Raw genomic sequence first — 57,016 nt, 5'->3', positions numbered from 1 at the left:
GCGGCCGGGGGGCAGCCGGCCATGGACGCCCAGGACCAGGGGTTCATGTACGGCCGGAGCTTCCTGGACCCGGACGGCCACCAGTGGGAGGTCGTGTGGATGGACCCGGCCGCGGTGCAGGGCTGAGGCCGCTCCGGGCCGGGTCGTGGGTCGCGCGTGGCGCTGGCCCGCGGTGTCTCCGGTGTCCCGCGCGGTGGTCGCCCGGGGCGGTCACTCGCGGCCGAGCTGGGCCTCCGCGGCGTCGTACCGGCCGTCGAGGCGGGCGACGAGGCCCGTGACCTGGCGGGCGATGTCGGGGCCGGTGAGCCCCACCTCGGCGAGGATCTGCTCGCGGGTGCCGTGCCCGAGGAAGCGGTCGGGAATGCCGAAGTCGCGCAGCGGGACGTCCACGTCGGCGTCGCGCAGGGCCTGGGCGATGGCCGAGCCGACGCCGCCCGCGCGGCAGTTGTCCTCGACCGTGACGACCACCCGGTGGTCGGCGGCCAGGGCGGGCAGCGCGGGATCCACCGGCTTCACCCAGCGGGGGTCGACGACGGTGGCGGTGATGCCCTGGCGGCCGAGCAGTTCGGCGGCCTCCAGGCAGGAGGGGGCGAGCGCGCCGACCGAGACGATCAGCACGTCGGGGCGGTCGGTGCCCGCCGCGCGCAGCACGTCCATGCCGCCGACCGTGTCGACGGCCGGGACCGTGGCGCCGACCTTGCCCCGGGAGTACCGCACGACGGTCGGCGCGTCCTCGACGGCGACGGCCTCGCGGAGCTGGGCCCGCAGCTGCTCGGCGTCGCGGGGGGCGGCGAGCCGCAGGCCGGGCACGCACTGGAGGATCGACATGTCCCACATGCCGTGGTGCGAGGCGCCGTCGGGGCCGGTCACGCCGGCCCGGTCGAGGACGAACGTGACGCCGCAGCGATGCAGGGCGCAGTCCATCAGCAGCTGGTCGAAGGCGCGGTTGAGGAAGGTGGCGTAGACGGCGAAGACCGGGTGCAGCCCGCCGGTGGCCAGGCCGGCGGCGGACACCGCGCCGTGCTGCTCGGCGATGCCGACGTCGAAGACCCGCTCGGGGAACTCCTCGGCGAACGCCTGGAGGCCCACCGGGCGGAGCATGGCCGCGGTGATGGCCACGATGTCCTCGCGCTCGCGGCCGATCTTGACGATCTCCTCGCCGAAGACGGACGTCCAGTCGGCGCCCGAGGCGGAGACCGGCAGGCCGGTGTCGGGGTGGATGACACCCACCGCGTGGAACTGGTCGGCCTCGTCGTCGCGGGCCGGCTGGTAGCCGCGGCCCTTCTCGGTCAGGCAGTGCACGATGACCGGGCCGCCGAAGCGCTTGGCGCGGTGGAGAGCGGACTCCAGGGCCTGGATGTCGTGGCCGTCGATCGGGCCGAGGTACTTCAGGCCCAGGTCCTCGAACATGCCCTGCGGGGCGATGACGTCCTTCAGGCCCTTCTTCGCGCCGTGCAGGGTGCCGTAGAGGGAGCGGCCGACGACGGGGGTGCGGTTGAGCATCTGCTTGCCGCGGGCGAGGAAGCGCTCGTAGCCGTCGGTGGTGCGCAGGGTGGCCAGGTGGTTGGCGAGGCCGCCGATGGTCGGCGCGTAGGAGCGCTCGTTGTCGTTGACGACGATGACCAGCGGCCGGTCCTTGGCGGCGGCGATGTTGTTCATCGCCTCCCAGGCCATGCCGCCGGTGAGCGCGCCGTCGCCGGTGACGGCGACCACGTGGCTGTCGCCGCCGCGGAGCTGGGTGGCCTTGGCGAGGCCGTCCGCCCAGCCGAGGACGGTGGAGGCGTGGCTGTTCTCGATGACGTCGTGCTCGGACTCGGCGCGCGAGGGGTACCCGGACAGGCCGCCCCTGCTGCGCAGCCCGGAGAAGTCGTGGCGGCCGGTGAGCAGCTTGTGGACGTAGGACTGGTGGCCGGTGTCCCACAGGATGCGGTCGGTGGGCGAGTCGAACACGCGGTGCAGGGCGATGGTCAGCTCGACGACGCCGAGGTTGGGTCCCAGGTGCCCGCCGGTTCTGGCGACCGCCGTGATGAGGAAGGAGCGGATCTCAGCGGCCAGCTCCTCCAGTTGGGCGGGGCTGAGCCGGTCGAGATCGCGCGGCCCCGAAATGCGGGTCAGCAGCGGCACCTTTCCTCCTTGCGTCGGGCGCTTGGGCGGCCGTCCGACGAGTTTAGTGTGACCAGTAGGACCCTCGCGATCTCAGGATGCGAGATACGTCACCAGGCGGGCGTGGCCGCGCACGGTGGTGGCGCGCCAACTCTTGAACGCACGCCGTGCTGATGCGGGGTCCGGTGTCAGGCGGTCGCCGCGGCCGGGGCGAGCAGCATGCCGTCGCCCATCTCCCGCAGGACCAGGGCCAGGGCGCCGAGGACCTCGGCCCGGCCGCCGAGGGCGCCGGGCACCACGGAGAGCTGGCGGGCGGCGCTGGGGATGGCGTAGCGGCCGACCGAGTCGCGGATGGGGGCGAGGGCGATCTCGCCCGCCTCGGCCAGGTCGCCGCCCAGGATGACGCGGCTGGGGTTGAGGAGGTTGCAGAGCTGGGCGACGCCGGTGCCGATGTGGCGGCCGACGTCCACGACGACGCGGCGGCAGCCGGGGTCGCCCTCGCGGGCGAGCTGGACGACGCGCTGCATGGTCAGGTCGTGGCCGTGGCTGGCGTGCAGCAGCGGCAGCACGTGCCGGGCGGCGGCGAAGGTCTCCAGGCAGCCCCGGTTCCCGCAGCGGCAGACCGGGCCCGACTCGTCCAGCGTGATGTGCCCGATCTCCCCGGCCGTGCCGCCGGGGCCGCGGTAGATCTGCCCGTTGATCACCAGGCCGGCGCCCACGCCGCTGGCCACCTTGATGTACGCCAGGTCGCCGGCGCCCCGGCCGCTGCCCCAGACCAGCTCGCCGAGGGCGCCGAGGTTGGCGTCGTTGTCCACGTGGACCGTCACGCCGGTGCGCGCGGCCAGCTCCTCGCGCGGGTTGGTGCCCCGCCAGCCCGGGAGGATCGCGGTGGAGCCCAGCACGCCGGTCTCCACGTCGATCGGGCCGGGCACGCCGAGGCCGATGCCGATGACCTTGCCCCGGTCGACCCCCGCCACGCCCAGCAGCCGCGCGACCAGCTTCTCGGCCCGGTCGAAGCCCTGGCCGGCGGAGGCGTCGACGTCGATGGGCTCGGCCTCCTCGGCGAGCACCTGGTGGGCCAGGTTCCCGACGGCGACCCGCAGATGGGAGTGGCCGAAGTCGACGCCGACCACCACACCGGCGTCGGAGGAGAGCGAGACGCTGCGCGCCCGGCGCCCGCCGGCCGAGGTGGGGCGGACCTCGACGGTGCCGAATTCCTTCAATTCCCGAACGATGTTGGACACCGTGGCCGCAGACAGACCGGTGGTCCTGGCGATGTCCGCCTGGGTCAGCGAGCCGGCCGCGCGCACCGCGCGCACCACACGTTCCAGGTTGGCGCGGTGCAGCGACGACTGCGACCCCGGAGTCTCCACGGCTTTGCTCCATCTCGGTCTCCTGGGCGGGCACGGCTATGGACCCGCCGGCCGCCCCGACAGCGGTGGGAGACGGCGCCGCGCCCACTATATGAACTGAAGGGCGAACGTGGGAGAACGGTGCGGGAACCGCTCACGGCGGACGGTGACCGGCACCGCCCGCGCCCCGCTCACCGGACGGCCCCGGCGGTCAGCCCGGCCCGCACCTGGCGCTGGAAGGTCACATGGACGACCAGGACCGGCAGCATGGCCATCGTGACGCCCGCGTAGAGCGCGCCCCAGTCGCCCTCGTAGCCCTGCTGGACCATGAGGGCGGCCAGGCCCTGCGGCAGGACCGCGTCGTCCGGATCGCCGGCGTTGAGCACCCGGGGCAGCACGAACTGGTTCCACTGGCCGAGGACGTTGAAGACGCCGACGCTGATCAGGCCGGGGCGGGCCATCGGCATCATGATCTGGAAGAACGTGCGGGTGTGCGAGGCGCCGTCCAGGGCGGCCGCCTCCTGCACGGCGGTGGGCAGCGTCCGGAAGAACGTCACCAGGAAGAACGTGGTGAACGGCAGCGAGTAGGCGATGTAGACGAGGATCAGGCCCCGGCGGGTGTGGAGCAGGCCCAGGTTGTCCAGGACGAAGAAGAGCGGGACCAGCGCCAGGAAGACGGGGAACATCATGCCGCCGGCGAAGAGCAGGTGGACGAGGCGCCGGCCGGGGAAGTCGAAGCGGGCCAGCGCGTAGGCGGCCATCGCGCCGAGCAGCATGGTCCCGCTCAGCGAACCCGCCAGCACGATCACGGAGTTGAGTGTGTACCGGCCGATGTCGGCGCGGGTCCAGGCGTGGGCGAAGTTCTCCCATGCCAGGCCGGTGGGCAGGCCGAACGGGTCGGAGACCAGGTCGGCGTGCGGGCGCAGGCTCGCGAGCACCACCCAGATCACCGGCCCGGCGGCCAGCGCGCTCCACAGCACCAGGAACGAGTGGGCGAAGACGTTGAGCACGCGCTCGGGTTCGCGCACGGGAGCGTTCTCCTCACAGCTCGATGCGGTCGCCCCGGCCCGCGAGCAGCGCGGTGCCGGTGAAGGCCAGGGTGACGAGGAGCAGCACGACGCCGACGGCGGTGGCGTAGCCCGCCTGGCTGTCGCGGAGGGCCTTCTCGTAGAGGTAGCCCGGCACCACGTCCATGCCATGCGCGGGGACCATGACGGTCACCAGCGCGAAGGAGTCCAGGGCCTGGATGCCCATGTAGACCCAGCCCGTCCGCACCGTGTCCCGGATCAGCGGGAGGGTGACGCGGAAGAAGGTGACGGCCCGGCCGGCGCCGTCCAGCAGCGCCGCCTCGTACGTCTCGCGGGGCACGGCGCTCATCGCGGTGGAGAACAGCACCACGAAGAAGCCGGTGAAGGACCAGCACAGCACCGCCAGCACGCACCAGCGGGCGAGGTCGCCGCCGAGCCAGTCCTCCTGCCGCCAGGCGCCGAGTCCGACCGCGCCCAGGCCCTCGTTGAGGACGCCGTCGCGCGGGCTGAGGATCCGGGCCCAGATGACGGCGACGATCGCGAGGGACAGCATCTGCGGGAAGAAGAGGACGGCCTTGTGGACGCCGGAGCCGGCGGTCCCGGAAACCGCCGCCCCGGGCCGGCGCCGGCCGCCCGCGTCGAGCAGGAAGGCGAGGAACAGGCCGAGGCCGAGGGTGATCGGCGGGGCGAGGGCGAGCAGCAGCAGGGAGTTGGCCAGCGCGTCCCTGAACTTGTCGTCGTTCCAGAGCCGTCGGTAGTTCTCGAACCCGGTGACGGCGTAGGTCGCGCTGGTGCCCGTCCAGTCGGTCAGCGAGTAGAGGAACGCCTGGACGAAAGGCGAGACGACGAAGAGGACGTACACCGCCAGCGGCGGCAGGAGGAACCAGAGGACGAACCGGTACTGGTCCAGCCTCCGGTAGCGCCGGTCGTACCGCACCCGGTCGGGGGTGAGGCGGGGCGGCAGGAAGAGCGCCGCCGCCAGGAGCAGTCCGGTGGCGGCGGCCCGGCGCTCGCCGTCGCGTTCCGTCGCGGTTCCCATGCCGCCCTTCCCCGGGTTCAGGCGTGCCGGAACTTGGCGACGGAGTCGTCCCGGGCGGTCGCGTCGGCGGCGCGCCGGCAGCGGTCGACGGCCTCGTCCGGGCCGATGTCGCCGGCCATCATCGCGGCGAGGGCGCCGCCGACGTCCTCGTCGTTGAGCTGCCGGTACCAGTCGCGCAGCCGGGGGACGACGACGTGGTCGCCGGCCGCCCGCAGGACGTCGCTCGCGCTGGTGAGGCCGGGCGGCAGGGGAAGGCCGTCGGCGGCGTCGCGCACGCAACTCAGCGCCGAGACCACCCGCGTGAAGTTGCGCGCGGATTCGCGGCCCAGCATGATCCGCAGGAACTCCAGGCCGCCGGGCACGTTGCGGGCGTCCGCGGGGACGATGAACGGCTCGTCGGCGGCGGCCCAGACGGTCTCGAACGGCATCGCGTCGGAGGAGTCGAGGCCGGGGGGCGGGCCGACCGCCATGCCGAAGTCGTCGGGGGTGGTGCGGCGGGACTCGTTCTCCACCCAGGAGCCGTTGGGCAGGAACAGCGCGCGGTTCCGGGTCCACTCGGCCTGGGACTCCTCGTGGCTGAGACCGGGGCTGCCCGGCAGGACGTAGCCGCGCGCGGCGAGTTCGTGGTAGGCCGCGAACGCGGCGCGGACCGCGTCGTGGCGCCAGGCGCCGGGCTCCAGGTTGTCGATGGCGCGCAGGACGTCCGCGCCGCCGATCTTGGCGATGAACGGGTAGAGCGTGAACGTGAGGTAGTACGGGTAGCGGCCGGCGTAGGTCCAGCCCGCGATGCCCGCGCGCTTGGCGGTCTCGCAGACGGCGATCATCTCGTCCCAGGTGCGGGGGTACGCGACGTCGAGGCGCTCCAGCGCGGTGCGCGAGTACCACTGGCCGTGGACGGTGAACGCGTAGTTGAGGCGGTGCACGGCCGCGTCGCCGAACTGGCCCATCTCGACCGTGCCGGGCATCAGGGTGTCGCGGACGGGGACGGCGGGGTCGTCGAGGGACGGCGCGTCGAGCAGCTCGGTCAGGTCCCGCAGCCGGCCGTTGCGGATGAGGGCGGCGATGTCCATCGCCTGCGCGCCGCTGTTGTTGATCACGTCCGGCGGGTCGCCCTGGACCATGCGGGGCTGGAGGACGGACTGGATCTCCTGGGTGGTGGTGTGGTCGACCGGCCCGTGGTCGGCCTGGTAGATCCGCTCGGCGTCGCGGGCGTACTCGTCGCCGTATCCGCCGTCGAAGACGACGACGTCGAGCCGCGCATCGGGGTCGACGCCGAAGGGGTTGGCGGTGGTGACGGCCCCGCGCCGGACGGCGCCGTCGCCGCCGCCCGCGGTGGCGCAGGCGGTGAGAGCGCCGAACGCGGGGACGGCGGCCAGGCCGGCGGCGGCGGAACGGGTGAGGAGGGCACGGCGGTCGAGGAGCGGGCGGCGGTGGAGGGACGGGCCGGACGTCATGATCGAGCCTCGCCTTCGTGGGGGATCGGGCGGTGTGGGGCCACCCGTCCCGACAGGTATAGTCCACTCGGCCCGGACGCGGAAGATCGCCTGGGACGTTGCCCGCGCCCCTCCCGACCGGCTCCGGACCGGCTAGAGTCCGGTCCGACGAAGGGGGCATGCCGGTGGCCAAGGTCAGCATCAGTCTCGATGCCGAACTCGTGGTGGAAGTGATGGTGCTGGCCGGGATCGGCTCGCCGCAGAATGCCGTCGAGGCGGTCGTGCGGGACTACATCGCCCGCGGTCACCGCACGGAGGCACGCACCGAGGCCAGGGAGCCGGGGCCGGAGCGGGTCGAGATCACGCCGCCGGAGCCGCAGGGCTGATCACGGCGGTTCGGCCGCCCTGCCGCCCGGCCTGTGGCCCGCCCTCCGGAGACGCGAACGGGCCGCCGGTCCCCCTCCGTCGGGGATCCGGCGGCCCGCGGACGCAAGCGTCAGGCGCGCCGCGTCACTTGCTCAGCAGCGAGCGCAGCACGTACTGCATGATGCCGCCGTTGCGGTAGTAGTCCGCCTCGCCGGGGGTGTCGATCCGGACGGTGGCGTCGAACTCCACGCCCGTGTCGGTGGTGACCTTCACGGTCGCCGGGATGCCGCCCTCGTTGAGCGCGGTGATGCCGGTGATGGAGAAGGTCTCGTCGCCCGTCAGGGCGTAGGAGGCGGCGGACCGGCCCTCGGGGAACTGGAGCGGCAGCACGCCCATGCCGATCAGGTTCGAGCGGTGGATGCGCTCGTACGACTCCGCGATGACGGCCCGCACGCCCAGCAGCGCGGTGCCCTTGGCGGCCCAGTCGCGGGACGAGCCGGAGCCGTACTCCTTGCCCGCCAGGACGACCAGCGGGATACCGGCGGCCTGGTAGTTCTGCGAGGCGTCGTAGATGAACGAGACCGGCGCGCCCTCCTGGGTGAAGTCGCGGGTGTAGCCGCCCTCGGTGCCGGGCGCGATCTGGTTGCGCAGCCGGATGTTGGCGAAGGTGCCGCGGATCATCACCTCGTGGTTGCCGCGGCGGGACCCGTAGGAGTTGAAGTCCCGGCGCTCCACGCCGTGTTCGGTGAGGTACTTGCCGGCCGGGGTGTCGGCCTTGATGGCTCCGGCGGGCGAGATGTGGTCGGTGGTGACCGAGTCGCCGAGCTTGGCCAGCACCCGGGCGCCGGTGATGTCGGTGACCGGCTCCGGCTCGGTGCCCATGCCCTCGAAGTACGGGGGCTTGCGGACGTAGGTCGACTCCGGGTCCCACTCGAAGGTCGAACCGGTCGGGATCGGCAGCGCGTTCCACTGGGCGTCCCCGGCGAAGACGTCGGCGTAGCTCTGGCCGAACATCTCCTGGCCGATGGCGGAGGCGACGACGTCCTCGATCTCCTGCTCGGTGGGCCAGATGTCCCGCAGGTACACCGGCTTGCCGTCCTGGTCGGCGCCCAGCGGCTCGGCGGTGATGTCCACCTTCATCGAGCCGGCGATGGCGTAGGCGACGACGAGGGGCGGGGACGCCAGGTAGTTCATCTTGACGTCGGGGTTGATGCGGCCCTCGAAGTTCCGGTTGCCGGAGAGGACGGAGACGACGGCGAGGTCGTTGTCGTTGACCGCCTGGGAGATCTCCTCGGGCAGCGGGCCCGAGTTGCCGATGCAGGTGGTGCAGCCGTAACCGACCAGGTTGAAGCCGAGCTTGTCCAGGTACGGGGTGAGGCCGGCCCGGTCGTAGTAGTCCATGACGACCTTGGAGCCGGGCGCCAGCGTGGTCTTGACCCACGGCTTGCGGGTCAGGCCGCGCTCCACCGCCTTCTTGGCCAGCAGGGCGGCGCCGACCATCACGGAGGGGTTGGAGGTGTTGGTGCAGGAGGTGATCGCGGCGACGGTGACGGCGCCGTGGTCGATCTCGAACGTGGTGCCGTCGGCCATGGTGACGGTGACCGGCTTGGTGGGCACGCCGTTGCTCATGGCCGGGGCGTCGGAGGCCGGGAAGGACTCCATGCTGGCCTCGTCCTCGTCGACGCCCGGCGCGTACGTGCGCACGTCCTCGGTGAACTTCCGCGCGGCCTCGGAGAGGGCGATGCGGTCCTGCGGGCGCTTCGGGCCGGCGATGGACGGCACGACGGTGGAGAGGTCCAGCTCCAGGCGCTCGGAGAACTCCGGCTCGCGGGCCGGGTCGTGCCACAGGCCCTGCTCCTTGGTGTACGCCTCGACCAGCGCCAGCTGCTGCGCGTCGCGGCCGGTGAGCCGCAGGTAGTTGATGGTCTCGGCGTCGATCGGGAAGATCGCGGCGGTGGAGCCGAACTCCGGCGACATGTTGCCGATGGTGGCGCGGTTGGCGAGCGGGACGGCGGCCACGCCCTCGCCGTAGAACTCGACGAACTTGCCGACCACGCCGTGCTTGCGCAGCATCTCGGTGATGGTCAGCACCAGGTCGGTGGCGGTGGTGCCGGTGGGCAGCTCGCCGGTGAGCTTGAAGCCGACGACGCGCGGGATGAGCATGGAGACGGGCTGGCCGAGCATGGCCGCCTCCGCCTCGATGCCGCCGACGCCCCAGCCGAGCACGCCCAGGCCGTTGACCATGGTGGTGTGCGAGTCGGTGCCGACCAGGGTGTCCGGGTACGCCTGGCCGTTGCGGACCATGACGGTGCGGGCCAGGTGCTCGATGTTGACCTGGTGGACGATGCCGGTGCCGGGCGGGACGACCTTGAACTCGTCGAACGCCGTCTGGCCCCAGCGCAGGAACTGGTAGCGCTCGCGGTTGCGGCCGTACTCCAGCTCGACGTTCTGCTGGAAGGCCTCGGGGGTGCCGAACTTGTCGGCGATGACGGAGTGGTCGATGACCAGCTCGGCCGGGGCGAGCGGGTTGATGCGGGCCGGGTCGCCACCCAGCTCCTTGACGGCCTCGCGCATGGTGGCGAGGTCCACGACGCAGGGCACGCCGGTGAAGTCCTGCATGATCACGCGGGCGGGCGTGAACTGGATCTCCTGGCTGGGCTGGGCCTCGGGGTCCCAGCCGCCCAGCGCCCTGATGTGGTCGGCGGTGATGTTCGCCCCGTCCTCGGTGCGGAGCAGGTTCTCCAGCAGCACCTTCAGGCTGTACGGAAGGCGGTCCGACCCCGCCACCTTGTCCAGCCGGAAGATCTCGTACGACTCGTCGCCCACCCGCAGCGTGCTGCGGGCGTCGAAGCTGTTCGCCGACACGACTGTCTCCTTCAACACATGATTCGCGCGTACTACCGCAATCCTGCCGCCCGCCTCGCACCGCGGCTCGCTGAGGTGCCCCTTAGCGCGCGACCGAGGATGCGGCGGCAGCGTCGTCCTGTCACCAGATATCTCGATGTCGAGATAACAGTAACTCATCGGGGGCGCGAGGTCATGCGGTGACCCGGGGGCGTCGGGACTTGACTTCAAGCGCGGTTGAGGCCGGAGGCTCGTGGCATGACGACACGGAACGCGGAGACCGCGCGGACCGCGCGGACCGACGAGGACGCCATCAGGACGCTGATCAGCCGCTTCACCCGCGCCCTGGACGAGCGGAAGTTCGACGACGACGGCTGGATCGGCCCGTACTGCACCGAGGACGTCCGGATGGTGAGCCCCTTGGAGGTGACCGAGGGGGCGGCGACCAGGAAGCAGATGGAGGAGGCACTGGGGAGGTACGCCAGGACCCAGCACATGACGACCGACCTGGTGGTCGACGTGACCCCGGGGGCGGGGCGGGCCACGGCGTCGTGGAACGCGCTGATGACGCACATTCACCACGAGGAGACCCTGCGCCGCCGCGGCGAGGGCGCCAACCCCGTGCTCATGGTGGGCGGTTACTGGCGGGCGGAACTGATCCGGACGCCCGCCGGCCGGCGGATGACCCAGGTGTCCGTCGACGCCGTCTGGACGGCGGGCGACCCCCCGGACTTCACGTAGCACGCGCACGGCCCACCCCCTTCCCGGGCCCCGGCCCCCACCGGGCGAGATTCCCCGTCCGCGTTCCGTCATCGGGGTGACGGAACGCGGACGGCGGGCACGTCGACGCACATCACCCGCCGGAACGCGTGCATCGCGCCCCCGGCGGGCGTGCGGAGCAGCGGACAGCGGCCGTCGGCGCAGCCGTGCCCCGCGGTGGCGGACACCCGGACCGGTGGGGGCCGGCCAGCCGTGCCCGATGCCGCCGACCGGGACGCGGGGCGGTGGACAACCGACCGAATACGGCGCAGCAACCCACACGCCAGACCGGCGGAGGCGGGGCCCGCAGGGCAGCGAGCGCGGGCGCCTTGGCCCCCGCCACCAGCCGGGTTGGCCCCACAGACACCCGGCCCGCCGGGAACGCGCCCCGTGCCGCCATCGGGGACGCGACGCAGTGAACGGCCAACCACCCGACACGGCGCAGCCGAACGCCACGCCTGATGGAGCCCCACGGCCGTCGTGCCAGGACAGCGAGGCCGGGGGCGTGTCTCCCGGTGGCGGACATCCGGACCGTTGGGGCCGTGCCCGATGCCGCCGACCGGGGGCGCGGGGCGGTGAACAGCCGACCGAATACGGCGCAGCAACCCACACGCCAGACCGGCGGAGGCGGGGCCCGCGGACACCGCGTCGGATGCCCACGCCACGGCGTCGCGCCGGGGCCGCGAGGCGGGGTGGGTCCACCGCGGTCCGTGTCCTGGCCGAGGCCGCGGAGCGGTGGACAGGTGGAGCGGGGGGATGGGTAGGGGGCGTTTCGTGACTGGTGGTGCTGTTTGCGCTGGTCAGCGGTGTATGCCGGATTCCGTGCGGTCCGTCCCCAGCGGAGCGTCGCGGTGCGGCCGGGAGGGGGTCGTGCGGCGTGTCGTCACTCCAATGGCCCTCTCGGCAGGTAGTCATCTCATATGTGAGATAGGGTCGCGCCTATGATCGACGACTACCTCGCCCGGATCGGACAGCTCATCCGGGACGCACGTCAGCATCGCGGCTGGACACAACTCCAGCTCGCCGAGGCTCTCGGGACCAGCCAGAGCGCGGTCAACCGCATCGAGCGCGGCAATCAGAACATCAGTCTTGAGATGATCGCCCGCATCGGTGAGGCCCTGGACAGCGAGATCGTGTCGCTGGGTTACGCCGGTCCCATGCATCTGCGGGTGGTCGGCGGCAGGCGGCTGCACGGCGCGATCGACGTCAAGACGAGCAAGAACGCCTGCGTCGCGCTGCTGTGCGCCTCCCTGCTCAACTCCGGCCGTACCGTGCTGCGTCGCGTCGCCCGCATCGAGGAGGTCTTCCGCATCCTGGAGGTGCTCGCCTCGATCGGCGTCCGCAGCCGCTGGATCAACGAGGGCGCGGACCTGGAAATCGTTCCCCCGGCCGAGCTGGACCTCGACGCCATCGACACCGAGGCGGCCCGGCGCACGCGCAGCATCATCATGTTCCTCGGTCCGCTGCTGCACCGCATGGACCAGTTCCGGATCCCGTACGCGGGCGGCTGCGACCTCGGCACCCGGACCGTTCAGCCGCACATGATGGCGCTGCGCAGGTTCGGCCTCGACATCACCGCCACCGAGGGCGTCTACCACGCCACGGTGAACCGGCAGGTCACCCCCGACCGGCCCATCGTGCTGACCGAACGCGGCGACACCGTGACGGAGAACGCGCTGCTGGCCGCCGCCCGGCACGACGGGGTCACCATCATCCGCAACGCCTCGTCGAACTACATGGTCCAGGATCTGTGCTTCTTCCTGGAGGAGCTGGGCGTGCGCATCGAGGGCGTGGGCACCACCACGCTCACCGTGCACGGCGTGGCCGAGATCGACCGCGACGTGGACTACTCCCCCTCCGAGGACCCGGTCGAGGCCATGAGCCTGATCGCCGCCGCCGTGGTCACCGAGTCGCAGCTCACCATCCGGCGGGTGCCGCTGGAGTTCCTGGAGATCGAGCTGGCGGTGCTGGAGGGCATGGGCCTGGACCACGACCTCGGCCCCGAGTACGCGGCGGACAACGGCCGCACCCGGCTGGCGGACCTGACCGTCCGGCCCTCCAAGCTGGAGGCGCCGATCGACAAGATCCACCCGATGCCGTTCCCCGGGCTGAACATCGACAACGCGCCCTTCTTCGCCGCCATCGCGGCCTCGGCGCACGGCTCGACGCTCATCCACGACTGGGTCTACGACAACCGCGCCATCTATCTGACCGACCTCAACCGCCTCGGCGGGCGGCTCCAGTTGCTCGACCCGCACCGGGTGCTGGTGGAGGGGCCGACCCGCTGGCGGGCCGCCGAGATGATGTGCCCGCCCGCGCTGCGTCCGGCGGTCGTGGTGCTGCTGGCGATGATGGCCGCGGAGGGCACCTCGGTGCTGCGCAACGTCTATGTGATCAACCGGGGTTACGAGGACCTGGCCGAGCGGCTGAACTCCGTGGGCGCGCAGATCGAGACGTTCCGCAACATCTGACGCCGCGTCACCCGGCCCTCCGGTGTCCGGCCCGGTCAGCCCGCCGGCCGCCCGGCCGGCAGGGCGGCCAGGTCGCCGGTGAGCACCTCGGCGGTCTCCTGGTCGACCACGCCGACCCGGATCACCTGGCCGCCGGCGCGGTCCAGGTGCGCCCCGGCGTCCATGGCGAACAGGACGGAGACGGGCCGGTCCCGTTCGCCGTCGTGGCGGACGCCGGTGTAGTGGAGGATCCGCCAGCCGTCCTCGTCCCAGTGCTCCACGAGCCCGGAGCGGACGAGCGGGGCGGCGGTCTCCCAGGCCAGCGACCGTTCCAGCAGCTCGACGGAGGCCGCCACCGGGACCGTTCCGCCGGCGCCGGACCGGCCGCCGTGCGGGTGACCGAGCAGCCGCAGCCGCAGGCGGCGCAGCCGGACCCGCCACGTGCCCTGCGGGCCGTCCGACAGGTACGCCGACGCCGCCGCGCCCGCGAGGAGCAGCGCGGCGGAGGCGGCCGGCCGGTCCGCGGCGGCCGTCCACCACGCCTCGTCGGCGGCCAGGGCCCCGGCCCCGGCGCCCGCGACGAAGCCGGCGCGGGCGAAGGAGTGCCAGGTGACGGGGGCGTTGTCGCTCGCCGTGCAGCCGCAGGACGAGCCGGGGGCCACCGCCCTGGCGTAGCCGAGGTACCCCAGGAAACCGGTGCCGAGCACGGCCGCCCCGGCGGCGGGAACGGCCGCGCCGGGCGTGGCGAGCAGCCCGGCCGCGAGCAGCACCTCGGCCGCGGCGGTGGCGCGCAGCACCAGCAGCGCCCGGCCGGGGCCGCGCACCAGGCGGGGCAGGGCGGTGCGGGCGGTCTGCGCGCGTAGCGTGCGGCTCGTGAGCTTGGCGGCCCCGGTCCACAGCAGCAGCCCGCCGAGGAGGAGCGGCAGGAGGTTCGCGGTCAGTGCGATCATCGGCTCCCGACCTCGCCTCAGTGCCCGACGGTGACGCGCACGACGTCGATGGAGTCGTCCGCCGGGCGCCAGGCCCCGAGCACCTGCGCGGCCTGGCCGATGCGGAGCCGGGACAGGTCGGAGGTGAGGGCGCCGCCCGCGTAGGAGGCGGCGGTCTCGGGGACCGTGCGGCCGACCAGTTCGTGGTCGCCGTGCTGGAACCAGAACCGGTCGCGGTGGATGCCGCGGATCGTCGTGTCGAGGTTGACGATGTTGACCCAGACGGCGTCGGCGGCGACGGTGCCGTCGGGCATCGGGACTCCCCGCGCGTAGAGTCCGTCGCCGACCTCGATGGCGTCGGCGGTGGTGGGGCGGACCTTCCAGATGCTGGTGGCGTGGGTGAGCTGGATGCGGTGCGTCTCGCCCTCGGCGCTCGCGGCGGTCAGCAGGCTGCCGCGGATGGCGCCGATCCGGCCCTCGACGAACGAGGTCTCGGTGACGGCCGGGTCGAGGGAGGGGGTGGGGGCGGCGAACGCGGCGTCGGCGTCGAGGGCGCCGAGCGCGGAGGCGCCGACGATGGTCGCGCCGCCGAGGGCGGCGGAGGTCAGGAAGCCGCGGCGGCCGAAGCGGTCGCGGGCGGTGGCCGGGGATGTCGCGGTCATGTGGGGTCTCCTCCCGCCTCGTTCACTCGGTGATGATGACCGGCAGCTTGCCGGAGCTGAGGCTGCCGATGGCCGAGAAGGCGGCGGGCGTCAGGTCGAGGACGCGGTTGACGCGGCAGGTGCCGTTGCAGCAGGTCTGCTCGCCGCACCAGCTCTTGGTGCGCGGGCCGCAGTCGGTGATGGTGATGCAGACGGCGGCGCCGGTGCACTGGTGCCGGACTCTCATGACGGAGCCGCAGCCGCGGCGCGGGATGCCGCCCTCGCCGCAGAGGTCCGGGCGGGTGATGTCCCAGCACGCCTGCGAGGCGTTGGGCCAGGCGCCGTGGTTGGAGGCGGAGCGGCAGGTGCCGCAGGCGCCGCTGCCGGCGGCGCCGCACGGGCCCCAGGCGGCGCCGCAGCAGAACCAGGTGGTTTCCCCGGCCCACAGGGCGTTGGTCGAGCAGGCCACGATGAACTCCCTTCGCGTCGCGTGGATCTCACGCTGTGCGGGTGGCGCGCCCACCTGACCCGTTCATGACAACTTCACCCACGGGGCGATGCCGCGCGGGCGTCACGGCAGGGCGGGCGGGGCGTCGGTCGCGCCCATAATCCTCGCTCCGATGTGCGAATACCAGAGGGCGTGGGCGGGGACATCGGGCCGATACGCGGTGGATACACGACAGATCCCCACAGGACCCGGAGCGGAGAAGGATGCGAAACGGTCACGTTTGCCTGCCGGTTCGATCAATTCCGCAGCGCGGCATGAGCGGCGCTCATCCGGGGGACAGTGACCACAGGACCGGGAAGAACCCGGCTGTGGTGAGGAGTTCCGCGATGGACCAGGCACTGGACAACAGGCTGGACAACCGGCTGGACCACAGGACCACGCGGCGGACGCTCGTGGTCTTCACCGCCACCTTCGTGCTCGCGGTGCTCGCCTCCCCGCTGTTCGTCCTGTACGAGCTGCTGCTCGGCGCGTGCGGGCTGGTGGTCACCGGCATGCTCGCCCGGGTGCGGGAGAACGCGGGGGTGATGACCGCCACCGTGATCTTCGCCGGGATCCTCGCGGGCAGCCTGCCCTACCTGGTGGCGGCGCCCTTCGTGCCCTGACGGTCACCCGGCCAGGCGCAGGGCGACCCGGTCCAGGGCGGTGCGGAAGCCGATCCGCCGGTAGACAAGTTGCTGGTGGGATGGGCCAGGTCGGTGTTGATCAGCACGCGCTCCGTCCCCGCGTCCAGCGCGCGGCGGCTCGCGGCGGCGGTCACGGCCCCGGCGTAGCCCCGGCGGCGGTGCCCGGGCGGGGTGTAGACGTTCGCGACGCGGATGCCGGTGGCGGCCGGGCGGGTGGTGCAGGCGAACGAGACCGGGCGGCCGTCGGGGCTCTCCCAGAGGGTGTAGCCGTCGTGGGCGAGGCGCTCGTCGACGATCGCCCCGGAGTCCGGGCCGGACATGCCCTGCTCGTGGTGGAAGGCGTCGGTCCAGGCGGCGAGCAGGTCCCGGTCGGCGCGGGTGCCGGACCGGGCCCGGCCCGGTGGCGGCGGGTCCGGTGGGGTGAGCGTGCCGAGCCGGTAGAGCCGGGTCTCGTAGGCCACGGGGGCGTCGCGCCCGGTCCGCGCGCGCCAGGCCGTGGCGAACGCGTGGACGGCCGCGCGCGGCAGCTCGGCCCCGGCCGGCGGGCTCCCGGCCAGCAGCCCCGCCAGGGACCCGGCGGCCTCCGGCGGCAGCGCACCGACCTGCGCCATGCGCGGCGGGGTGTGCAGCAGCGCGGACCGCACGGGGCCGGTGCCGTCGCGCCACCAGCCGAAGCGGGGCGCGGCGTCGCCGTAGAAGCGCGGCCCTCGCCGCCGGAGCATGTCCGTGATCGTCAGCATGACGCTGTGCTCCTCCGGCAGCGCCCGCAGGAAGTCCCCGGCGGCGCCCACGAAGTCGTCGAGATCACCCGTGACGGTCCAGCCCATGCGCCCATCCTGAACGGTCCGGCCGGGCGCCGTACACCGGATTACGGCTCCACCGGGCGGAGCGGTCCGGGCTGTGGCCGGGGCTGTGGTCAGGGGATCAGAACCAGCTTGCCCGTGGTGCGCTTCTCCTCGATCGCGCGGTGGGCCTCAAAGGCCCGGGAGAGGGGGAAGGCGCGGTCCACCGTCACGCGGAGGCGGCCGGTCTCCACGCGGGTGGTGATCTCCCCCAGCGTGGCGCCGGAGGGGGCGGCCGTCACCCAGGTGTAGCGCAGGCCGCGCCGCTCGGCCTCCTTCTCGTCGGTGCCGGGGTCGATCGCGGCGCCGATCAGCAGGCCGCCGGGCCTGAGGATGTCCAGGGAACGCGGACCGTACGCGCCGCCCACCAGGTCCAGGACGGTGTCGACCGGTTCCGTCGCGGTGCGGAAGTCCGCCGCCGTGTAGTCGATCAGCTCGTCCGCGCCGAGCCCGCGCAGGAAGTCGTGCTTCGCCGCCCGGGCCGTGGCCACCACGTGTGCGCCCCGCTCCCGGGCCAGCTGGACCGCGACGTGGCCGACGCCGCCGGCCGCCGCGTGGATCAGGAGGCGGTGGCCGGGGCCGGCGTCGGCGAGGACGGCCACGGCCTGCCAGGCGGTGAGGGCGGCGAGCGGCACGGCCGCGGCCCGGACGTGGTCCAGGCCCGGCGGCTTCGGTGCCAGGGCGTCCGCCGCGACCGCCGTGAACTCCGCGTACGCGCCGCGCGGGCCGACCGGCAGCATCCCGTACACCTCGTCGCCCGGCGCGAAGGCGGTCACGCCCGGCCCGACGCGCTCCACCACGCCCGACACGTCGGTGCCGAGCGTGAACGGCGGGGTCAGCAGGCCCGGCACGCGGCCGGAACGGATCACCGCGTCACCGGGGTTGACGGCGGCGGCGCCGACCCGGACCAGCACCTCCCCCGGGCCCGGGTCCGGGACGTCGGTCTCGGTGTACTCCAGCACCTCGGGGCCGCCGAAGGCGTGCTGGACGACGGCGTGCATACGGGCGGGCATGGCTGGCTCCTCGGGTTCGGTCCGTGCTCGGTACCCATCCTGCGGTCCGGTGGTACCCATGGGAAAGCAGGCACTTTTCTGGTATTCAGGTCCCTTGTGGATACCGGCTTCGACCTGAGGAAATACGGCGGCGTCGACGTCTTCCTGCGGGACTGCCCGACCCGGACCGTGCTGGAGCTGATCGCCGGCAAGTGGACGATGCTGGTGCTGGTCGCCCTGGAGGACGGCCGGCCGGTGCGGTTCAACGCCCTGCGCCGCCGGCTGGACGGGATCACGCAGAAGATGCTCACCCGGACGCTGCGCGCGCTGGAGCGGGACGGGCTGCTCACCCGGGCGGTCTACCCGACCGTTCCGCCGCGCGTGGAGTACCGGCTGACCGCGCTCGGCATGGGCGTCGGCCGCCTGATCGCGGGGATCACCGCATGGTCCGAGGAGCACATCGACGCGATCGTCGCCGCCCGGGCCCGCTTCGACGAGCGCGCGGCGGATGAGCCTCGGCCCGTCGGCGATTAGGCTGGACATGTGTACGAGCGACGCCGGCGCCGCTACTTCGTGCTGATGGCCGTCTGCCTGGTGCTCTTCGTCAGCGCGTGGGGCTTCGTGCGGCTGTGGTCGGTGCCGCTGGCCATCGCCATGTGCCTGGTCGCGGCGGCGATCCCGCCCGTCGCGGCGATCGCGGCGAACCGGCGGGAGCCCGACGACCGGTGGTGGGACGAGCGCTGAGCGTCACCAGGGCAGCTCACGGATCTGCTGGACGCACAGCGCGGTGAAGAGCACGCCGGACCCGAGCAGCATCACGTTGCTCAGCGGGCCGTTGCGCCATCCGCCGGGCACCCGGCCGGTGTTGAGCAGCCACAGCAGGGTCAGCGCCAGGAAGGGCATGAAGAACGCGCCGAGCACCCCGTAGGTGAGGATCAGGCCGACCGGCTCGTCGAGGAAGAGCAGCGCCATCGGCGGGAACGTCAGCCACAGCAGGTACGCGCGGAACGGGCCGGAGCGCTCGGGCTCGGGGTGGTCGCGGGCGACGAAGTCCGTGAACAGCAGGCTCACGCCGTGCCAGACGCCGATCACGGAGCTGAAGGAGGCGGCGAAGAAGCCGACCAGGAAGAGGTGCGCGGTGACCGTGCCGAAGCGGTCCTCCAGCACCTCCCCCACGTCCAGCAGCCCCCGGTCGCCGGTCGCCAGCGCGAGGTCGGCGGCGTGCAGCAGTTCGGCGCCGATGACGAGCATGGCCACCACGAACAGGCCGGTGGTGGCGTAGGCGACGCGGTTGTCCAGCCGCATCACCGGGATCCAGGCCGGGCCCCGCCAGCCCTTCGCGGTCACCCAGTACCCGTAGGCGGCCAGCGTGATGGTGCCGCCGACGCCGCCGACCAGGCCGAGCGTGTAGAGGACCGAGCCGTCCGGCAGCACCGGCACCAGCCCGGCCGCCAGGGCGCCCGCGTCCGGGCCGACGCGGATCGCGATGCCGACGACGACCACGAACATCACGCCGACGAAGGCCGTCATCAGCTTCTCCACGACGGCGTAGCGGTTGAACCAGACGCAGAGCAGGCCCAGCAGCCCGCACGCCATGCCCCAGGCGCGCAGCGACGGCCCGCCGGGGAAGAGCGCGACGAGCGGCAGGGCGCTGGCGGACATGGCGGTCGCGCCGTACACGAAGCCCCAGACGGCGATGTAGACGCCGAAGTACCAGACGGTCCACCGGCCGAGCGAGCGCCAGCCCTCGAACAGCGTGGTGCCGGTGGCCAGGTGCCAGCGGCCGGTGGCCTCCGCCAGGGAGATCTTGACCAGGCAGCCGAGCACGGCCGCCCACAGCAGCGTGTAGCCGTACCGGCCGCCCGCCACGGCGGTGGCGATCAGGTCGCCCGCGCCCACACCGGTCGCCGCGACCACGAGCCCCGGGCCGATGAAGCGCCGGCGTGCCGCCGCGGTGGGTCGCCCGTCCTCGTTCACGGACTCGTTCACGGAGGGCTTCTGCCCACCGGGCGCCGCCGGAAGCGGACCCGGCGTCGGGAAGCCGTGAAGAAGAGGCGGGACGAAACAGGTGGCCGTAAAGCGGTGGGCGAACGGGCCGGCCCCGGCCATACTCAAGCGGGTGTTCCTGACGATATCCGCCACCGGCGGCGCCGGGCGGCCCGCGACCGACCTCGGCTTCCTGCTGCACAAACACCCGGACAAGGCGCAGGAGTTCACCACCTCCGCCGGGCCCGCCCACGTGTTCTACCCCGAGGCGGACGCCGAGCGGTGCACGGCGGCGCTGCTCCTCGACGTCGACCCCGTGGCGCTGGTGCGCAACCGGGGGCGCGGGCGCGGTGCCGCGCCCGACGCGACGCTGGCGCAGTATGTCAACGACCGCCCGTACGCGGCCTCGTCGCTGCTCGCGGTGGCCCTCGGCCAGGTCTTCCGCACCGCGCTGCGCGGCCTGTGCGCGGCCCGGCCGGACCTGCCGGGCCGGGCCCTGCCGTTGCGCGTCGAGGTGCCGGCGCTCCCGGCGCGCGGCGGAGTGGACACCGTGCGGCGGCTGTTCGAGCCGCTGGGCTGGGCCGTCGAGGCCGAACCGGTGCCGCTGGACGAGGAGTTCCCGGACTGGGGCGACTCCCGGTACGTCCGGCTGGCCCTGACCGGCACCGCCACGGTGTCGGCCGCGCTGCGCCAGCTCTACGTCCTGCTGCCGGTCCTCGACGCCGCCAAGCACTACTGGATCACGGCCGAGGAGGTGGACAAGCTGCTGCGCGCGGGCGACGGCTGGCTCGCGGGCCACCCCGAGCAGAACCTGATCGTCGGCCGCTATCTGGCCCACCGCGCGGCCCTGACCCGGCAGGCCCTCAGCCGTCTGGAGCTGGCCCGGCTCGCCCAGGCCGACGACGCCGAGGCCGAGGAGCTGGACAACGCCGTGGACGACGAGTCCGACACCGAGCACGCCCCGGTGCCGCTGGCCGTCCAGCGGCGTGCCGCGATCACCGCGGCGATCCGCGAGACCGGCGCCACCCGCGTGCTCGACCTCGGCTGCGGCGGTGGGCAGTTGCTCGACGCGCTGCTGAAGGACCACGCGCTGACCGAGGTCGTCGGCATGGACGTCTCGGTGCGCGCCCTGCAGGCCGCCGCCCGGCGGCTGCGCACCGACCGGATGTCCGAGCGGCAGCGGGAGCGGCTCACCCTGATGCAGGGCTCGCTGATGTACACCGACGACCGCCTCGCGGGGTACGACGCGGCGGTGCTCAGCGAGGTCATCGAGCATGTGGACCCGCCGCGGCTGCCCGCCCTGGAGTACGCCGTGTTCGGCTCGGCGCGGCCCGGCGCGGTCGTGGTGACCACCCCGAACGCCGAGTACAACTCCCGCTGGGAGTCGCTGCCCGCCGGGGAGTTCCGCCACGCCGACCACCGCTTCGAGTGGTCCCGCCCCCGGTTCCGGGCCTGGGCTACGGGAGTCGCCGAACGGCACCGCTACACCGTCGAGTTCAGGCCCGTCGGGCCCGAGGACCCCGAGGTGGGCCCGCCCACCCAGCTCGCCCTGTTCACCCGCGCGCCGCAGGAGGCCGCCGCATGACGGACCTCGCCGTTCCCGACCTGTCGCTCGTGGTGCTGATCGGCACCACCGGCTCGGGCAAGTCCACGTTCGCCGCCCGGCACTTCCTGCCCACCCAGGTCGTCTCCTCCGACGCCTGCCGGGGCATCGTCGCCGACGACGAGAACGACCAGAGCGCCACGCCCGAGGCGTTCGAGCTGCTGCACTACATCGTCGGCAAGCGGCTCGCCGCCGGGCGGCTGACCGTCGTGGACGCCACCAACGTCCAGCGCGAGGCCCGCCGTCAGCTCGTGGAGCTGGCCCGCGCGCATGACGTGCTGCCGGTGGCGATCGTGCTGGACGTCCCCGAGCGGGTGTGCGCCGACCGCAACGCCGCCCGCGCCGAGCGGGCGAGCATGCCCGCGCACGTCATCCCGCGCCAGCGGCGGGAGTTGCGGCGCTCGCTGCGCGGTCTGGAGCGCGAGGGGTTCCGCACCGTGCACGTGCTGCGCGGCGAGGAGGAGGTGGCCGCCGCCACCGTCCGGCTGACCCGCCGCTACAACGATCTGCGGCACCTCACCGGCCCGTTCGACATCATCGGCGACGTGCACGGCTGCCGCGCCGAGCTGGAGACGCTGCTGGCCGGGCCGCTGGGCTACGCGATCGAGCGCGACGGCCGGGGCCGTGCGGTCGGCGCCCGCCACCCGGAGGGCCGCACGGCCGTGTTCGTCGGTGACCTGGTCGACCGCGGCCCCGACTCCCCCGGCGTGCTGCGGCTGGTGATGGGCATGGTGGCGGCCGGTACCGCGCTGTGCGTGCCGGGCAACCACGAGAACAAGCTGGCCCGGCACCTCAAGGGCCGCACGGTCCGGCTCACGCACGGCCTGGCCGAGACGGTCGAGCAGCTGGCGCGCGAGGACGGGACCGATCCGGGATTCCGGGCGCGCGTCGCGGAGTTCATCGACTCGCTGATCAGCCACTACGTGCTGGACGGCGGGCGGCTGGTGGTCAGCCACGCCGGGCTGCCGGAGAAGTACCACGGCCGCACCTCGGGCCGGGTCCGCTCGCACGCCCTGTACGGCGAGACGACGGGCGAGACGGACGAGTTCGGGCTGCCGGTCCGCTACCCGTGGGCCGAGGAGTACCGGGGTGCCGCCGCCGTCGTGTACGGCCACACGCCGGTGCCCCGCGCCGCCTGGATCAACAACACCCTCTGCCTGGACACGGGGTGTGTCTTCGGCGGCGCCCTGACCGCGCTGCGGTGGCCGGAGCGCGACATGGTGGACGTCCCGGCCGAACGGGTCTGGTACGAGCCGGTCCGCCCGCTGGCGCCGCGCGCGCCAGGCGGCTCGGACGGCCGCCCGCTCGACCTGGGCGACGTGGCGGGCCGCCGCGTGGTGACCACCCGGCACGCCGGGCGCATCTCGGTCCGGGAGGAGAACGCGGCGGCGGCCCTGGAGGTCATGAGCCGCTTCGCCGTCGACCCCCGGCTGCTGACGTACCTGCCGCCGACGATGGCGCCGTGCGCCACCTCCGCCGAGGAGGGCTATCTGGAGCACCCGGCCGAGGCGTTCGCCGCCTACCGCGAGGCGGGCGTGCGCGACGTGCTGTGCGAGGAGAAGCACATGGGCTCGCGCGCCGTCGCGCTGGTGTGCCGGGACCCGGAAGTGGCCGTCAAGCGGTTCGACGCGCCGCCCGGCACCTGGGGCGCGGTCCACACCCGCACCGGCCGCCCGTTCTTCGACGACGAGGAGACGACGGGCGCGGTGCTGCGGCGGCTCGCGGCGGCCGTGGACGCGGCGGGGCTGTGGGCGGAGCTGACCACGGACTGGCTGGTGCTGGACGCGGAGATCATGCCCTGGTCGCTGAAGGCGGGCGGGCTGCTGCGCGGCCAGTACGCGGCGGTGGGCGCGGCGGCGCGGGCCGCGTTTCCCGGGGTGCTGGCGGCGCTGGACGCGGCCGGGGCGCGCGGCGTGGACATCGGGGCGCTCGCCGGGCGGCAGCGCGGCCGGGCGGCGGACGCGGCGGCGTTCACCGCCGCGTACCGGGCGTACTGCTGGCCGGTGGACGGCGTGACGGGGATGCGCCTGGCGCCGTTCGCGCTGCTGGCCGCCGAGGGCCGCTCGCTGGCCGCGCTGCCGCACGACCGGCAGCTCGCGCTGATCGACCGGATGGTGGAGCGCGAGCCGTTCCTCGCCACGACCCGCCGCCTGACCGTGGACACCGGCGACCCGGCCTCGGTGGAGTCCGGCGTGCGGTGGTGGCTGGACCTGACCGCGGCCGGCGGCGAGGGCATGGTCGTCAAGCCGCGCGAGGCGTATGTGCGGGGCGCGGACGGCCGCCTGGTCCAGCCGGGCATCAAGTGCCGGGGCCGGGAGTATCTGCGGATCATCTACGGCCCGGAGTACACGCGTCCCGAGCACCTGGCCCGGCTGCGCGACCGCCACCTGGGCCACAAGCGGTCCCTGGCGCTGCGCGAGTACGCCCTCGGCCTGGAGGCCCTGGACCGGCTGGCCGACGGCGAGCCGCTGTGGCGCGTGCACGAGGCGGTGTTCGCGGTGCTGGCGCTGGAGTCGGAGCCGGTGGACCCGCGCCTGTAGGGGACGGCGGCCAGAATGGGCCTATGACCTTCCATGTCGATTCGGAGACCGGGCGGCTGCGGCGCGTCATCCTGCACCGCCCGGGACTCGAACTGAAGCGGCTCACGCCGACCAACAAGGACGAGCTGCTCTTCGACGACGTGCTGTGGGTGCGCCGCGCGCAGCAGGAGCACGACGTCTTCTCCGGGCTGCTGCGCGCGCGGGGCGTCGAGGTGCACCTGTTCGGGGAGCTGCTCGCGCGGAGCCTGGACATCCCGGCCGCGCGCGCCCTGGTGCTGGACCGGGTCTTCGACGAGCGGGAGTACGGGCCGCTGGCCACCGACCGGCTGCGGGCGGTGTTCGACGCGCTGCCGACCGGGGAGCTGGCCGAGGCGCTGATCGGCGGGATGACGAAGCGGGAGTTCCTGGAGCGGCACGAGGAGCCCCCCTCCATGCGGTTCCACGTGATGGAGCCGGACGACTTCCTGCTGCACCCGCTGCCCAACCACCTGTTCGCGCGGGACGCCTCCGCCTGGGTGTACGACGGGGTGGCGATCAACGCGATGCGCTGGCCGGCCCGGCGGCGGGAGACCGTGCACTTCGAGGCGGTGTACGGCCACCACCCGCTGTTCACCGGCCCCGGGGCGGGCCCGTTCCACCTGTGGGCGGAGGGGCAGGGTGCGCACCCGTCCACGATCGAGGGCGGCGACGTGCTGGTCATCGGGAACGGCGCGGTGCTGGTCGGGATGAGCGAGCGGACCACGCCGCAGGCGGTGGAGCTGCTGGCCCGGCGCCTGTTCGAGGCGGGCTCGGCGCGCACCATCGTGGCCGTGGACCTGCCGAAGCGGCGGGCGTTCATGCATCTGGACACGGTGCTGACGATGGTCGACGGGGAAACGTTCACGCAGTACGCGGGCCTGGGCATGCTCCGCTCGTACACCATCGAGCCGGGCGCGGACGGGCAGGAACTGAAGGTCACCGACCACCCGCCGGAACACATGCACCGGGCCATCGCCGCCGCGCTCGGGCTGGACCGGATCCGGGTGCTGACCCCCGTGCAGGACGTGCGCTCGGCGGAGCGCGAGCAGTGGGACGACGGCTGCAACGTGCTGGCCCTGGAGCCCGGCGTGGTCGTGGCCTACGAGCGGACCGTCACGGCCAACACGTACCTGCGCGACCAGGGGTTCGAGGTGCTGGAGATCCCGGGCAGCGAGCTGGGCCGGGGCCGGGGCGGGCCGCGCTGCATGAGCTGCCCGGTCGAGCGGGACCCGGTCCGCTGAGCCGCCCCGGGTCAGCCGGTCGAGTGCCGGACGGTGAGGCGGGGCACGAGCGCCATCCGCTGCGGGGGCGGCGCGTCGGCCGGGTCCCGCTCGTGGGCCGGGTCCGTCAGGCGGTCGAGCAGGAGGTGGGCGGCGGCCTCGCCCACCGCGTGGCGGGGCGGGGCCACGGCGGTCAGCGGGACGTCGGCCAGCGCCGCCAGGCCGTCCTCGTAGGCGATCAGCGCGAAGTCCTCCGGCACCCGGAGGCCGCGCTGCCGCAGCCGTTGCAGCACGCCGAGCGCCACCTGGTCGTCGTGGACCAGGGCGGCTCGCAGCCCGTGCCGGTCGCGGTCCTCGCAGAGCCGGTCCACCGCCTTCTCGATGGCGGCCGGGGCGCCGTCCCGGCCGAGCGTCACCGGGCGCGGCCCGCCGTCGAGTCCGCAGGCGGCGATCCCGGCGGCGTACCCCTCGGCCACCTGCGGCGCGGTCGGGTCGTCGCGCAGCACCAGGGCGACGCGGCGGTGCCCGAGGGCGGCGAGGTGCCGGACGGCGTGGGCCGCGCCGCGCACGTGGTCCGAGCGGACCGAGTCCAGCGCGTCCAGCGGGCTGCCGGGCGGCGTCGCCCGGTCCACGAGCACGGTGGGCACGCCGGTGGCGGTCAGCCGCTTCGCCTCGCCGGGCGGGGGCGTCCCGTCGGGCCAGGCGGGCACCAGCAGCAGGCCCTGGGCCCCGGTCTCCAGCAGCCTGGCGACCTGGCGGGCGTCCTCGTCCGGGTCGTGGTGGGAGAGGCCGACGACCAGCCGCCCGTCGCGCGCGCCCACCGCCTCCTGGACGCCGCGCACCAGCTCCGCGAAGTACCGCTCGGGGCCGGGGACCACCATGCCGAGCACCGGCACGGTCCTGACCGCCTCGGCGCCGGGCCACACGACCGCGCCGTGCAGCCGCCGCAACCGCCCCTGGGCGGCCAGCGCCTCGACGTCGCGGCGAACGGTGACGGGCGAGACGCCCAGCTCACGGGCGAGGTCCGCGACGCGCAAGCTGCCCCGGGAGCGCACGAGTTCGAGAACGCGCCCGTGCCGCTGGTCCACATGCGTCCGCATGCCGGTGCCCCCTCCTTCGCCGGTCCCCGCGAGGATCACCGTACCTCCGGTGGCCGATCTCCACCCTTGCATAATCATGTAGGATGACGTATACAATTTCAGACCATCCCGAGCGACGCACCTACGGAGCCGCCATGGCGACAGAGCTCACGGGCCGCCACTTTCTCAAGGAGCTCGACTTCACCCCCGAGGAGTTCCGCTCCCTGACCGATCTGGCGGCCACGCTGAAGGCCGCCAAGCGGGACGGCACGGAGGTCCGCCGCCTGGCGGGGAAGAACATCGCGCTGATCTTCGAGAAGAGCTCGACGCGCACCCGCTGCGCGTTCGAGGTGGCCGCCGCCGACCAGGGTGCCGCCACCACCTATCTCGACCCGGCCGGCTCCCACCTCGGGTACAAGGAGTCGACGCGGGACACCGCCCGCGTGCTGGGCCGGATGTTCGACGCCATCCAGTACCGGGGCAGCGCCCAGCGGACCGTCGAGGAGCTGGCCGCCCACGCCGGGGTCCCGGTCTACAACGGCCTGACCGACGACTGGCACCCCACCCAGATGCTGGCCGACGTGCTCACCATGACCGAGCACAGCGCCAAGCCGCTGGAGTGGATCGCCTTCGCCTACCTCGGCGACGCCCGCAACAACATGGGGAACTCGTACCTGGTCACCGGCGCGCTGCTCGGCATGGACGTGCGGATCGTCGCGCCCGAGTCGCTGTGGCCGGAGCCGTCGGTGCGCGCCGAGGCCGCCCGGCTCGCCGCCGGGACCGGCGCCCGGATCACCCTCACCGAGGACGTGGCCGAGGGGGTGCGCGGCGCGGACTTCGTGGCCACCGACGTCTGGGTCTCGCTGGGCGAGCCCAAGGAGGTGTGGGACGAGCGGATCGCGCTGCTGAAGCCGTACGCCGTGGGCATGGACGTGCTGCGCGCGACCGGCAACCCGGACGTGCGGTTCCTGCACTGCCTGCCCGCCTTCCACGACCTCGGCACGCGGGTGGGCCGCGAGATCCACGCCACGCACGGGCTGGACTCCCTCGAAGTCACCGACGAGGTCTTCGAGTCGCCGCACTCGGTCGTCTTCGACCAGGCGGAGAACCGGCTGCACACCATCAAGGCGCTGATGGTCGCCACGCTCGGCTGACCGTGTCGGGGGCCGGGGTCCGGTCCGCGCCATCGGGCGTTCACCGGACGGGGATAGGGTCGCGGGCGTCGTGACGTCCCGCGCGCCTCCCCCGTCCCGTGCGCCCCGACCGCCCCAGGAGTCTGTCGTGTCCCAGCCCCGGCCCGCCGTGCCGCTCAGCACCGTCGCCAGGGAGTGGGGCCGGATCGGGATGCTCGGGTTCGGCGGGCCGCCCACCCACATCGCGCTGCTGCGGGAGCTGTGCGTGCGGCGCGAGAAGTGGTTCTCCGCGCGCGACTTCGAGGACGGCATCGCGGCGACCAACCTGCTGCCGGGACCGGCCTCGACCCAGCTCGCGATCCTCACCGCGTGGTGGCTGCGCGGCGCGTGGGGCGCGCTGGTGGGCGGCTTCTGCTTCATCGTGCCGGGGCTGCTCCTGATCCTGGCGCTGGCCGCGCTCTTCCTCGCCGGGGACCCGCCGGGCTGGGTCAACGGCGCGGCGGCGGGGGCCGGTTCGGCCGTGGCGGCGGTGGCGGCGCAGGCGGGGACGGCGATGGTGCCGGACAGCCTGCGGCGCGCGACGGGCCGTGCCGCGCGGGCGCGGTGGGCGTGCTACCTGACCGCGGGCGGGGTCGCGGCCGTGCTGCTCGGGCCGTGGCTGGTGCTGGTGCTGCTCGGCGCCGGGCTGGCCGAGCTGGCGGTCGGCGGGGTGCGGCGGGCCCGCGCGGCCGGGTCCCCCGCGCCCGCCGGGGCGCGCGAACAGCGCGGCGGCGGCGTCCGGTTGTGGGCGCTGCTCGCGGCGCTGCCGGTCACCGCGGCGGCGGCCTCGCTCTCGGCGCTGACGTGGGTGGCCTTCAAGGTCGGCGCGCTCTCCTACGGCGGCGGGTTCGTGATCATCCCGCTGATGCGGTCGGACGCGGTGGACGGCCACGGCTGGATGACCGACGGCGAGTTCCTCAACGCGGTGGCGCTCGGGCAGATCACGCCGGGGCCCGTGGTCCAGACGGTGGCGGTCGTCGGCTGGGCGGCGGGCGGTCTCGGCGGCGGACTCCTGGCCGCGGCCGTCGCGTTCGGGCCGTCGTTCCTGCTGATCGCCCTGGGCGCCGGGCACTTCGAGCGGATCCGCTCGGCGCCCGCCGTGCAGGCGTTCTTCAGCGGCGCGGGCCCCGCCGTGATCGGCGCCATCTGCGGCTCGGCGGTGCCGCTCGCGCTGGCTCTGGAGCACGCCTGGCAGTTCGCCGTGCTGGGCCTGGCGGCCGTGGCGCTGCTGGCGCTGCGCCGGGGCGTGGTCGGCACCCTGCTGGCCTGCGGCGGGCTCGGGATCGCGGCGGCCCTCGCGGGCTGGGCGGTGGTCTGAGCCGCCCGGCCGGCGGCCGGGCACCTTTCGCGGGGAACCGGACACGCTCCGTCAGCCCGCGCCCTACACTGACCCCCGTGCGCGGTGCCGTCACCCGGGGCGGCCGGTCCGACCAACCGGCCCCGGGCGTGCGTCCGGTGTCACCGCGGGCGACGGGGGCCGTGGGGGGCCAGGAGGCTTCCGTTCGTCGCCGACGCGCCCGTGACCGCCGCCCTTCCGGCGGCGCGCGGGCCGGTGTCTCGCGCCACGACCATCGCGCGGCGCCTGTCCGGCCGCCTCACCGGGCCGTCGTCCGCCGCGACGCGACGACGACCGAAGGACGACTGACTGTGACACCGAATGTGACGCGCAGGAGCGTGTTCGCCCTGCCCCTGGGCGGCCTGCTGGCGGCCTCCGCCACGGGAACGGCGGTGGCGGGCACCGGCCGGGGGACCGCCGCCGGCGGGCGGCCCGCGCCGGCCGGCTGGACCCTGGTCCGGGGCCCGGGGCTGGGGACGCGCACCGGCGGCGTCACCACCCTGGCGGTGGACAACACCGAGGGACCGTACCGGCTGCGGTCCGTGCGGAACGGCCGGTACGTCTCGACGGAGGTGAACTACCCGTCGCCGTACACCGGTCTGCTGCGGGCCCGGTCCGAGGCCGCGAGCGGCTCGTGGGAGAAGTTCTGGTTCGACTGGGAGAACGCCTCGGAGTCCTACGCCCTCCGCTCGGCCGCCAACGGCCGGTACGTGACCGTGGAGAAGAGCTGGACGGGCACCGACCAGGCGCTGCTGCGGGCCAGGTCGAGCGGCATCGGCGGGTGGGAACGGTTCGCCGTGTGGTTCAACGACGCCACCGGGCACTACGTCCTCCAGGCGCGGACCAACGGCCTCTTCGTGGCCATGGAGAACGGCTACACCGGATCCCGGCAGTACGCCCTGCGGGCCCGGTCCGCGGACCCGGACGGCACCGGGCAGGCGTTCGACATCCTGGCCTGACCGGGCCCCGCCGTCCGCGCGCCGGTCATCCCCCGGCGCCGGTCACGGACTTCTCGAACCGCACGGCCTCCGGGTCCGCGACCGTGACCCCGGCCGCCCGCAGCTCCGCCTCCGTCTCGCGCGGCACCCGCGCCTCGTACGTCCCGTGCGCGCCGCGCACCAGCACCACCCGGTGTCCCCGGTCCAGCGCGGCGCGCGCCGTGGCCCGCACGCCGAACTCGCTCTGCAGGCCCGCCACCACGATCCCGGAACCGGCCGGGATCAGCGATGCCAGCCGGGTCCCGGCAAAGGCGTCGGGCTCCCGCTTGTCGACGACGGGCTCGCCGTCGCGCGTCTCGTGGACCAACTCCCAGCCGGGGGTGCCGGGTTCGTCGGGATCGCCGACCGCCCCGCAGTTGCGGAGGTGGACGACGAGGGAGCCGGCCGCGCGGGCCCGGTCCAGGAGGTCGCCGATCGCGGCGGAGACCGCCTCCGCGCCCAGCACGGGGGCGGGCGGCAACAGCATGTTCTTCTGCACGTCCAGGAGAAGCAGCACCGAGGCCATCCGCGCAGCGTAACAACCGGGTGTGACGTCCGGATCACGGGGCAGGTCCCCGGCGGTGTACGGGCCGCAGGCAGCCGTGGAGCCCGGACACTCCACGACAGCACCACATGGGTGGCGGCACGTCAGTCAGCCTCGGTCTCCGCGTCGTCCTCAACCGGTCCCGCGTGCCACATGCTCTTCAACTCGGTCCAGCTCGGGGCCGGTCCGGGCAGCGGCCGGGGGGCGGGCGCGCGCAGCCCGTCGAGCAGCAGGTCCACGTACCGCCGGTGCAGCTGCTCGATCCGCTCGGTCGTGGCCGGCAGGCGCGCGTTGAGGTGGTCGAGGCTGAGCATCACGTCCCCGACGGTCACGTCGTCGCGCAACGCGCCCGCCGCCTGGGCCCGTTGGACCAGGGCGTCCACCGCGACCCGCAGCCGCTCGGCGGCGGCGTCGATCTCCGGGGTGGCCGCGAGCCGGCCGCCGACGATCGAGAGCATGCCGCCGTCGTTGTCCGGCCGCAGGGCCCGGCGCATGAACTGCGCGAACGCTTCCCAGGGATCGGGGAGCGCGCCCGTCTCCTCGGCCAGTTCGGTGAGCCGGGCCATGCCCACGAGCTGGATGCGCCGGACCAGGTCCTCCTTGCTGCCGTAGCGGCGGTACAGGCTGCCCATGCCGATCCCGGCCCGGCGGGCGATCAGCGAGACCGGGGCGTCCCAGCCGACGTCGGCGAAGACCTGCCGCGCGGCTCGCAGGAGCCGTTCGTCGTTGCGGCCGGCCTCCTTCTGTCGTCCCCTCGGGGGCCTGGGGGGCTCGGTGCGCATGGGTGACTCCGACTCCGCTCGTCCATCCGTCAGTGGGTGGCCGCCCCCTGCGGCCGGGACGGCGTGGCCGTGGGCGCCGGTCCCGAACGGTAGGCGCGGGGACGCAGCACGGCGACGAGAACGATACCGACCGCGCCCAGCGCCGCGGCGAGCCAGAATCCCGAGGTGAACGCGCTCTCGGAGGGAATGCCGGTGTCCGCGATCGTCCTGGCCTCCAGCAGGGCGGCGGCGGCCTGGCTGCCGATGGCGCTGCCGACGGTGCGGACGACCGTGTTGAGGCCGTTGCCCGCGGCCAGCTCCTGGCGGGGCACGATGGACGCCACCAGGTCGGCCAGGGCGGCGAAGCCGAAGCCCGATCCGGCGCCCACCAGGCAGAAGAGCGCGGCGAGTTCGAAGGTGCCGCCGTGCCACAGGGCGGTCGTCACCGCGCCGGCCGTCATGAGGATCATCGCGGCGAACAGCGGCGCCCGCGGCCCGAACCGGGCCTGGAGCGGGGCCGTGGCGCCGCCGGCGGCCATGGTGCACACGGAGGCGGGGAGCAGCAGCAGGCCGGACTCGACCACCGAGTGGCCCTGTCCGTACTCCGCAATCTCACCGGGCATCTGGAGCAGGAGCGGCAGCAGCACGTAGAAGAAGAACGGCACGACGCCGAGGAGCAGCGACGCGAGATTGGTGACCAGCATCGGCGGGTGGGCGAAGAGCCGCAGGTCCACCAGCGGGTCGGCCTGCCGGTTCTCCACGACGACCAGGACGGCGAAGAGCGCGAGCGAGCCGGCGAAGAGGCCGAGCAGGCCGGGCGAGGTCCAGCCCCACGCGTCGCCCTGCGTGATGCCGAGCAGGAGCAGCGACAGGGCGCCCGCCAGCAGGACCGCGCCGAGCACGTCCACGCCCCGGTCGGCGGCGCCCGGACGGCGCGGGGTCTCCGGCACGAACCGCATGACGAGCGCGGCGGCCACGACGATCAGCACGGCCTCGAAGCCGAACATCCAGCGCCAGGAGAAGTCCTCGATGATGAGGCCGCCGACGAGGAGGCCGAGGCCCGCGCCGCCGCCGAGCATGGCGGCGGTGACGCCGAAGCTGGCGGCGATCCGCTCCGGGGGCATGGACTCGCGGATGATCGCCAGGGCGAGCGGCAGCATCGCCATGCTGACGCCCTCCGCCGCGCGCATGGCGATCAGGGTCTCGACGTTGGGCGCCGCCGCGGCGCCTGCCGTGCTCGCCAGGAAGGCGAGCAGCGTGACGAGCAGCATCCGGCGGTGTCCGAAGCGGTCGCCGAGGGCGCTGATCACGGGGGTGAGGACGGCGGAGCCCAGCAGGAAGGCGGTGATCAGCCAGGCCGCCGTGCCGGTGTCCGTCTCCAGCTTCTCGGTCAGCACCGGCAGCGCCGGGACGACCATCGTCTGCATGAGCGTGTAGGAGCCGACCGAGACCAGCAATGCGGCCAGGAGCGCGTTGGGGCGGGCGCGGTGGGCGACGGAGGTTGTCATGTACCGATGCTATCGGAGCGGAGCGCTCCGGTCCAATGCCCTCGGGGCGGGAGCCCGTGGGGCGGCGGGCACCGGGGCTGCCGCCCGCACGCCTCGGTGGGTGACCGCCGGATGCGGGACCCGCGGCGGCGGCTGTCGCCCGACGCGCCGCGACGTCCGCGGCTCGGGTGACACCCGGTGGCGGACGGGCCGTACCGCGACGCGGCGACCTGGCCGGTCTCCTCGACGCGCCCGGCATCCGGCGGACGGCGGTCGGCAGCTCGCCGTCCGGCGGCGCGGGCGCGCTGAAGCCGGCCGCTCGGTGGCCGGACCGGATCGCCGCGCCGGCCCTGCTGAGCACGAGAGCGCCCGGCCACCGGCCGGGCGACGCGCCGCGCGCGCTGGGCGAAGGGAGAACGTGCTGCGGACGGCACGGCGACACCCGGGCAATGGCGCGGCGCTGATGCGACGCCGGGCGTTCGGCGTCCCGATGGCGGCCCGGGGCATCGCGGGGGCCCGACGCCCCCATCAATCCGGCCCGCGTCACCGCGCCGACGCTCGCCGTCGCGGGCGCCCGCGACCCGCCCGACGTCCGCGCGGTCGCCGCCGGGCTGCCCGCGCGTCCTGCCGGACGCCGGGAACCGGCCCGGTCCCCTGCCCGCCCCGGCCGAAACGGCCGGGGCGCCAACGCGGCCTACCGGCGCGGCGGGCGCCCGTCCCGGCGGACGCGGGTGAACGGCTCGCGCGGCGGGCCGCCGTCGGTCAGCCGCCCGTACGCGGACGGCCGGCGGAACGCGTCGCCCCACGTCTCGCGGCGGCGGTAGGCGCGCAGCGCGCCGAGGTCGAACACCGCCGGGTACACGCCGGGGTGTTCGCCCGCCTCCACGCACAGCGTGTCGCGATAGTCGCCGTCCTCGTCGAACGGCATGCCGTCGAAGGCGACCGAGTGACCCCAGCCCGGGCCCGCGTAGTTGGCCATCGCCACACCGACCGTGTTCTCGTAGGCGCGGGTGCGGAACTGGGCGATGCGGTGCTGTTCGAGGTCGCAGGCGTTCGGGGTGAGGATCAGCTCGGCGCCCGCCAGCATCAGGGCGCGGGCGCTCTCGGGGAACTCCCGGTCGTAGCAGATCATCGCGCCGACCTCGACGTCACCCACGGCCGTGTCCAGGGTGGCGACCCCGAAGGAGTCGCCCGGCTCCAGCGTGGACTCGGACCAGGCGAAGGCGCAGGTGTGCACCTTGGCCTGGGTGAGGACCAGGTCGCCGTGGCGGTCGATGAGGGAGACGGTGTTGCGCGGTGGCCCGTCCCGGCGTTCCAGGTAGGTCAGGGCGACGGCCATGTCCAGCCCTGCCGCCAGCGTGCGGAAGTGGGTGACGAACGGCGAGTCCCGGTCGACGGGTTCGCCGTGCCACGCGTCGCGGTGGCCGGGGACCTCGACCGGCTCCTCGTCCTCCCACAACTCCGGGTGGCGGTAGACGTTCTCCTCGGCCTGCTCGGGGGTGGCGGCCGAGGCGTAGCCGTTGCTCCACATCTCGGGGAAGAGGGCGATGTCGGCGCCCAGCGCCTTGGCGCGGCGGCAGGCGGCCTCGCCCGCCTCCCGGTTGGCGTCGAGGTCATGGCCCGGACGGTCGAGCTGGAGCAGCGCGACGGTCAGGAACGTACTCAACGGGGATGGCTCCTTCGTGTATTGCCTTCTGCGGAAACGTGGTTCACGAAGGAGCCTTCGGCGGTCCCCTGACGCAGGGCGGTCGTCACAGCACGCGACCACCGTACTCCGGCCGATCCGTAGGGACCGCGCGACCGGCGACAACGCGGGGAGGCTGCTGTGCCGGTGCGCGGATCCGTCCGGAGGCTCCGGGACCTCTGCCCTGCACAGCGGAGGTATCGGTGCCTGTCGGGAGTCTGCCGGAACATCGCCCGAAATCCAGCAGCACCCGGACAGTTTCGGTCGCGTTGCGTATCCCCTCAGCTACCAACCGGTGAAGATTCAAGTTCGTGGCAGAGGCTGCCACCTGGCTGCTTGGCCTCCGCACTGCACGCGTACCGGACGAATCGACACGCCCGCAACACGGCTGAATCTAGCGGTTTTTCGGCGCCATCGACATGGATGAGCTGGTCAGAGACATATGCCAGGGCCTCCTTCAGGACACCCGATCACCTGCGCGCACGCTATCAACCAGCCCGCCTTCGTGGGCTACTTCACACAGAAGACCACCGGCCACTTCCCGCCGTCATCCCGCGGGCCCCGCCGCCAGCGCCGCGGCGACCGCCGCGATGTGCTCCGGACCCACCCGGCAGCAGCCGCCGATCAGCCGCGCGCCCGCCGCGCGCCAGGCGACGGCCGCGCCCGGCGCGTACGTGCCGGGACCGCGCCAGCGGCCCGCCGCCGGGTCCCACTCCTCGCCGCTGTTCGGGTACGCCACCACCGGCTTGCCGGTGACCTCGGCCGCCAGCGCCACCGCGTCCGCGACCTCGGCCGGGGAACAGCAGTTGACCCCCGCGGCGATCACCTGCGGCTCGTCCGCCGCCACCGCGAACGCCTCGGCCAGCGGCTGCCCGGCGCGCGTGCGACCGCCGGCCACGGTGTACGACAGCCACACCGGGATCCCGCAGCCGCGCGCGGCGCGCAGCAGCGCCTCCGCCTCCGTCACGTCGGGCACGGTCTCCAGCGCCAGCACATCGGGCCCGGCCGCGGCCAGCGCCGCCACCCGGGGCCGGTGGAACCGGGCCAGCTCCGCGACGCCCAGCCCGTACCGCCCCCGGTACTCGCTGCCGTCGGCCAGCACCGCGCCGTACGGGCCGACCGAGGCGGCGACCCACTCCGCGCCCGCCTCGCGGGCCAGCCGCACGCTGTCCCCGAACAGCCGCGCCGCCGCCGCCCGTCCGACGCCCCGGCGGGCGAAGCCCTCGAACGACGCCTGGTAGCTGGCGGTGATCACCACCCGCGCCCCGGCCCGCACGTAGGCGGCGTGGGCCGCCCGCACCTGCCCCTGGTCCTCGGCCAGCAGCCGGGCCGTCCACAGCGGGCCCGACACGTCGCAGCCCTGGGCCGCGAGCTGGTTGGACAGGCCCCCGTCGAGGACGAGGGTCCGGTGGTCCAGCGGCGGCGCGCTCACCGCCGCACCCGCCGCACCGTGGTGTCCCCGCGCACCGCCGCCTCGCCCCTCACCGCACCCGGGACAGGACCCGGTCGGCGATCAGCTCCAGGTGGTCGAGATCGTCCAGATCCAGGATCTGGAGGTAGATCCGGGACGAGCCGGTCTCGGCGTAGCGCCCGATCTTCTCCACGACCTCCTCGGGCGAACCGGCCAGACCGTTCCGCTTCAGCTCCTCCACCTCGCGGCCGATGGCCCCGGCGCGGCGGGCGACCTCGGCGTCGTCCCGGCCGACGCAGGCGACGAGCGCGTTCGAGCAGATGATGTCGCCGGGCTTCCGGCCGGCCTCCTCGGCGGCCCGGCGCACCCTGTCGAACTGGGCGGCGCTGTCCTCGGCCGAGGCGAACGGCGCGTTGAACTCGTCGGCGTAGCGGGCCGCCAGGCGCGGGGTGCGCTCCTTGCCCATGCCGCCGAGCAGCACCGGCACCCGCCGCTGCGCGGGCTTGGGCAGTGCCGGGGAGTCGGTGAGCCGGTAGTGGGCGCCCTCGTAGGAGAACGTCTCCCCGACCGGCGTCTCCCACAGCCCGGTCACGATGGCGAGCTGCTCCTCCAGCCGGGGGAACTTCTCGCGGGGGAACGGGATCCCGTACGCGCTGTGCTCCGCCGCGAACCACCCGGCGCCCAGGCCGAGTTCGACCCGGCCGCCGGACATCGCGTCCACCTGCGCGACCTGGATGGCCAGCACCCCCGGCAGCCGGAACGTGGCGGCCGTCATCAGCGTGCCGAGCCGGATGCGGCTGGTCTCCCGGGCGAGCCCGGCGAGGGTGATCCAGGCGTCGGTGGGTCCGGGCAGCCCGTCCACCCCGCCCATCTTGAGGTAGTGGTCGGACCGGAAGAACGCGTCGAACCCCAGCTCCTCGGTAGCCCTGGCGACGGAGAGAAGGGTGTCGTAGGTCGCGCCCTGCTGCGGTTCGGTGAAGATACGGAGATCCATGGCCCCATTCTCCGCCCGCCGCACCGGGGCACGCGGCTTCTCACATCGCGTACTTCTCGTCGACGCGCACCCGCAGGTGACTGTTCTCCCGGCTGTTCAGGTCCCGCAGGACCGCCTGAGCCCGCGTCTCCTCGGCCCGCGCCGCCTCCTCGCGGCCGAGCCCGCGCAGCGCCGCCGCCAGCCAGGTGCGGTGCTGCGCCACCACGAACGGGTCGAAGGGCTGCTCGGCGGCATGGCTCAGCGCCCGGCCCGACCAGCGCGCCGCCTCCTCGAACTCCCCGGTCTCCAGGTGGTATTCGGCCAGCACCCCGGCGGCGATGGTCCGCTCGTACGGCAGCGGCGCCGACTCGTAGTTCCGGCTCAGCAGCTCGTGCGCCTTCGCGTGGTGGCCGAGGAACAGGTGGCACCGGGCGAGGTTGTTGACGAGCTGCGGGCGGAACTCCTCGATGCCCGCCGCCCGCACCTCGGCCAGCGTCCGCTCCGCCACCTCCACCGCCTCCGCCAGCTTCCCCGCGGACCCCAGGCACGGCACCAGGTTGAGCGTCATCGCCAGGGCCTCCGCCCGCTCCCCCACGGACCGGCACAGCGCGATGCCCCGGTGCAGCAGCTCGACTCCCCTGATCCCGTCGCCCTGTTGCCCGGCCGCCTTGCCCAACTGCCCGTACGCCACCGCCTGCGCGAAGCGGTCCCCGCGCCGCTCCCCGACCTGGAGCGTGATCTCGCACAACCGCCGCTGCCCCCGCCAGCTCAGCCGGGTCCCGAAGTAGGTCTCCAGCGCCCGCACGCTCTCCAGCGCGAACGCCGACAGCGGCCGTCCGGCCAGCTCCTCCCCCGCGTCGTACTCGGGCGCCGCCAGCTGCCGCGCCAGCGCGATCACGTCCTCCAGCACCTCGTCCACCCACGGCAGCGACTCGTCCACCGACGTGAACCGCCGCCCCCGCGGGAAGCGGCCGGCGCCCGCCCGGTACCGCCCGCGGTAGTGCTCCGGCAGCGCCAGCGGCTCGTTCACCCGGTACAGCGAGCCCAGATACCAGCGGGCCAGCTCCGCCAGCCGTCCCGTCGCCCGCTCCCGGGGCAGCCGCGCGGCCTGCCACGCCGCCGCGGACCGCACCAGATCGTGCAGCGTGTACACGCCGGGCCGCGGACTGCCCGCGATCTGCGCGTCCGTCAGCCGGTCCAGCGCCCGCCGCGCCTCCCCCGCCGGGCAGCCGACGAGCGCGGCCACCGCCCCCGGGCTGTAGGAGCGCACCGCCGCCGCGCCCAGCAGCGGGAACATCCCGGCCGCGAGCCGGTGGTCCGGCTCGGTGCCCGCCGCGAGCTGGTCGATGCTCACCATCAGGCTGGCCCGCACGTCCAGGTCGTCCGCCGTCAGCTCGTCCGTCCGCCGCCGCTCGTCCGCCAGCACGGCCGTCCACTCCGCCACCCGCCGGCACGGGCGGGCGGCCATCCGGGTGGCGACGATCCGCAGCGCCAGCGGCAGCCGCCCGCACAGCGTCACCAGCTCCTCCCACTCGCGCCGCGTCCCGCGCTCCGCCGCCCCGCCCGCGATCGCCCGCACGAACGTCACGGCCTCCGCCACGGTCAGCGCCGCCAGGCGGAGACGGTGCCCGGGCCCGATCCCCGTGAGCGGGGTCCGGCTGGTCACCAGGGCCGCCGAGCCGGGCCCGGCCGGCAGCAGCGGCGCCACCTGCCCGGCGTCCAGCGCGTTGTCGAGCAGGAGCAGCACCCGCCGGCCCGCGAGCTGCTCCCGGTAGAACGCCCCGGCCGCCGCCGGGTCCCGCGGCAGCTCGCTGCCCGGCGTGCCCAGGGCGGCCAGCAGCAGCAGCCGCGCCTCGTGCGCGTCCAGCGGCGGATCGCGCGGGTCGGCGCCGCGCAGATCGACGTGGAGCAGGCCGTCGGGGAACCGGTCCGCCACCTCACGGGCCGCGCGCACCGCCAGCGTCGACTTGCCGACCCCGCCCGGCCCGTCGATCAGGCAGACGGCGGGCCCGGCCACCGCGTGGGTCAGCCAGCCCCGGATCCGGCCCAGCTCCCGTCCGCGCGCGACGAACGTGGCGGTGCCCGGCGGGAACGCGGCGGTCGGCCCGGACGGCTCCCGCCGGGCGGGGCCCGCGCGGCGCACGGCCGGCGCCGCCGGCCGGGGATCGGCCCGCAGCACCGCCCGCTCCAGATCGCGCAGCTCGGGGCTCGGCCCGGCACCGGCCGCGGCCAGCCGCGCGCAGGCGTTCCGGTAGGCCGTCAGCGCCTCGGCGGTCCGGCCGCAGCGGTGGCGGGCGATCACCGCCTGCCGGATGAGGCGCTCCCGCAGCGGGTGGGCGCCGCTCTCCGCCGCCACGTCGTCCACCACCGCGGCGTGCTCGCCCAGCGCCAGCAGCAGGTCGAAACGCTCCTCCACGGCGACGAGCCGCAGCTCCGCCAGCCGCGGCTGTTCCCGGGCGCGCAGCGGGCACTCCGCCAGATCGGCCAGCGGCGCCCCGCGCCACAGCCCCAGCGCCTCGTCCAGCAGGCCCACGGCCCGGCCCGGCGCCCGCGCCGCCAGCTCGCGCGCGAGCCGCAGCGCGTCCTGGAACCGCCCGAGGTCGGTCTCCTCCCGGCCGGCCCGCAGCAGATAGCCGCCGGGCACCTCGCGGATCCGCCCGCCGGGCACCACCGCGATCAGCCCGGCCACGCCGTCGCGCAGCGCCTGCCCCGCGCCGGCGGACGGCTCGCCGCCCCACACCTGTGCGGCCAGCTCACCGGCCGGAACGGCCCGCCCGGCCCGCAGCGCGAGCGCCGAGAGGACGGCGCGCGGCCCGGGGGCGGTCACCGGCAGCGGCGTGCCGTCGTCCGCGAGCACGTGCAGAGGACCGAGGAGCCGGATGTCCAAGGGGAACTCCCAACCGACACGACGCCGGCACACGCCGGGCAGCGTGCCCCGGTTCCCCACCCTACCGACGGTCCATCACGGCCGGGTTACCGCGCGGTGGCCGCCCGGTCCACCGGCTGGAGGATCGCCACGCACTCCATGTGCTGGGTCATCGGGAAGAGGTCGAACGCCCGCAGGAAGCGCGGCGCGTACCCCGCCGCCCGGAAGTGGGCCAGGTCGCGGGCGAGGGCCGCCGGGTCGCAGGCGACGTACGCGATCCGGCGCGCGTTCAGCCCGGCCACCTGGCGCACGACCTCCTCGCCCGCGCCCGCCCGGGGCGGGTCGAGGACCACGAGGTCCGCCTCCGTGATGCCGGTCCTCGGCAGCACCCGCGCCACCGTGCCCTGCTCGACGCGGACCCGGGGGAAGTCCGCCAGGTTGTGGCGGGCGTCCTCCACGGCGCGCTTGGACGCCTCGATACCGAGCACCGCCCCGCGCTCCCCCATCCGGTCGGCCAGCGCCCCGGCGAAGAGGCCCGCGCCGCAGTACAGGTCGAGCGCCGTCTCGCCCTTGCGCGGCGTCAGCCCCCGCATCACCGCGTCCACCAGCACCCCGGCGGCCTCGCGGTGGCTCTGCCAGAACCCGCCGCCGCTCACCCGCCAGGTGCGGCCGTCGGCCCGCTCCCGGACGAACGCCCGCCCGTGGACCCGGTGCACCGGGTGCTCGCCGCCGCGCCCGCGCTCCCCCTCGGCCCGCATCACCGACACCGGCCGGTCCAGCTCCACCAGCGGCAGCCGGGCGCCGGGGCGCGGGGTGAGGATCGCCATGCGGTCGCTGGAGCCGGTGGCGGCGATCGCCTCCACCGTCGCGATCCCCGGCCAGCGGCGGTGCTCGACGCCCAGCTCGCTGACGCCCTCGGCGGCGATCAGGCAGTGGTCGACGGGCTCCACCTCGTGCGACCGGTGCCGCCGCAGCCCGGCGCGGCCGTCGTCGTCCACCGCGTACTGCACGCGGGTGCGCCAGGCGGGCACCTCGCCGGGCACCACCTTGTCGCCGGGCGCCGGCTCCACCGTGCCGTCCCAGCCGGCCTCCTCCGGGGTCAGCCCGGCCAGCGCCCGCAACTGCTCGGTCAGCACCTCGGCCTTCAGCCGCCGCTGCGCCCCCGGCTTGACGTGCTGCCAGTCGCAGCCGCCGCACTTCCCCGGCCCGGAGAACGGGCAGGGCGCCGGGATCCGGTCCTTCGAGGCGGTCAGCACGGTCACCGCGTCGGCGCGCAGGAAGCGGGAGTCGTCCCGGCCCTCGGTGACGCGGGCGACGACCCGCTCGCCGGGCAGCGTGTGGCGGACGAACAGCACCCGCCCCTCGGCGGTGCGGGCGACGCAGTGCCCGCCGTGCGCCACCGGGCCGACCTCGACCTCGTACTCGTGGCCCACCAGGGAGGCCGCCGTGGACGAGGAGTGTGCGGTGGGCATGACGGAGGACTCCAGTCGGGTATCCGGAAGTGGGGGACGGTCCAGTCTACGGCCGCCGGTCCCGCTCCCCCGCCCCCCGCCGGACGGCCCCCGGGGCGTTGAGCGGGTGGTGCTGCCGCCGGGCCCGTTCGCGGGCGGCCTCGGCGGAGTCGAGCTGCCAGGGCACCGAGGTGACGGTCACGCCCGGGGTGAGCAGCAGCCGGGCCTTGAGCCGCAGCGCGCTCTGGTTGTGCAGGATCGCCTCGTACCAGTGGCCGACCACGTACTCGGGGATGATCACGCTCACCACGTCGTGCGGGTGGGCCTTGCGGAGCTTCTTCACGAAGCGGATGAACGGCTGGGTGATCTCCCGGTAGGGCGCGTCGAGGACCTTCAGCGGCACGTCGATGTGCCGGTGCCGCCACTCGGCCTTCAGCTCCGCCGCCTCCACCGGGTCCACCGCGATGGTGACGGCGACGAGGCTGTCGGAGCGGAGCAGTTTGGCATACGACAGGGCGCGCAGCGTCGGCTTGTGGATCTTGGAGACCAGCACGACGGCGTGCACCTGGGAGGGCCGCACGTCCAGCTCCTCCTCCGGCACGTCCAGCGCCAGTTCGGCGGCCACCCGGTCGTAGTGCCGCCTGATCCCGGTCATCACCGCGTAGAAGATCGCCATGCCGACGAGCGACACCCAGGCGCCGTGGCCGAACTTGGTGAGCAGCACGATCACCAGCACGACGACGCACAGCGCCGCGCCGAAGCCGTTGAGGGCGCGGGCGCGGTGCATACGGCGGCGGGCCGCCGGGTCGCGCTCCTGGCCGAGCAGGCGGTTCCAGTGCCGGACCATGCCGCTCTGGCTGAAGGTGAAGGAGACGAAGACGCCGACGATGTAGAGCTGGATGAGCCGGTTGACGTCGGCGTCGAAGGCGACGACGAGCAGCGCGGCGAGGACGGTCAGGAAGACGATGCCGTTGCTGAAGGCGAGCCGGTCGCCGCGGGTGTGGAGCTGCCGGGGCAGGTACCGGTCCTGGGCGAGGATCGAGCCGAGCACCGGGAAACCGTTGTAGGCGGTGTTGGCGGCCAGGAAGAGGATGAGGGCGGTCGCCGTGGCGAGGAAGAGGAACGCGACCGAGCCGGAGCCGAAGACCGCCGCCCCGACCTGGGCGATCACCGGGTCCTGGTGGTATCCGGGGCCCGCCGGCACACCGCCGATCAGCAGGTCCCGGGCGGGGTCCTCGGCCAGGCGCACGTCGGTGTGGAGGGCGAGCGTCATCACGCCGAGGAACATGGTGGCCGCCAGCGCGCCCATCAGCGCCAGCGTGCCCGCGGCGTTGCGCCCCTTCGGCTCGCGGAAGGCGGGCACGCCGTTGCTGATGGCCTCCACCCCGGTGAGCGCGGCGCAGCCGGAGGAGAACGCGCGCAGCAGCAGGAAGGCCAGGGCGAACCCGGCCAGGCCGGTCTGCTCGGGAACGATGTCGTAGTCGGCGGTCGGCGCACGCATCGTGTCGTCCAGCACGAGGGCCCGGAAGCCGCCCCAGGCCACCGTCCCGAGCACGCCTATGACGAACGCGTAGGTGGGGATGGCGAAGAGGGTGCCGGACTCCTTCACGCCGCGCAGGTTCATCAGCATCAGCACGGCGATGACGGCGAGCGCGCACAGCACCTCGTTGCGCTCCACGAAGTGCGCCGCAGAGCCGAGGTTGTCGACCCCGGCGGAGACCGAGACGGCGACGGTCAGCACGTAGTCCACCAGCAGCGCGCTGCCGACGGTGATCCCGGCCCGGCGCCCGAAATTGCTGGAGACGACCTCGTAGGCGCCACCGCCGCCCGGGTACGCCTGCACGGTCTGCCGGTAGGAGGCGACCACAGTGATCATGAGAACCACGACGGCCGCCGTGATCCACACGCTGTGGTGGTAGGCCGACAGCCCGGCGATGGAGAGGATGAGCAGCACCTCGCCCGGCGCGTAGGCCACGGAGGACAGCGGGTCGGAGGCGAACACCGGCAGCGCGATCCGCTTGCGCAGCAATGTCTCGTGCAGAGTGTCGCTGCGCAGCGCCCGCCCGAGCAGCAGGCGTTTGGTGCCATCCATGCGATCACCGTATAGCGTGGTCCCGCGCGGAGGAGAGCTATGCACATCGTGATCATGGGCTGCGGCCGGGTCGGCGCGACCCTGGCGCAGAACCTGGAGGAGCGGGGCCACTCGGTCGCGGTCATCGACCAGGACCCCACGGCCTTCCGCCGGCTCGGCTCCCGCTTCGGCGGCCGGCGGGTGACCGGACTCGGCTTCGACCGGGACACGCTCACCGAGGCCGGTCTCGCGGACGCGGGTGCCTTCGCGGCGGTGAGCAGCGGGGACAACTCCAACATCATCGCGGCCCGGGTGGCCCGCGAGGTGTTCGGCGTCGAGAACGTGACGGCCCGCATCTACGACTCCCGCCGCGCCGAGGTGTACGAGCGCTTCGGCATCCCCACGGTCGCCACCGTCCGCTGGACCGCCGACCAGATGCTGCGCCGCCTGCTCCCGGCGGGCGCCGAGCCGCTGTGGCGGGACCCGACCGGCGGGGTGCAGCTCTCCGAGGTGCACGTCACGCCCGCGTGGGTGGGCCACCGGGTGAGCGCGTTCCAGGAACGGACGGGCGTGCGGGTCGCCTTCCTCACACGGATGGGCGAGCCGACCCTGCCGGACCGGCGGACGGTGCTCCAGGAGGGCGACCTCGTGCACGTGATGATGTACAGCGACCGGGTGGCCGAGGTGGAGGCCGCGTGCCTGCTGGGACCGGAGGCCCCGGCATGAGGGTCGTCATCGCGGGCGCCGGCGCGGTGGGGCGTTCGATCGCGGCGGAACTGCTGGAGAACGGTCACGAGGTGCTGCTGATCGACAAGTCGCCCCAGGCGGTGTCGGTCACGCGGGTCCCGGAGGCGGAGTGGCTGCTGGCGGACGCCTGCGAGATCACGACGCTGGACGAGGCCGCGCTGGAACGCTGCCAGGTGGTGATCGCGGCGAGCGGCGACGACAAGGTGAACCTGGTGGTGTCGCTGCTGGCGAAGACCGAGTACGGCGTGCCGCGCGTGGTGGCGCGGGTGAACAACCCGAAGAACGAGTGGCTGTTCAACGACGCCTGGGGCGTGGACGTCGCGGTCTCCACGCCGCGCCTGATGTCGGCACTCGTGGAGGAGGCGGTGAGCGTCGGCGACCTGGTCCGCCTGCTCCGCTTCAGCCAGGGCGAGGCGAACCTGGTCGAACTGACCCTCCCCGAGGGCGCCACCCTGGTCGGCACCCGCGTCGGCGAGGTCGCCTGGCCCCAGGACACGGCCCTGGTGACGATCATCAGGGGCGCCCGGGTCCTGATCCCCGACCCCGACGACGCCCTGGCGGCAGGCGACGAACTCCTCTTCGTGGCCGCCCCGGCCCGCGAGGCCCAGCTGGAGGAACTCCTGTCCCCCCGCAACACGAAAGGCTGAAGCGCGTTGCAGAAGACTGGAGAGGCACGGTTACGGCCGGTGCTCGGCAGCCGCGACCGAGCGCCTTTGCCCTGGTCCGGTCTGGCCTATGGCCTGCCCGCAAGGGCGTTCCGGGGGTCGGCCGACAGCCGTCCGGCGGTTCCGCAACGCGCTGTGGACTGTGGTCTCGGGACGCTGGTGACACGCGTGCCGGGTGGTCGAGGACCCTCGTGTCCCACCGTGATGCCCCGCTGACTCCGACGGGACGTTCTTCGTCCGGCCGGGTGCGTTGTGGAGGGCGGATGGCCGCCGATCGCCCTCGGGCGCCCCTTGCGGGCAGCTCATGAACCGGCCGGAACCACGGGGGCTTCCCGGACTCCGTCCGGGGGATCCCCAGGTGTTACGAAGACGGTCCGGCGCGATGTCGACGGGACACCCGAGGGCGTCTCCGGGGCGGTGCCCGCCAACGTCGCGGCACCCCCCAGCACCCCGGGGGGTTTGGTGGGTGGGGAAAAACCCGGCCGCAGGGGGTCAGCGGGGTGGGGCCGCCTTCGCGGCCTCCGCCGCCTCCGCCGCTTCCGCCGCGGCTTCCTCGGCCTCCCACTCCGCGATCACATCGATCGGCGCGGGCGCCTTCACCAGGATGATCCACGTGCAGTACACGGCCACCAGGAACGGCGGAATGCCCAGCGCCACCCGCAGCCAGCCGAGCTGCGTCGCGTCACCCCAGAAGTAGATGGGGAACGTGATCGCCGACTTCGCCAGCAGGATCCCGCCCCACACATAGCTGGCCCTGGTGTACGCCCGCTTGCGCCCCGGGTTCCGCGTCCGCCACGACAGGTTCTCCCGGAAGACCGGCCCCAGGATCACGCCCAGCAGCGGGACCCCCGCCAGCGACGTCACCACGTACGCCACGCCCAGCACCAGCGTGTACAGCATGCCGGGCAGGTAGAAGTTCTTCGCATCCCCCGACATCATCGCGAAGGCCGCGCCGAAGGCCACCCCGAAGACGCCGCCCAGGGCGTGCTTCAGGGTGTCCCGCCTGGCCAGCCGGGCCACGGCCAGCACCGCGGAGATGCTCAGCGCGGCGATGGCCGAGACGTTGATGTTCCGGTTGATCGTGAAGCTGAGCACGAAGACGAGCCCGGGCACCGTGGTCTCCACCATGCCCCGGACGCCGCCGAACGCCTCGAAGAACGCCGCCTTCGTCGCGGCCTCGTCCGCCACCTGCTCGGCGATCTCTCTGTCGGACCTCTCGGACCTGTCGGATGTGGTCACCCGGCTACTCCTGTCCACGGGGTTGCAGCTCGTATCGGGGATTGAACAGCACCGGCCGGCCGTGTGTCATCGCGATGCGCCCGGAGGCCACCAGCGCACGGCCCGGCTCTATGCCGGCGATCGCGCGCCTGCCCAGCCAGACCACGTCGAGCGACGCCGAGCCGTCGTCCAGCTCGGCCTGGAGGGCGGGCATCCCGGCCACGGTGCGTTCCGTCACCGAGCGCAGCGTACCCGTCACACGCACCACGGGCCGCCCCTCGGGCCGTTCGCCACAGTCGCCGATCCGCGTGCACCCGGCGTCCGTCGGCCCGGCCGCGGCGGCCAGGTCCCCGCCGTCGTCCGGCCCGGCGGCCCCGTTGGATCCGGAACGCCCCAGCAGCCGCCGCAACCGGCCGCCGCGCCGCCCGGTCCCCGCACCGCTCTCCGCGTCCGCGTCCGCACCCGCTCTCATGCCATCAGCGTAACGGTCACCGTTCGAAGCGGTAGCCCATGCCGGGTTCGGTGATCAAGTGGCGCGGGGCGGACGGATCCGCCTCCAGCTTGCGGCGGAGCTGCGCCATGTAGACGCGCAGGTAGTTCGTCTCCGTCCCGTACGACGGCCCCCACACCTCCTGCAGGAGCTGTTTCTGGCCCACCAGGCGGCCCGCGTTGCGGATCAGCACCTCCAGCAGGTGCCACTCGGTCGGGGTCAGCCGGACGTCCCGGCCCTCGCGGTGGACCTTCTTCGCCGCCAGGTCGACGGTGAAGCCGTCGGTCTCCACGACCGCCTCCTCCCCGCCCGCGCCGGGCTCGGCCCGCCGCACCGCCGCCCGCAGCCGGGCCAGCAGCTCGTCCATCCCGAACGGCTTGGTGACGTAGTCGTCGGCGCCCGCGTCCAGGGCCTCCACCTTCTCGTCCGACGTGTGCCGGGCCGACAGCACGATGATCGGCACGCGGGTCCAGCCGCGGATGCCGCCGATGACCTGCACGCCGTCCATGTCGGGCAGGCCGAGGTCGAGGATGACCACGTCCGGGTGGCGGTCGGCGGCCAGCCGCAGCGCCGAGGCGCCGTCGGTCGCCGTGTCCACCTCGTACTTGCGCGCCTTCAGATTGATGACGAGCGCCCGCAGGATCTGCGGTTCGTCATCGACCACGAGCACCCGGTGCATGGGCCGCCCTCTCTTCCTCCACCGCCACTGGGCCCGCGCCCACGCCCGCGCCCGCGTCGGCCGCCGGGAGCGTGAGCACCATCGTCAGCCCGCCGCCGGGCGTGTCCTCGGCGTCGAGCGTGCCGTCCATCGCCTCGGCGAAGCCGCGGGCGACGGCGAGCCCGAGCCCGACGCCGTTGCCCCGCGGGGTGTCGCCGTACCGCTGGAACGGCTCGAAGATCCGCTCCTTGTCGCTGTCGGGAACGCCGGGTCCGCGGTCCACGACCCGCAGCTCGACCCGGCCGCCCAGCGCGCTGGCCCGGACCCGCACGGGCAGCCCGCGCGGACTGTACTTGACGGCGTTCTCCACGACGTTGGCGACCACGCGCTCCAGCAGCCCGGGGTCGGCGGCGACGAACGGCAGCGACTCGGGGACGTCCAGTTCGACGCCCGCCTCCGGCACGCCGCCCAGCGCCCTGGGCACCACCTCGTCGAGGTCGATCGCCCGGATCAGCGGCCGGACGGTGCCGGTCTGGAGACGCGAGGCGTCCAGCAGGTTCCCCACGAGCTGGTCGAGCCGGTCCGCGCCCTGCTCGATGCTCTCCAGCAGGTCCGCCTCGTCCTCCTCCGACCAGGCCACGTCGTCCGAGCGCAGCGACGACACGCTCGCCTTGATCGCGGCCAGCGGGGTGCGCAGGTCGTGCGAGACGGCGGCCAGCAGCGCGGTGCGGATCCGGTTGCCCTCGGCCAGCTTGTGCGCGCGGCCCGCCTCGTCCCGCAGCCGCTCCCGGTCCAGGATGGCGGCGGCGTGGGCGGCGAAGGCGGTGAGGACGCGGCGGTCCTCGGCGGGCAGCACCCGCCCGGACAGCGCCAGCATCGCGCCCTCGCCGACGGGCACGTCCACGTCCGCGTCGTCCGGCGCGTTGACCGGCTTCGCCCCGGGCACGACGGACACGCTGCGCACGCAGCTCCACCGCCCGCGCTCGCCGTCCCGCTCCAGCAGCGCGGCGGTCTCCATGCCGAACGTCTCCCGGGCTCGGGCCAGCAGCGCGTCGAGGGAGTCCTCGCCGCGCAGCACGCTGTCGGCGAGCAGCGTCAGGGTCTCGGACTCCGCGCGCAGCCGCGCGGCCTGCTGGGTGCGGCGGGCGGAGCGGTCCACGACGCCCGCGACGGCGACGGCGATCGCGAAGAAGGCGACGATGGCGACGATGTTGTGGCCCTCGGCGATGGCCCACTGGCGCGTCGGCCGGGCGAAGTAGTAGTTGAGCAGCAGCGTCCCGGAGGCCGCGGCGACCAGGCCGGGCAGCAGGCCCCCGGTCAGGGCGGCGAGGACGGCGACGGAGAGGAAGAGGAGGACGTCGCTGGCGAACTCGGCGCCGGTGGCCGGTCCGGTCAGCGCCCAGGCCAGCAGCGGCGGGCCGGCCAGCCCGGCGATCCAGCCGCCGGCGGTGCGGGCGCGGCCCAGCCGGGCGCCGTGCGCGGCGGGCAGGCCCCGGCCCTTGGCCACCTCGTCGTGGGTCACGATGTGGACGTCGAGGTCGGGGCCCGATTCGCGGGCCACGGTGGCGCCGACGCCCGGCCCGAGGACGTACTGCCAGCTCTTGCGGCGGCTGGAGCCCAGGACGATCTGGCTGGCGTTGACGCCGCGGGCGAAGTCCAGGAGCGCGCGGGGGATGTCGTCGCCTATCACGTGGTGGAAGGTCCCGCCGAGCTGCTGCACCAGGGAGCGCTGGGCCGCCAGCTCGCGCGGCGAGGCGGAGGTGAGGCCGTCGGCGCGGGATATGTAGACGGCGAGGATCTCGCTGCCGGAGCTCTTGGCGGCCATCCGCGCGGCCCGGCGGATGAGGGTGCTGCCCTCGGGGCCGCCGGTGAGGCCGACGACGATGCGTTCGCGGGCGTGCCAGGCGGAGCGGATGCCGTGCTCGCTGCGGTAGCGGCGCAGGTACGCGTCCACGCGGTCCGCCGTCCACAGCAGGGCCAGCTCGCGCAGGGCGGTCAGGTTGCCGGGCCGGAAGTAGCGGGAGAGCGCCGCGTCGACCTTGTCCGGGGCATAGATGTTGCCGTGCGCCATGCGGCGGCGCAGCGCCTCGGGGGCCATGTCGACCAGCTCGATCTGGTCGGCCCGCCGGACCACCTCGTCGGGCACGGTCTCCCGCTGCCGGACGCCGGTGATGGCCTCGACCACGTCGCCCAGCGACTCCAGGTGCTGGATGTTGACGGTGGAGATGACGTCGATGCCCGCGTCGAGCAGCTCGTCGATGTCCTGCCAGCGCTTCTCGTTCCGCGAGCCGGGCACGTTGGTGTGGGCCAGCTCGTCCACGAGCGCCACCTTCGGGGCCCGGAGCAGCACGGCGTCGGTGTCCATCTCGGTGAAGACGCCGTCGCGGTGGCGGATCTCGCGGCGCGGCACCTGCTCCAGGCCGTGCAGCAGCGCCCGGGTGCGCGGCCGGTCGTGGTGCTCGACGAGCGCGACGACGAGATCGGCCCCGCGCTCGGCCCTGCGGTGTGCCTCGGAGAGCATGGCGTACGTCTTGCCGACACCGGGGGCCGCGCCCAGGTAGATCCGGAGTCTGCCGCGGCGTGCCATGGGTCCATTCTCATCCGCCCGCCGGGAAACGTCCGGCCGCCCCAGCCGCACAGGCATCAGGGTCTCGTATGGAAATCCGATTCACAGACCCAGGGGTTTCTGTGCAACGGTGCCCCGCACGCGGACCGGAGCGATACGGTGACTGTCAGTCTCCGGACCGTCGCACAGATGGGGTGATCCCAATCACCGCAGAGTCCCCGCTGGCCGCCTGGTTGCACCGGCTCGACGCCGGGCGGCTGCGCGACCTCCTCGCCGCCCGCCCCGACGTCGCGCGCCACCCCTGCCCGCAGAGCCTGCCGGAGCTGGCGGGCCGGCTCTCCGAGCAGAAGTCGGTGGCGCGGGCCCTGGCCAGGCTCCCGCTGCGCTGCTTCCAGGCCGCCGAGGCGCTCGCCGCGCTCACCGCCCTCTCGCCCCCGGAGCAGGGTGTCCCCCGGGACCGGCTCACCACCCTGCTCGGTGACCCGGGCCCCGGCGTCGACACGGCACTGACCGAGCTGACCCAGTACGCGCTGGCCTGGCCCGACGAGGACGGGCACCTGCACATGGCCGACATCCTGCGCGAGACGTGGCCGACGCCGCTGGGCCTCGGGCGCGGGCTGCGGCACCTGATGGCCGAGAAGAGCACCGAGGACCTGCACGCGGTCCTGACGGCCCTGGGCGTCACCCCGCCCGCCACCCGGGACGAGCGGCTGGCGGCGCTGCTGGACCACCACGGCGACCGCGACCGGGTGGCCGCGCTCGCCGCGGCGGCGCCCGGGGAGACGCGCGAGCTGCTGGCCAGGCACAGCCGGGCCGTCTCCGAGGAGCGCGAGACGGCGCCGGCCCCGGCCCTGCGGTGGGCGCTCGACCGCGCCCTGCTGGTCCGCGCCCGGTACGGCTACGGGCCCGCCCGGATGCCCGCCGAGGTGGCGCTCGCGCTGCGCGGGAGGGAGTGGCGCGCGCCGTTCGCCCCCGTCCCGCCCGTTCCGCCCCTGACGCCGGTCACCGAGCGGGCCGTCGCCGACGAGGCCGCCGCGGCGGCCTACGCCTTCGCGGGCCAGGCGGCGGCCGTCCTGGCGGCCTGCGCGGCCGAACCCCCGGCCCGGCTGCGGACCGGCGGCGTCGGCTCCCGCGAGCTGGCCCGGCTGGGCACGGCGGCGCAGTGCGGCGAGACCGAGGTGCGGCTGGTGCTGGAGACCGCCTGGGCGGCGGGGCTGCTGGCCCGCGACGGCGACCGTTTCCCGGTGACCGACGCCTACGACCAGTGGGTGGAGCGCGACCCGGCGTTCCGCGTGGCAGCCCTGCTCCGCGCCTGGTGGTCCCTCGCGGGCTCCCCGACCCGGTCGCGCGACGCCGAGGGCCGGGTGCTGCCCGCCCTGATCGACGGGGTGCCGCCGCGCAACGACCGGCTGGCCGCCCGCCGCGCGCTGCTCGCCACCGCCGCCCGGCTCCCGGCGGGCCAGGGCGCGCGGGACCTGACGGCGTTCGGCGCGGCCGTCGCCTGGCACCGCCCGATGGCCCGGCGGCTGGACGAGGACAGCCCGCCGTTCGCCACCCTGCTGCGCGAGGCCGCCATGCTCGGCGTGCTGGCCCGGGGCACGCTGTCCCCGCTCGGCGCGGCCCTGCGCTCCGGCGACGAGGAACGCCTCACGGAGGCGGCGCTGCGGCTGCTGCCCGCCGCCACCGAACGGGCCCGGATCGGCGGCGACCTGACCGCCGTCGTCCCCGGCGCGCCCGCGGCCGGACTGGAGCGGCTGCTGAACTCCGTGGCCGACCGGGAGGCGCGCGGCGCGGCCTCGGTGTGGCGGTTCACGCCCGCGAGCGTCCGCCGCGCCCTGGACGGGGGCGGCACGGCCGAGTCGATCGAGGCCGACCTGTCCGCCGTCACCGAAGGACCGCTGCCGCAGCCGTTGCGCTACCTGATCAAGGACGCCGCCCGCCGCCACGGCCGCCTCCAGGTGGTGGCCGCCGCCTGCGTCGTCCACGCGGCCGAGCCCGCGCTGATCACCGAGATCCTCTACCACCGGAGGCTGGCCGGGCTCGGCCTGCGGCTGCTGGCGCCCACGGTCCTGGTCAGCCGGACCCCGGTGAGCGAGACGCTGGCCGCCCTGCGCGACCACGGCTACGCCCCCACCTCCGAGGCGGCCGACGGCACGCTGCGGGTCGAGCGCCCGGAGCGCGCCCGCGCCAAGGCCGTACCGCCGCAGCGGCGCTACGGCGGCGCGTCGCTTCCCGAGGCCGGGGAGCTGGACCTGCTGGCCGTCCGGCTGGCCGCCGTCCGCACCGAGACGGAACGCGTCCTGGCCGGCCTGGCCACCGGTCTGCCGCGCTCGGAGATCCGGCTGCTGGCCCACGCGATCGACAACGACCGTCCGGTGACCATCGAGTGCGAGGACGAGAAGGAGCTGCTGACCATCCACGACATCTCCCTGGACGCGCCGGGCATCTACGCCCGCTGCCGGGGGGCCGGGGACCGCCGCCGCTTCCTCGTCTCGCGCCTCGTCGGCGTCCTCACCCCCCGGTAGCGCCGGGCAGCTCGCGCAGGGCCAGGTTCAGCAGCAGGACGTTGACCCGCTCGGCGCCCAGGAAGCCGAGGTCGCGCCCCTCGGTGTGCTCCTCGACCAGCCGCTGCACGGCGGCGCGCGGCAGCCCGTTGGCCTCCGCGACGCGCGCCGTCTGGAGGCGGGCGTAGGCGGGCGAGATGTGCGGGTCGACGGCGGAGGCCGAGCCCGTCACGGCGTCCGGCGGCACCGCGGACACCGGGACCCCGTTGAACGCGGCGACCTCCTCCCTGGCCGCGCGGACCGCCGCCAGCAGCGTCGGGTCGCTCGCGCCGAGCTGGCTCCCGCCGGTGGCCAGCGGGTCGTAGCCGCTGGGGGAAGGCCGCGGCTGGAACCAGCGCGGATCGGGCCGGCCGTCGGGCCCGTTCCAGCTCTGGCCGATCAGCTCGGAGCCGACGTCCCGGCCGTCGGCGGCCACCAGCGAGCCGTCGGCCTTCCCGCCGAACGCGGCCCGCGCGACGCCCGTGACGGCGAGCGGATAGAGCACGCCGGTCACGACCGTCAGGACGAGCAGGGCCCGGCAGGCGGCCCCCACCGTGCGGAGCTGGAGGAACACGGCGATCACCCGATACCCGGTACGAGGGAGAGGAGCAGGTCGATGAGCTTGATGCCGGCGAACGGGACGACCAGGCCGCCGACCCCGAAGAGGCCCAGGTTGCGGCGGAGTATCCGGTCGGCGGACATCGGCCGGTAGGCGACGCCGCGCAGGGCGAGCGGCACCAGTGCCACGATGATCAGCGCGTTGAAGACGACCGCCGACAGGATCGCGGACTCCGGCGAGGACAGGCCCATGACGTTGAGGCGGTCCAGGCCCGGGTGGGCCGCGGCGAACATCGCCGGGATGATCGCGAAGTACTTCGCGACGTCGTTGGCGATCGAGAAGGTGGTCAGCGCCCCCCGCGTGATGAGCAGTTGCTTGCCGATCCGCACGATGTCGATCAGCTTGGCCGGGTCGGAGTCCAGATCCACCATGTTCCCGGCCTCCTTGGCGGCCGAGGTCCCGGTGTTCATGGCGACGCCCACGTCCGCCTGGGCCAGCGCGGGCGCGTCGTTCGTCCCGTCCCCGGTCATGGCGACCAGCCGGCCGCCGGCCTGCTCCCGCCTGATGAGGGCGAGCTTGTCCTCGGGCGTGGCCTCCGCGAGGAACTCGTCGACCCCGGCCTCGGCCGCGATCACGGCGGCCGTCCTGGCGTTGTCGCCGGTGATCATCACGGTCCTGATGCCCATCCGGCGCAGTTCCCCGAACCGCTCCGCGACGCCGTCCTTGACGACGTCCTTGAGGTGGACGGCGCCCAGCACCCTGGCCGTGCCGTCCCGCCGCTCCGCGACGAGCAGCGGCGTCCCGCCCCGCCCGCTGATGGACTCCACGTCCGCCAGCGTGGGCTCCGGGACGGTGCCACCGCCCTCGGTGACCCAGCGGGCGACCGCGGTGACCGCGCCCTTGCGGATCTGCCGGGCCGCGGTGTCCACGCCGGACATCCGGGTCCTGGCCGAGAACGGCACCCACACCGCGACCCCGGCCACCCCGGAGCGCTCCAGGGCGGGGCACCCGTGCCGCCCGGTGGCCAGGGCGACGAGGGAACGGCCCTCCGGCGTCCGGTCCGCGAGCGAGGAGAGCTGCGCCGCCTCCGCCAGCTCCGCCCCGGTCACGCCGGGCGCGGGCAGCAGCTCGGCCGCCTGCCGGTCGCCGTGCGTGATGGTGCCGGTCTTGTCGAGCAGCAGCGTGGACACGTCCCCCGCCGCCTCGACGGCCCGGCCCGAGGTGGCCAGCACGTTGCGCTGCACGAGACGGTCCATCCCGGCGATGCCGATCGCGGACAGCAGCGCGCCGATGGTGGTCGGGATGAGGCAGACCAGCAGCGCGGTCAGCACGACCAGCGGCTGTTCGGCGCCCGCGTGCGCGGCGAACGGCTGGAGCGTGGCCACCGCGAGCAGGAAGACGAGGGTCAGGCTCGCGAGCAGGATGTCGAGCGCGATCTCGTTCGGTGTCTTCTGCCGGGAGGCGCCCTCGACCAGGGAGATCATCCGGTCCAGGAAGGTCTCGCCCGGCCTGGCCGTGATCCGGACGACGATCCGGTCGGACTGTACGCGGGTACCGCCGGTGACGGCGGAGCGGTCGCCGCCGGACTCGCGGATGACCGGCGCGGACTCGCCGGTGATCGCGGACTCGTCCACGGACGCGATGCCGTCCACGACGTCGCCGTCGCCCGGGATCGTGTCCCCGGCCTCGCAGAGCACCAGGTCGCCGACGCGCAGCGCCGTGCCCGGCACCCGCTCCTCGGCGCCCTCCGGGGTGAGCCGCCGGGCGGCGTCGGTGCGCGCCCGGCGCAGCGAGGCGGCCTGCGCCCGGCCGCGGCCCTCGGCGACGGCCTCGGCGAGGTTGGCCGAGAGCACGGTCAGCCACAGCCAGGCCGCGATGGTCCAGCCGAACCAGTCGCCGGGGTCGGTCAGGGCCAGCACGGTGGTCAGCACCGAGCCGACCTCCACGACGAACATCACCGGGGACGCGATCATCACCCGGGGGTGGAGCTTGCGCAGCGCCTCCGGCAGGGACGTCCACAGCAGGCGCGGATCGAACCGGCCGTGCGCGACCCGGGCGGACCCCGCCCGGGGACCCGGGTGGCCGGGGGACGGCCGCTGCCCGGCCTCCCGGCGGGCGGGGGCTGAGGTGGTCATGCCGGAAGTCCTTCCGCGAGCGGGCCCAGGGAGAGGGCGGGCAGGAACGTCAGCCCCGCCACGATCACGGTGGTGGCCACGAGCAGCCCGCTGAACAGGGGCTGGTGGGTCCGCAGCGTCCCCGCCGTGACGGGCACGCGCCGCCGCCCGGCCAGCGATCCGGCCAGGGCCAGCACGAAGACCATGGGCAGGAACCGGCCCAGCAGCATGACGACGCCGAGCGTGGTGTTGAAGAACCCGGTGTCGGCGCCGAGACCGGCGAAGGCGCTGCCGTTGTTGTTCGCGGCGGACGCGTAGGCGTACAGGACCTCGGAGAACCCGTGCGGGCCGACGTTGGTCATGGCCTCCTCGCCGTCGGGCAGGGCCATGGCCACGGCGGTGCCCGTCAGCACCAGCGCGGGGGTGACGAGGATGGCGCAGGCGGCGAGCTTCATCTCGCGCGCGCCGATCTTCTTGCCCAGGTACTCGGGGGTGCGGCCCACCATCAGACCGGCGACGAAGACGGCGATCACGGCCATGACCAGCATCCCGTACAGGCCCGACCCGACGCCGCCGGGGGCGATCTCACCCAGGAGCATGCCGAAGATCAGCACCCCGCCCGACAGCCCCTGGAAGGAGTCGTGGGCGGAGTTGACCGAGCCGGTCGAGGTCATGGTGGTGGAGACCGCGAACAGCGAGGAGCCGCCGACGCCGAACCGCTGCTCCTTCCCCTCCATCCCGCCGCCCGCGAGCTGTGACGCCGAGCCGGGGGCCTGGTGCTCGACCACGGTGACGGCGACCACACCGGCCAGCCAGATGACGGCCATGGCGGCGACGACGGCGTAGCCCTGCCGCACGCTGCCTGCCATCCGGCCGAAGGTGCGGGGCAGCGAGAAGGGGATGACCAGCAGGAGGAAGATCTCCAGGAGGTTGCTGAGGCCGTCGGGGTTCTCGAAGGGGTGGGCCGAGTTGGCGTTGTACGGGCCGCCGCCGTTGGTGCCCAGGTTCTTGATCGCCTCCTGCGAGGCGACCGGGCCGCCGGTGAGGTGCTGCGTGGCGCCGCCGAGGGTGTGCACCTCCGTGCCGCCGGAGAAGTTCTGCACGACGCCGAGGGCCACCAGGGCGACCGCCGCCAGCGCGGCGCCCGGCAGCAGGACGCGCACCACGCCCCGGACCAGGTCGGCCCAGAAGTTGCCCAGCTCGCCGGTGCGGACGCGGGCGAAGCCGCGCACCAGCGCGATCGCGACCGCCAGGCCCACGGCGGCGGAGAGGAAGTTCTGCACCGCCAGCCCGCCGGCCTGCACGAGGTGGCCCATCGCCGCCTCGCCGGAGTAGGACTGCCAGTTGGTGTTCGACACGAACGAGACCGCCGTGTTGAACGCCTGGTCCGGGGGGATCGCGGCGAACCCGAGCGACAGCGGGAGGCGGTCCTGCACCCGCAGGAAGAGGTAGAGGAACAGCACGCCGGCCGCCGAGAAGGCGAGGACGCCGCGCAGATAGGCCGTCCAGCCCATCTCCGCGTCCGGATCGGCGCCGACGGCGCGGTAGATCCATCGCTCGACGCGGAGATGTCTTCGCGAGGAGTAGACGGCGGCCAGGTAGTCCCCGAGCGGCCGGTGCGCGAGCGCGAGTGCCGCGACCAGGGCCGAGATCTGGAGGACGTCGGCGGTGGTCTCGTTCATCGCCGCCGCTCAGAATTTCTCGGGGAAGAGCAGCGCGAGGACGAGATAGCCGAGCAGTGGACCGGCGACGCAGAGCCCGGCGACGTTCTCGCCGGTCACAGCTTCGTCACCCCGTGGGCGACGAGAGTCACCAGCGCGAATCCCGCGACGGTGACCAGGACGAAGACCGCATCGGCCATCGGGTGCTCCTGAAGGGGGGTGGGTGTCGTTGCCCCCTCACGAAAGCTCCCGGCGGCAGCCGCCGCCACGGCCCTTGATGCGGCCCTGACACCACGCACGGCACCCTTGACGGCGCCCTTACGAGGACGGCGGCGCGAGCCGCTCCCGCCCCTCGCGCTGGGCGCGCCTGCGGCGCAGGACGACGACGAGGTCGATCGCGGCGAGCACGGTCAGCACGGCACAGCCGACGGTGAGCCGCCCCAGCTCGGCGGGACTGGGCTGGTCACCGGAGTCACTGGCGGCCCACCAGACGGCGAGCACGACGGTGACGGCCGCGAAGAACGGCAGGAAGATCCCGGACAGCAGCAGCCGCAGGCGCAGCGCGCTGTAGGCGGTGACCGGCTCGGTCCCGGTCCGCGGACGGCGTCCTCGGTTCATGACGGCCTCCTCGCAGCCCCCCGGGTACCCCCCGCCCGGACCGGCGACACCCGGCGAGAGGCAGCGCCCCCCAAGGACGCCCCACACCC

General features: G+C 74.3%; 48 protein-coding genes (1 of these 48 cut by a window edge). 17 read left to right on the top strand and 31 right to left on the bottom strand.

The annotated features are described in order from the left end of the window. On the top strand, positions 1 to 126 hold the 3' portion of the coding sequence (locus ACSNOC_RS03345) for a VOC family protein (RefSeq protein WP_436745685.1). The gene continues 279 nt to the left of window position 1, outside the view; the window shows 126 of its 405 coding nt (coding positions 280-405); its start codon lies off the left edge, out of view; it ends in the stop codon at positions 124 to 126. An 84-nt stretch (positions 127 to 210) separates the two neighbouring features. Here ACSNOC_RS03345 and dxs read toward each other — a convergent pair whose 3' ends face one another. The 5 genes from dxs to ngcE form a co-directional block, all read right to left on the bottom strand. After that, positions 211 to 2,124 carry a 1-deoxy-D-xylulose-5-phosphate synthase gene (gene dxs, locus ACSNOC_RS03340; protein ID WP_436745684.1) on the bottom strand — a complete coding sequence of 638 codons (1,914 nt, stop codon included), beginning with the start codon at positions 2,122 to 2,124 and terminating at the stop codon, positions 211 to 213. Between the two features lie 167 nt (positions 2,125 to 2,291). Continuing rightward, on the bottom strand, positions 2,292 to 3,476 hold the full coding sequence (locus ACSNOC_RS03335; protein ID WP_436745683.1) for an ROK family transcriptional regulator: 1,185 nt from the start codon (positions 3,474 to 3,476) through the stop codon (positions 2,292 to 2,294). 170 nt (positions 3,477 to 3,646) lie between these two features. Then, entirely contained in the window at positions 3,647 to 4,483 is an 837-nt protein-coding gene (locus tag ACSNOC_RS03330) for a carbohydrate ABC transporter permease (RefSeq protein ID WP_436745682.1), read from the bottom strand. A gap of 13 nt (positions 4,484 to 4,496) precedes the next feature. Next, positions 4,497 to 5,522, bottom strand: coding sequence for a carbohydrate ABC transporter permease (locus ACSNOC_RS03325; protein WP_436745681.1), 1,026 nt, complete (start codon positions 5,520 to 5,522; stop codon positions 4,497 to 4,499). Positions 5,523 to 5,539: 17 nt separating this feature from the next. Next, positions 5,540 to 6,976: an N-acetylglucosamine/diacetylchitobiose ABC transporter substrate-binding protein gene (gene ngcE, locus ACSNOC_RS03320; protein WP_436745680.1), complete on the bottom strand. Its 1,437-nt coding sequence runs from the start codon at positions 6,974 to 6,976 to the stop codon at positions 5,540 to 5,542. Between the two features lie 164 nt (positions 6,977 to 7,140). Between ngcE and ACSNOC_RS03315 the strand changes: the two genes are divergently transcribed. Beyond that, entirely contained in the window at positions 7,141 to 7,341 is a 201-nt protein-coding gene (locus tag ACSNOC_RS03315; protein WP_436745696.1) for a DUF2191 domain-containing protein, read from the top strand. Between the two features lie 124 nt (positions 7,342 to 7,465). Here ACSNOC_RS03315 and acnA read toward each other — a convergent pair whose 3' ends face one another. Then, entirely contained in the window at positions 7,466 to 10,186 is a 2,721-nt protein-coding gene (acnA, locus tag ACSNOC_RS03310) for an aconitate hydratase AcnA (RefSeq protein ID WP_436745679.1), read from the bottom strand. Positions 10,187 to 10,423: 237 nt separating this feature from the next. On the opposite strand from acnA, the gene ACSNOC_RS03305 reads away from it, so the two are divergent. Both ACSNOC_RS03305 and ACSNOC_RS03300 read left to right on the top strand, forming a co-directional pair. Next, the gene (locus tag ACSNOC_RS03305; protein ID WP_436745678.1) at positions 10,424 to 10,906 is read left to right on the top strand and encodes a nuclear transport factor 2 family protein; all 483 of its coding nucleotides are present in this window, start codon (positions 10,424 to 10,426) and stop codon (positions 10,904 to 10,906) included. A gap of 959 nt (positions 10,907 to 11,865) precedes the next feature. Beyond that, a complete protein-coding gene (locus ACSNOC_RS03300) occupies positions 11,866 to 13,395 on the top strand; it encodes a helix-turn-helix domain-containing protein (RefSeq protein WP_436745677.1) in 1,530 nt (509 codons plus the stop codon). Positions 13,396 to 13,430: 35 nt separating this feature from the next. On the opposite strand, the gene ACSNOC_RS03295 is transcribed toward ACSNOC_RS03300, so the two are convergent. Genes ACSNOC_RS03295 through ACSNOC_RS03285 form a run of 3 tightly spaced genes read right to left on the bottom strand, consistent with a single transcriptional unit; the run spans position 13,431 to position 15,413 of the window. Next, complete coding sequence (locus tag ACSNOC_RS03295) at positions 13,431 to 14,324, bottom strand: MauE/DoxX family redox-associated membrane protein (RefSeq protein WP_436745676.1); 894 nt, start codon at positions 14,322 to 14,324, stop codon at positions 13,431 to 13,433. Positions 14,325 to 14,341: 17 nt separating this feature from the next. Then, positions 14,342 to 14,965, bottom strand: a complete 624-nt coding sequence (locus ACSNOC_RS03290; protein WP_436745675.1) for a cell wall protein — start codon at positions 14,963 to 14,965, stop codon at positions 14,342 to 14,344. Between the two features lie 22 nt (positions 14,966 to 14,987). Further along, on the bottom strand, positions 14,988 to 15,413 hold the full coding sequence (locus ACSNOC_RS03285; protein WP_436745674.1) for a hypothetical protein: 426 nt from the start codon (positions 15,411 to 15,413) through the stop codon (positions 14,988 to 14,990). A 365-nt stretch (positions 15,414 to 15,778) separates the two neighbouring features. On the opposite strand from ACSNOC_RS03285, the gene ACSNOC_RS03280 reads away from it, so the two are divergent. Further along, the gene (locus ACSNOC_RS03280; protein ID WP_436745673.1) at positions 15,779 to 16,054 is read left to right on the top strand and encodes a hypothetical protein; all 276 of its coding nucleotides are present in this window, start codon (positions 15,779 to 15,781) and stop codon (positions 16,052 to 16,054) included. On the opposite strand, the gene ACSNOC_RS03275 is transcribed toward ACSNOC_RS03280, so the two are convergent. Together ACSNOC_RS03275 and ACSNOC_RS03270 are read right to left on the bottom strand one after the other, a co-directional pair. Next, entirely contained in the window at positions 16,024 to 16,902 is an 879-nt protein-coding gene (locus ACSNOC_RS03275) for a GNAT family N-acetyltransferase (protein ID WP_436745672.1), read from the bottom strand. The two genes, ACSNOC_RS03280 and ACSNOC_RS03275, sit on opposite strands and share 31 nt — an antisense overlap. An 89-nt stretch (positions 16,903 to 16,991) precedes the next feature. Beyond that, complete coding sequence (locus tag ACSNOC_RS03270) at positions 16,992 to 17,930, bottom strand: NADP-dependent oxidoreductase (protein WP_436745671.1); 939 nt, start codon at positions 17,928 to 17,930, stop codon at positions 16,992 to 16,994. 96 nt (positions 17,931 to 18,026) lie between these two features. On the opposite strand from ACSNOC_RS03270, the gene ACSNOC_RS03265 reads away from it, so the two are divergent. Next, positions 18,027 to 18,443: a winged helix-turn-helix transcriptional regulator gene (locus ACSNOC_RS03265; RefSeq protein ID WP_436745670.1), complete on the top strand. Its 417-nt coding sequence runs from the start codon at positions 18,027 to 18,029 to the stop codon at positions 18,441 to 18,443. 9 nt (positions 18,444 to 18,452) lie between these two features. Beyond that, positions 18,453 to 18,653 (top strand): DUF3099 domain-containing protein, encoded by a 201-nt coding sequence (locus tag ACSNOC_RS03260; RefSeq protein WP_436745669.1) that lies wholly within the window; start codon positions 18,453 to 18,455, stop codon positions 18,651 to 18,653. A 3-nt stretch (positions 18,654 to 18,656) separates the two neighbouring features. Here the strand turns inward: ACSNOC_RS03260 and ACSNOC_RS03255 are convergent, their stop codons facing one another. Next, positions 18,657 to 19,898 carry an Nramp family divalent metal transporter gene (locus tag ACSNOC_RS03255; protein ID WP_436745668.1) on the bottom strand — a complete coding sequence of 414 codons (1,242 nt, stop codon included), beginning with the start codon at positions 19,896 to 19,898 and terminating at the stop codon, positions 18,657 to 18,659. A gap of 130 nt (positions 19,899 to 20,028) precedes the next feature. Between ACSNOC_RS03255 and ACSNOC_RS03250 the strand changes: the two genes are divergently transcribed. The 3 genes from ACSNOC_RS03250 to ACSNOC_RS03240 are packed head-to-tail and all read left to right on the top strand — an operon-like array spanning position 20,029 to position 25,297. Then, complete coding sequence (locus ACSNOC_RS03250; RefSeq protein WP_436745667.1) at positions 20,029 to 21,480, top strand: 3' terminal RNA ribose 2'-O-methyltransferase Hen1; 1,452 nt, start codon at positions 20,029 to 20,031, stop codon at positions 21,478 to 21,480. Then, on the top strand, positions 21,477 to 24,038 hold the full coding sequence (locus tag ACSNOC_RS03245) for a polynucleotide kinase-phosphatase (protein ID WP_436745666.1): 2,562 nt from the start codon (positions 21,477 to 21,479) through the stop codon (positions 24,036 to 24,038). The genes ACSNOC_RS03250 and ACSNOC_RS03245 overlap by 4 nt, the downstream gene beginning before the upstream one ends. Positions 24,039 to 24,061: 23 nt before the next feature. Then, the gene (locus ACSNOC_RS03240) at positions 24,062 to 25,297 is read left to right on the top strand and encodes an arginine deiminase (protein ID WP_436745665.1); all 1,236 of its coding nucleotides are present in this window, start codon (positions 24,062 to 24,064) and stop codon (positions 25,295 to 25,297) included. Positions 25,298 to 25,308: 11 nt separating this feature from the next. Here ACSNOC_RS03240 and ACSNOC_RS03235 read toward each other — a convergent pair whose 3' ends face one another. Next, the gene (locus ACSNOC_RS03235; protein WP_436745664.1) at positions 25,309 to 26,376 is read right to left on the bottom strand and encodes a LacI family DNA-binding transcriptional regulator; all 1,068 of its coding nucleotides are present in this window, start codon (positions 26,374 to 26,376) and stop codon (positions 25,309 to 25,311) included. Between the two features lie 134 nt (positions 26,377 to 26,510). Here ACSNOC_RS03235 and argF point away from each other — a divergent pair, with 134 nt between their 5' ends. From argF to ACSNOC_RS03220, 3 genes are all read left to right on the top strand, one after another. Next, positions 26,511 to 27,509, top strand: coding sequence for an ornithine carbamoyltransferase (gene argF / locus ACSNOC_RS03230; protein ID WP_436745663.1), 999 nt, complete (start codon positions 26,511 to 26,513; stop codon positions 27,507 to 27,509). Between the two features lie 127 nt (positions 27,510 to 27,636). Then, the gene (gene chrA, locus ACSNOC_RS03225; RefSeq protein WP_436745662.1) at positions 27,637 to 28,845 is read left to right on the top strand and encodes a chromate efflux transporter; all 1,209 of its coding nucleotides are present in this window, start codon (positions 27,637 to 27,639) and stop codon (positions 28,843 to 28,845) included. Positions 28,846 to 29,174: 329 nt separating this feature from the next. Next, the gene (locus ACSNOC_RS03220; RefSeq protein ID WP_436745661.1) at positions 29,175 to 29,822 is read left to right on the top strand and encodes a fascin domain-containing protein; all 648 of its coding nucleotides are present in this window, start codon (positions 29,175 to 29,177) and stop codon (positions 29,820 to 29,822) included. A 25-nt stretch (positions 29,823 to 29,847) separates the two neighbouring features. On the opposite strand, the gene ACSNOC_RS03215 is transcribed toward ACSNOC_RS03220, so the two are convergent. The 3 genes from ACSNOC_RS03215 to ACSNOC_RS03205 form a co-directional block, all read right to left on the bottom strand. Further along, positions 29,848 to 30,366, bottom strand: coding sequence for an isochorismatase family protein (locus ACSNOC_RS03215; protein ID WP_436745660.1), 519 nt, complete (start codon positions 30,364 to 30,366; stop codon positions 29,848 to 29,850). A 122-nt stretch (positions 30,367 to 30,488) separates the two neighbouring features. Then, on the bottom strand, positions 30,489 to 31,166 hold the full coding sequence (locus ACSNOC_RS03210; RefSeq protein ID WP_436745659.1) for a TetR family transcriptional regulator: 678 nt from the start codon (positions 31,164 to 31,166) through the stop codon (positions 30,489 to 30,491). 29 nt (positions 31,167 to 31,195) lie between these two features. Further along, entirely contained in the window at positions 31,196 to 32,653 is a 1,458-nt protein-coding gene (locus tag ACSNOC_RS03205) for an MFS transporter (RefSeq protein WP_436745658.1), read from the bottom strand. Positions 32,654 to 32,820: 167 nt separating this feature from the next. On the opposite strand from ACSNOC_RS03205, the gene ACSNOC_RS03200 reads away from it, so the two are divergent. After that, on the top strand, positions 32,821 to 33,096 hold the full coding sequence (locus tag ACSNOC_RS03200) for a hypothetical protein (RefSeq protein ID WP_436745657.1): 276 nt from the start codon (positions 32,821 to 32,823) through the stop codon (positions 33,094 to 33,096). Between the two features lie 230 nt (positions 33,097 to 33,326). Here the strand turns inward: ACSNOC_RS03200 and ACSNOC_RS03195 are convergent, their stop codons facing one another. From ACSNOC_RS03195 to ACSNOC_RS03170, 6 genes are all read right to left on the bottom strand, one after another. After that, on the bottom strand, positions 33,327 to 34,298 hold the full coding sequence (locus tag ACSNOC_RS03195; protein ID WP_436745656.1) for a carbon-nitrogen hydrolase family protein: 972 nt from the start codon (positions 34,296 to 34,298) through the stop codon (positions 33,327 to 33,329). A 565-nt stretch (positions 34,299 to 34,863) separates the two neighbouring features. Next, entirely contained in the window at positions 34,864 to 35,748 is an 885-nt protein-coding gene (gene mmuM / locus ACSNOC_RS03190; protein ID WP_436745655.1) for a homocysteine S-methyltransferase, read from the bottom strand. Between the two features lie 49 nt (positions 35,749 to 35,797). After that, complete coding sequence (locus ACSNOC_RS03185; protein ID WP_436745654.1) at positions 35,798 to 36,721, bottom strand: LLM class F420-dependent oxidoreductase; 924 nt, start codon at positions 36,719 to 36,721, stop codon at positions 35,798 to 35,800. A gap of 40 nt (positions 36,722 to 36,761) precedes the next feature. Continuing rightward, on the bottom strand, positions 36,762 to 39,587 hold the full coding sequence (locus ACSNOC_RS03180; RefSeq protein ID WP_436745653.1) for a BTAD domain-containing putative transcriptional regulator: 2,826 nt from the start codon (positions 39,585 to 39,587) through the stop codon (positions 36,762 to 36,764). Positions 39,588 to 39,673: 86 nt separating this feature from the next. Then, a complete protein-coding gene (locus ACSNOC_RS03175) occupies positions 39,674 to 41,038 on the bottom strand; it encodes a class I SAM-dependent RNA methyltransferase (RefSeq protein WP_436745652.1) in 1,365 nt (454 codons plus the stop codon). Positions 41,039 to 41,084: 46 nt separating this feature from the next. After that, positions 41,085 to 43,109, bottom strand: a complete 2,025-nt coding sequence (locus ACSNOC_RS03170; RefSeq protein WP_436745651.1) for an APC family permease — start codon at positions 43,107 to 43,109, stop codon at positions 41,085 to 41,087. 39 nt (positions 43,110 to 43,148) lie between these two features. Here ACSNOC_RS03170 and ACSNOC_RS03165 point away from each other — a divergent pair, with 39 nt between their 5' ends. Together ACSNOC_RS03165 and ACSNOC_RS03160 are read left to right on the top strand one after the other, a co-directional pair. Beyond that, the gene (locus ACSNOC_RS03165; RefSeq protein ID WP_436745650.1) at positions 43,149 to 43,814 is read left to right on the top strand and encodes a potassium channel family protein; all 666 of its coding nucleotides are present in this window, start codon (positions 43,149 to 43,151) and stop codon (positions 43,812 to 43,814) included. Beyond that, positions 43,811 to 44,482, top strand: a complete 672-nt coding sequence (locus tag ACSNOC_RS03160; RefSeq protein WP_436745649.1) for a potassium channel family protein — start codon at positions 43,811 to 43,813, stop codon at positions 44,480 to 44,482. Before ACSNOC_RS03165 ends, ACSNOC_RS03160 begins: the two co-directional genes overlap by 4 nt. 510 nt (positions 44,483 to 44,992) lie before the next feature. On the opposite strand, the gene ACSNOC_RS03155 is transcribed toward ACSNOC_RS03160, so the two are convergent. The 4 genes from ACSNOC_RS03155 to ACSNOC_RS03140 are packed head-to-tail and all read right to left on the bottom strand — an operon-like array spanning position 44,993 to position 49,453. Next, positions 44,993 to 45,700, bottom strand: coding sequence for a DUF3159 domain-containing protein (locus ACSNOC_RS03155; RefSeq protein ID WP_436745695.1), 708 nt, complete (start codon positions 45,698 to 45,700; stop codon positions 44,993 to 44,995). Between the two features lie 43 nt (positions 45,701 to 45,743). Continuing rightward, positions 45,744 to 46,190: an OB-fold nucleic acid binding domain-containing protein gene (locus ACSNOC_RS03150; protein ID WP_436745648.1), complete on the bottom strand. Its 447-nt coding sequence runs from the start codon at positions 46,188 to 46,190 to the stop codon at positions 45,744 to 45,746. A 16-nt stretch (positions 46,191 to 46,206) separates the two neighbouring features. After that, positions 46,207 to 46,887: a response regulator gene (locus tag ACSNOC_RS03145; protein ID WP_436745647.1), complete on the bottom strand. Its 681-nt coding sequence runs from the start codon at positions 46,885 to 46,887 to the stop codon at positions 46,207 to 46,209. Then, complete coding sequence (locus tag ACSNOC_RS03140) at positions 46,862 to 49,453, bottom strand: ATP-binding protein (protein ID WP_436745646.1); 2,592 nt, start codon at positions 49,451 to 49,453, stop codon at positions 46,862 to 46,864. Before ACSNOC_RS03140 ends, ACSNOC_RS03145 begins: the two co-directional genes overlap by 26 nt. Positions 49,454 to 49,626: 173 nt before the next feature. Here ACSNOC_RS03140 and ACSNOC_RS03135 point away from each other — a divergent pair, with 173 nt between their 5' ends. Continuing rightward, positions 49,627 to 51,957, top strand: a complete 2,331-nt coding sequence (locus ACSNOC_RS03135; RefSeq protein WP_436745645.1) for a helicase-associated domain-containing protein — start codon at positions 49,627 to 49,629, stop codon at positions 51,955 to 51,957. Here ACSNOC_RS03135 and kdpC read toward each other — a convergent pair. From kdpC to ACSNOC_RS03110, 5 genes are all read right to left on the bottom strand, one after another. Beyond that, the gene (gene kdpC / locus ACSNOC_RS03130) at positions 51,944 to 52,558 is read right to left on the bottom strand and encodes a potassium-transporting ATPase subunit KdpC (protein WP_436745644.1); all 615 of its coding nucleotides are present in this window, start codon (positions 52,556 to 52,558) and stop codon (positions 51,944 to 51,946) included. The two genes, ACSNOC_RS03135 and kdpC, sit on opposite strands and share 14 nt — an antisense overlap. Next, positions 52,555 to 54,669, bottom strand: coding sequence for a potassium-transporting ATPase subunit KdpB (gene kdpB, locus ACSNOC_RS03125; protein ID WP_436745643.1), 2,115 nt, complete (start codon positions 54,667 to 54,669; stop codon positions 52,555 to 52,557). Before kdpB ends, kdpC begins: the two co-directional genes overlap by 4 nt. Further along, positions 54,666 to 56,330 (bottom strand): potassium-transporting ATPase subunit KdpA, encoded by a 1,665-nt coding sequence (gene kdpA, locus ACSNOC_RS03120; protein WP_436745642.1) that lies wholly within the window; start codon positions 56,328 to 56,330, stop codon positions 54,666 to 54,668. The genes kdpB and kdpA overlap by 4 nt, the downstream gene beginning before the upstream one ends. Before the next feature lie 9 nt (positions 56,331 to 56,339). Next, positions 56,340 to 56,429: a potassium-transporting ATPase subunit F gene (locus tag ACSNOC_RS03115; protein ID WP_436745641.1), complete on the bottom strand. Its 90-nt coding sequence runs from the start codon at positions 56,427 to 56,429 to the stop codon at positions 56,340 to 56,342. A 198-nt stretch (positions 56,430 to 56,627) separates the two neighbouring features. Then, positions 56,628 to 56,927, bottom strand: coding sequence for a DUF6343 family protein (locus ACSNOC_RS03110; protein ID WP_436745640.1), 300 nt, complete (start codon positions 56,925 to 56,927; stop codon positions 56,628 to 56,630). Positions 56,928 to 57,016 lie beyond the last annotated feature (89 nt).

It is taken from the genome of Streptomyces sp. URMC 129 (genome assembly GCF_051386415.1).
In the GTDB taxonomy this organism is placed as follows: Bacteria; Actinomycetota; Actinomycetes; order Streptomycetales; family Streptomycetaceae; genus Streptomyces.
Note: the sequence above shows the minus strand (reverse complement) of the source record. Positions and strands in the feature narration are given on the sequence as shown.

Excerpts from the sequence above, each read along its gene's own strand:
- ACSNOC_RS03245 (WP_436745666.1), top strand. The coding sequence starts at position 21,477 with ATGACGGACCTCGCCGTTCCCGACCTGTCGCTCGTGGTGCTGATCGGC.
- ACSNOC_RS03170 (WP_436745651.1), bottom strand. The coding sequence starts at position 43,109 with ATGGATGGCACCAAACGCCTGCTGCTCGGGCGGGCGCTGCGCAGCGAC.
- ACSNOC_RS03205 (WP_436745658.1), bottom strand. The coding sequence starts at position 32,653 with ATGACAACCTCCGTCGCCCACCGCGCCCGCCCCAACGCGCTCCTGGCC.
- ACSNOC_RS03275 (WP_436745672.1), bottom strand. The coding sequence starts at position 16,902 with ATGGGCTGGACCGTCACGGGTGATCTCGACGACTTCGTGGGCGCCGCC.
- argF (WP_436745663.1), top strand. The coding sequence starts at position 26,511 with ATGGCGACAGAGCTCACGGGCCGCCACTTTCTCAAGGAGCTCGACTTC.
- ACSNOC_RS03280 (WP_436745673.1), top strand. The coding sequence starts at position 15,779 with ATGGACCAGGCACTGGACAACAGGCTGGACAACCGGCTGGACCACAGG.
- ACSNOC_RS03290 (WP_436745675.1), bottom strand. The coding sequence starts at position 14,965 with ATGACCGCGACATCCCCGGCCACCGCCCGCGACCGCTTCGGCCGCCGC.
- ACSNOC_RS03215 (WP_436745660.1), bottom strand. The coding sequence starts at position 30,366 with ATGGCCTCGGTGCTGCTTCTCCTGGACGTGCAGAAGAACATGCTGTTG.
- ACSNOC_RS03165 (WP_436745650.1), top strand. The coding sequence starts at position 43,149 with ATGCACATCGTGATCATGGGCTGCGGCCGGGTCGGCGCGACCCTGGCG.
- ACSNOC_RS03145 (WP_436745647.1), bottom strand. The coding sequence starts at position 46,887 with ATGCACCGGGTGCTCGTGGTCGATGACGAACCGCAGATCCTGCGGGCG.
- ACSNOC_RS03185 (WP_436745654.1), bottom strand. The coding sequence starts at position 36,721 with ATGGATCTCCGTATCTTCACCGAACCGCAGCAGGGCGCGACCTACGAC.
- ACSNOC_RS03295 (WP_436745676.1), bottom strand. The coding sequence starts at position 14,324 with ATGATCGCACTGACCGCGAACCTCCTGCCGCTCCTCCTCGGCGGGCTG.
- ACSNOC_RS03305 (WP_436745678.1), top strand. The coding sequence starts at position 10,424 with ATGACGACACGGAACGCGGAGACCGCGCGGACCGCGCGGACCGACGAG.
- ACSNOC_RS03240 (WP_436745665.1), top strand. The coding sequence starts at position 24,062 with ATGACCTTCCATGTCGATTCGGAGACCGGGCGGCTGCGGCGCGTCATC.
- ACSNOC_RS03140 (WP_436745646.1), bottom strand. The coding sequence starts at position 49,453 with ATGGCACGCCGCGGCAGACTCCGGATCTACCTGGGCGCGGCCCCCGGT.
- kdpB (WP_436745643.1), bottom strand. The coding sequence starts at position 54,669 with ATGACCACCTCAGCCCCCGCCCGCCGGGAGGCCGGGCAGCGGCCGTCC.
- ACSNOC_RS03235 (WP_436745664.1), bottom strand. The coding sequence starts at position 26,376 with ATGCGGACGCATGTGGACCAGCGGCACGGGCGCGTTCTCGAACTCGTG.
- ngcE (WP_436745680.1), bottom strand. The coding sequence starts at position 6,976 with ATGACGTCCGGCCCGTCCCTCCACCGCCGCCCGCTCCTCGACCGCCGT.
- kdpA (WP_436745642.1), bottom strand. The coding sequence starts at position 56,330 with ATGAACGAGACCACCGCCGACGTCCTCCAGATCTCGGCCCTGGTCGCG.
- ACSNOC_RS03210 (WP_436745659.1), bottom strand. The coding sequence starts at position 31,166 with ATGCGCACCGAGCCCCCCAGGCCCCCGAGGGGACGACAGAAGGAGGCC.
- ACSNOC_RS03110 (WP_436745640.1), bottom strand. The coding sequence starts at position 56,927 with ATGAACCGAGGACGCCGTCCGCGGACCGGGACCGAGCCGGTCACCGCC.
- ACSNOC_RS03160 (WP_436745649.1), top strand. The coding sequence starts at position 43,811 with ATGAGGGTCGTCATCGCGGGCGCCGGCGCGGTGGGGCGTTCGATCGCG.
- ACSNOC_RS03270 (WP_436745671.1), bottom strand. The coding sequence starts at position 17,930 with ATGCCCGCCCGTATGCACGCCGTCGTCCAGCACGCCTTCGGCGGCCCC.
- ACSNOC_RS03325 (WP_436745681.1), bottom strand. The coding sequence starts at position 5,522 with ATGGGAACCGCGACGGAACGCGACGGCGAGCGCCGGGCCGCCGCCACC.
- ACSNOC_RS03300 (WP_436745677.1), top strand. The coding sequence starts at position 11,866 with ATGATCGACGACTACCTCGCCCGGATCGGACAGCTCATCCGGGACGCA.
- ACSNOC_RS03175 (WP_436745652.1), bottom strand. The coding sequence starts at position 41,038 with ATGCCCACCGCACACTCCTCGTCCACGGCGGCCTCCCTGGTGGGCCAC.
- ACSNOC_RS03150 (WP_436745648.1), bottom strand. The coding sequence starts at position 46,190 with ATGAGAGCGGGTGCGGACGCGGACGCGGAGAGCGGTGCGGGGACCGGG.